This is a genomic window from Mycobacterium sp. H4Y (assembly GCF_000364405.1).
Classification (GTDB): Bacteria; Actinomycetota; Actinomycetes; order Mycobacteriales; family Mycobacteriaceae; genus Mycobacterium; species Mycobacterium intracellulare.
This window is the reverse complement of sequence record NZ_AKIG01000002.1, coordinates 1-57230: the sequence shown is the minus strand read 5'-3', so window position 1 is coordinate 57230 and position 57230 is coordinate 1. Positions and strand designations below refer to the sequence as shown.

52 protein-coding genes and 4 pseudogenes (1 of these 56 running past the window's edge) are annotated in these 57230 nt (G+C 69.3%); 41 read left to right on the top strand and 15 right to left on the bottom strand.

Annotated features, from left to right (window positions below; genetic code table 11):
• Together recG and W7U_RS13945 are read left to right on the top strand one after the other, a co-directional pair.
• Positions 1-1098, top strand: the final stretch of a protein-coding gene (gene recG, locus W7U_RS13950) for an ATP-dependent DNA helicase RecG (protein WP_008258969.1). It extends 1122 nt beyond the left edge of the window; only the last 1098 of its 2220 coding nucleotides appear in the window; its start codon lies beyond the left edge, outside the window; it ends in the stop codon at positions 1096-1098.
• Entirely contained in the window at positions 1095-1808 is a 714-nt protein-coding gene (locus W7U_RS13945) for an HNH endonuclease family protein (protein WP_008258968.1), read from the top strand. Before recG ends, W7U_RS13945 begins: the two co-directional genes overlap by 4 nt.
• A gap of 7 nt (positions 1809-1815) precedes the next feature.
• On the opposite strand, the gene W7U_RS13940 is transcribed toward W7U_RS13945, so the two are convergent.
• Positions 1816-2661 carry an aldo/keto reductase gene (locus tag W7U_RS13940; protein ID WP_161807802.1) on the bottom strand — a complete coding sequence of 282 codons (846 nt, stop codon included), beginning with the start codon at positions 2659-2661 and terminating at the stop codon, positions 1816-1818.
• 5 nt (positions 2662-2666) lie between these two features.
• A pseudogene (locus W7U_RS26780) lies at positions 2667-2887 on the bottom strand (oxidoreductase); the annotation flags it as partial.
• 130 nt (positions 2888-3017) lie between these two features.
• On the opposite strand from W7U_RS26780, the gene W7U_RS13935 reads away from it, so the two are divergent.
• From W7U_RS13935 to coaD, 5 genes are all read left to right on the top strand, one after another.
• Positions 3018-4136: an alpha/beta hydrolase gene (locus W7U_RS13935; protein ID WP_008258966.1), complete on the top strand. Its 1119-nt coding sequence runs from the start codon at positions 3018-3020 to the stop codon at positions 4134-4136.
• Positions 4137-4231: 95 nt separating this feature from the next.
• Entirely contained in the window at positions 4232-4999 is a 768-nt protein-coding gene (locus W7U_RS13930) for a DsbA family protein (protein ID WP_008258965.1), read from the top strand.
• Positions 4996-5628, top strand: coding sequence for a vitamin K epoxide reductase family protein (locus tag W7U_RS13925; protein WP_008258963.1), 633 nt, complete (start codon positions 4996-4998; stop codon positions 5626-5628). Before W7U_RS13930 ends, W7U_RS13925 begins: the two co-directional genes overlap by 4 nt.
• Before the next feature lie 10 nt (positions 5629-5638).
• Positions 5639-6193 carry a 16S rRNA (guanine(966)-N(2))-methyltransferase RsmD gene (gene rsmD / locus W7U_RS13920; RefSeq protein WP_008258961.1) on the top strand — a complete coding sequence of 185 codons (555 nt, stop codon included), beginning with the start codon at positions 5639-5641 and terminating at the stop codon, positions 6191-6193.
• A gap of 280 nt (positions 6194-6473) precedes the next feature.
• Entirely contained in the window at positions 6474-6956 is a 483-nt protein-coding gene (gene coaD / locus W7U_RS13915) for a pantetheine-phosphate adenylyltransferase (protein ID WP_008258960.1), read from the top strand.
• Between the two features lie 138 nt (positions 6957-7094).
• Here the strand turns inward: coaD and W7U_RS13910 are convergent.
• Positions 7095-7970 (bottom strand): annotated as a pseudogene (locus W7U_RS13910) (DUF222 domain-containing protein); the annotation flags it as partial.
• A 116-nt stretch (positions 7971-8086) separates the two neighbouring features.
• On the opposite strand from W7U_RS13910, the gene W7U_RS13905 reads away from it, so the two are divergent.
• Positions 8087-9319: an IS256-like element ISMysp7 family transposase gene (locus W7U_RS13905; RefSeq protein ID WP_008258297.1), complete on the top strand. Its 1233-nt coding sequence runs from the start codon at positions 8087-8089 to the stop codon at positions 9317-9319.
• Between the two features lie 50 nt (positions 9320-9369).
• Here W7U_RS13905 and W7U_RS25635 read toward each other — a convergent pair.
• A pseudogene (locus W7U_RS25635) lies at positions 9370-9750 on the bottom strand (DUF222 domain-containing protein); the annotation flags it as partial.
• Positions 9751-10079: 329 nt separating this feature from the next.
• Here W7U_RS25635 and W7U_RS13895 point away from each other — a divergent pair.
• The gene (locus W7U_RS13895; RefSeq protein ID WP_008258953.1) at positions 10080-11789 is read left to right on the top strand and encodes a thiamine pyrophosphate-requiring protein; all 1710 of its coding nucleotides are present in this window, start codon (positions 10080-10082) and stop codon (positions 11787-11789) included.
• Positions 11790-11795: 6 nt separating this feature from the next.
• Here the strand turns inward: W7U_RS13895 and W7U_RS13890 are convergent, their stop codons facing one another.
• Positions 11796-12962, bottom strand: coding sequence for a permease (locus tag W7U_RS13890; protein ID WP_008258951.1), 1167 nt, complete (start codon positions 12960-12962; stop codon positions 11796-11798).
• 433 nt (positions 12963-13395) lie between these two features.
• On the opposite strand from W7U_RS13890, the gene sepIVA reads away from it, so the two are divergent.
• The 4 genes from sepIVA (at position 13396) to mutM (ending at position 16359) form a co-directional block, all read left to right on the top strand.
• Entirely contained in the window at positions 13396-14133 is a 738-nt protein-coding gene (gene sepIVA, locus W7U_RS13885) for a cell division protein SepIVA (protein WP_008258949.1), read from the top strand.
• Between the two features lie 69 nt (positions 14134-14202).
• The gene (locus W7U_RS13880) at positions 14203-14802 is read left to right on the top strand and encodes a DUF177 domain-containing protein (protein ID WP_193375008.1); all 600 of its coding nucleotides are present in this window, start codon (positions 14203-14205) and stop codon (positions 14800-14802) included.
• A complete protein-coding gene (gene rnc, locus W7U_RS13875) occupies positions 14799-15506 on the top strand; it encodes a ribonuclease III (protein WP_008258944.1) in 708 nt (235 codons plus the stop codon). The genes W7U_RS13880 and rnc overlap by 4 nt, the downstream gene beginning before the upstream one ends.
• Positions 15507-15510: 4 nt before the next feature.
• Positions 15511-16359: a DNA-formamidopyrimidine glycosylase gene (gene mutM, locus W7U_RS13870; protein ID WP_008258942.1), complete on the top strand. Its 849-nt coding sequence runs from the start codon at positions 15511-15513 to the stop codon at positions 16357-16359.
• 111 nt (positions 16360-16470) lie between these two features.
• Here mutM and W7U_RS13865 read toward each other — a convergent pair whose 3' ends face one another.
• A complete protein-coding gene (locus tag W7U_RS13865; RefSeq protein WP_008258941.1) occupies positions 16471-17244 on the bottom strand; it encodes a PIG-L family deacetylase in 774 nt (257 codons plus the stop codon).
• Positions 17245-17296: 52 nt separating this feature from the next.
• Between W7U_RS13865 and W7U_RS13860 the strand changes: the two genes are divergently transcribed.
• The 7 genes from W7U_RS13860 (at position 17297) to W7U_RS13830 (ending at position 27528) form a co-directional block, all read left to right on the top strand.
• Positions 17297-17710, top strand: a complete 414-nt coding sequence (locus tag W7U_RS13860) for an OsmC family protein (protein ID WP_008258940.1) — start codon at positions 17297-17299, stop codon at positions 17708-17710.
• Positions 17697-17990: an acylphosphatase gene (locus W7U_RS13855; protein ID WP_008258938.1), complete on the top strand. Its 294-nt coding sequence runs from the start codon at positions 17697-17699 to the stop codon at positions 17988-17990. The genes W7U_RS13860 and W7U_RS13855 overlap by 14 nt, the downstream gene beginning before the upstream one ends.
• Before the next feature lie 135 nt (positions 17991-18125).
• Positions 18126-21716 carry a chromosome segregation protein SMC gene (smc, locus tag W7U_RS13850; protein ID WP_008258935.1) on the top strand — a complete coding sequence of 1197 codons (3591 nt, stop codon included), beginning with the start codon at positions 18126-18128 and terminating at the stop codon, positions 21714-21716.
• 62 nt (positions 21717-21778) lie between these two features.
• Positions 21779-23110, top strand: a complete 1332-nt coding sequence (gene ftsY, locus W7U_RS13845; RefSeq protein WP_008258929.1) for a signal recognition particle-docking protein FtsY — start codon at positions 21779-21781, stop codon at positions 23108-23110.
• A 99-nt stretch (positions 23111-23209) separates the two neighbouring features.
• Positions 23210-24685: an ammonium transporter gene (locus tag W7U_RS13840; protein WP_020823223.1), complete on the top strand. Its 1476-nt coding sequence runs from the start codon at positions 23210-23212 to the stop codon at positions 24683-24685.
• Positions 24682-25020 carry a nitrogen regulatory protein P-II gene (gene glnB / locus W7U_RS13835; RefSeq protein ID WP_003878721.1) on the top strand — a complete coding sequence of 113 codons (339 nt, stop codon included), beginning with the start codon at positions 24682-24684 and terminating at the stop codon, positions 25018-25020. Before W7U_RS13840 ends, glnB begins: the two co-directional genes overlap by 4 nt.
• A 45-nt stretch (positions 25021-25065) precedes the next feature.
• Positions 25066-27528 carry a [protein-PII] uridylyltransferase gene (locus tag W7U_RS13830; protein WP_081614499.1) on the top strand — a complete coding sequence of 821 codons (2463 nt, stop codon included), beginning with the start codon at positions 25066-25068 and terminating at the stop codon, positions 27526-27528.
• 18 nt (positions 27529-27546) lie between these two features.
• Here W7U_RS13830 and W7U_RS13825 read toward each other — a convergent pair whose 3' ends face one another.
• The 4 genes from W7U_RS13825 to W7U_RS13810 form a co-directional block, all read right to left on the bottom strand.
• Complete coding sequence (locus W7U_RS13825) at positions 27547-27915, bottom strand: VOC family protein (protein WP_036429395.1); 369 nt, start codon at positions 27913-27915, stop codon at positions 27547-27549.
• Between the two features lie 23 nt (positions 27916-27938).
• The gene (locus tag W7U_RS13820) at positions 27939-28367 is read right to left on the bottom strand and encodes a DUF6188 family protein (RefSeq protein WP_008258924.1); all 429 of its coding nucleotides are present in this window, start codon (positions 28365-28367) and stop codon (positions 27939-27941) included.
• A 61-nt stretch (positions 28368-28428) separates the two neighbouring features.
• Positions 28429-30192, bottom strand: a complete 1764-nt coding sequence (locus W7U_RS13815; RefSeq protein WP_008258913.1) for a DEAD/DEAH box helicase — start codon at positions 30190-30192, stop codon at positions 28429-28431.
• Positions 30193-30293: 101 nt separating this feature from the next.
• Positions 30294-31088: an alpha/beta fold hydrolase gene (locus W7U_RS13810; protein ID WP_008258911.1), complete on the bottom strand. Its 795-nt coding sequence runs from the start codon at positions 31086-31088 to the stop codon at positions 30294-30296.
• Between the two features lie 139 nt (positions 31089-31227).
• Here W7U_RS13810 and ffh point away from each other — a divergent pair, with 139 nt between their 5' ends.
• The 4 genes from ffh to W7U_RS13790 all read left to right on the top strand — a co-directional run bounded on the left by ffh (position 31228) and on the right by W7U_RS13790 (position 36417).
• Positions 31228-32784 carry a signal recognition particle protein gene (ffh, locus tag W7U_RS13805; RefSeq protein ID WP_008258909.1) on the top strand — a complete coding sequence of 519 codons (1557 nt, stop codon included), beginning with the start codon at positions 31228-31230 and terminating at the stop codon, positions 32782-32784.
• A 19-nt stretch (positions 32785-32803) separates the two neighbouring features.
• Positions 32804-33886: an amidohydrolase family protein gene (locus W7U_RS13800; protein WP_008258908.1), complete on the top strand. Its 1083-nt coding sequence runs from the start codon at positions 32804-32806 to the stop codon at positions 33884-33886.
• Between the two features lie 103 nt (positions 33887-33989).
• The gene (locus W7U_RS13795; RefSeq protein ID WP_008258907.1) at positions 33990-35822 is read left to right on the top strand and encodes an amidohydrolase family protein; all 1833 of its coding nucleotides are present in this window, start codon (positions 33990-33992) and stop codon (positions 35820-35822) included.
• Position 35823: 1 nt separating this feature from the next.
• A complete protein-coding gene (locus W7U_RS13790; protein WP_008258905.1) occupies positions 35824-36417 on the top strand; it encodes a TetR/AcrR family transcriptional regulator in 594 nt (197 codons plus the stop codon).
• An 84-nt stretch (positions 36418-36501) separates the two neighbouring features.
• Here W7U_RS13790 and W7U_RS13785 read toward each other — a convergent pair whose 3' ends face one another.
• Complete coding sequence (locus W7U_RS13785; protein WP_008258904.1) at positions 36502-37389, bottom strand: D-alanyl-D-alanine carboxypeptidase family protein; 888 nt, start codon at positions 37387-37389, stop codon at positions 36502-36504.
• A gap of 59 nt (positions 37390-37448) precedes the next feature.
• Between W7U_RS13785 and W7U_RS13780 the strand changes: the two genes are divergently transcribed.
• From W7U_RS13780 to trmD, 5 genes are all read left to right on the top strand, one after another.
• The gene (locus W7U_RS13780) at positions 37449-37868 is read left to right on the top strand and encodes a nuclear transport factor 2 family protein (protein ID WP_008258903.1); all 420 of its coding nucleotides are present in this window, start codon (positions 37449-37451) and stop codon (positions 37866-37868) included.
• 219 nt (positions 37869-38087) lie between these two features.
• The gene (gene rpsP / locus W7U_RS13775; protein WP_008258899.1) at positions 38088-38609 is read left to right on the top strand and encodes a 30S ribosomal protein S16; all 522 of its coding nucleotides are present in this window, start codon (positions 38088-38090) and stop codon (positions 38607-38609) included.
• A gap of 8 nt (positions 38610-38617) precedes the next feature.
• On the top strand, positions 38618-38860 hold the full coding sequence (locus tag W7U_RS13770; protein WP_003878715.1) for an RNA-binding protein: 243 nt from the start codon (positions 38618-38620) through the stop codon (positions 38858-38860).
• Between the two features lie 9 nt (positions 38861-38869).
• The gene (gene rimM / locus W7U_RS13765; RefSeq protein ID WP_008258891.1) at positions 38870-39385 is read left to right on the top strand and encodes a ribosome maturation factor RimM; all 516 of its coding nucleotides are present in this window, start codon (positions 38870-38872) and stop codon (positions 39383-39385) included.
• A gap of 11 nt (positions 39386-39396) precedes the next feature.
• The gene (gene trmD / locus W7U_RS13760) at positions 39397-40092 is read left to right on the top strand and encodes a tRNA (guanosine(37)-N1)-methyltransferase TrmD (RefSeq protein ID WP_008258887.1); all 696 of its coding nucleotides are present in this window, start codon (positions 39397-39399) and stop codon (positions 40090-40092) included.
• Here trmD and W7U_RS13755 read toward each other — a convergent pair.
• Entirely contained in the window at positions 40089-41075 is a 987-nt protein-coding gene (locus W7U_RS13755; RefSeq protein ID WP_008258885.1) for a hypothetical protein, read from the bottom strand. The two genes, trmD and W7U_RS13755, sit on opposite strands and share 4 nt — an antisense overlap.
• Before the next feature lie 351 nt (positions 41076-41426).
• Here W7U_RS13755 and rplS point away from each other — a divergent pair, with 351 nt between their 5' ends.
• The 4 genes from rplS (at position 41427) to W7U_RS13735 (ending at position 43862) form a co-directional block, all read left to right on the top strand.
• Complete coding sequence (gene rplS / locus W7U_RS13750) at positions 41427-41768, top strand: 50S ribosomal protein L19 (protein WP_007775353.1); 342 nt, start codon at positions 41427-41429, stop codon at positions 41766-41768.
• Between the two features lie 102 nt (positions 41769-41870).
• Positions 41871-42767 (top strand): signal peptidase I, encoded by an 897-nt coding sequence (gene lepB, locus W7U_RS13745; RefSeq protein WP_008258883.1) that lies wholly within the window; start codon positions 41871-41873, stop codon positions 42765-42767.
• Positions 42768-42769: 2 nt separating this feature from the next.
• On the top strand, positions 42770-43489 hold the full coding sequence (locus W7U_RS13740) for a ribonuclease HII (protein ID WP_008258881.1): 720 nt from the start codon (positions 42770-42772) through the stop codon (positions 43487-43489).
• 67 nt (positions 43490-43556) lie between these two features.
• The gene (locus tag W7U_RS13735; RefSeq protein WP_003875077.1) at positions 43557-43862 is read left to right on the top strand and encodes a DUF2469 domain-containing protein; all 306 of its coding nucleotides are present in this window, start codon (positions 43557-43559) and stop codon (positions 43860-43862) included.
• Between the two features lie 6 nt (positions 43863-43868).
• Here the strand turns inward: W7U_RS13735 and W7U_RS13730 are convergent, their stop codons facing one another.
• Positions 43869-44639 (bottom strand): GAF and ANTAR domain-containing protein, encoded by a 771-nt coding sequence (locus W7U_RS13730; protein WP_008258879.1) that lies wholly within the window; start codon positions 44637-44639, stop codon positions 43869-43871.
• A gap of 191 nt (positions 44640-44830) precedes the next feature.
• Here W7U_RS13730 and W7U_RS13725 point away from each other — a divergent pair, with 191 nt between their 5' ends.
• From W7U_RS13725 to W7U_RS13705, 5 genes are all read left to right on the top strand, one after another.
• A complete protein-coding gene (locus W7U_RS13725; RefSeq protein WP_008258878.1) occupies positions 44831-45820 on the top strand; it encodes an NAD-dependent epimerase/dehydratase family protein in 990 nt (329 codons plus the stop codon).
• A gap of 65 nt (positions 45821-45885) precedes the next feature.
• On the top strand, positions 45886-48243 hold the full coding sequence (locus W7U_RS13720) for an FdhF/YdeP family oxidoreductase (protein WP_170320604.1): 2358 nt from the start codon (positions 45886-45888) through the stop codon (positions 48241-48243).
• Complete coding sequence (gene fdhD, locus W7U_RS13715) at positions 48243-49064, top strand: formate dehydrogenase accessory sulfurtransferase FdhD (RefSeq protein ID WP_008258876.1); 822 nt, start codon at positions 48243-48245, stop codon at positions 49062-49064. The genes W7U_RS13720 and fdhD overlap by 1 nt, the downstream gene beginning before the upstream one ends.
• 123 nt (positions 49065-49187) lie before the next feature.
• The gene (locus tag W7U_RS13710) at positions 49188-49562 is read left to right on the top strand and encodes a YraN family protein (RefSeq protein WP_008258875.1); all 375 of its coding nucleotides are present in this window, start codon (positions 49188-49190) and stop codon (positions 49560-49562) included.
• Positions 49562-51073, top strand: a complete 1512-nt coding sequence (locus tag W7U_RS13705; protein WP_008258874.1) for a YifB family Mg chelatase-like AAA ATPase — start codon at positions 49562-49564, stop codon at positions 51071-51073. The genes W7U_RS13710 and W7U_RS13705 overlap by 1 nt, the downstream gene beginning before the upstream one ends.
• A gap of 26 nt (positions 51074-51099) precedes the next feature.
• Here W7U_RS13705 and W7U_RS13700 read toward each other — a convergent pair whose 3' ends face one another.
• On the bottom strand, positions 51100-51375 hold the full coding sequence (locus W7U_RS13700) for a DUF4190 domain-containing protein (RefSeq protein ID WP_008258872.1): 276 nt from the start codon (positions 51373-51375) through the stop codon (positions 51100-51102).
• A gap of 113 nt (positions 51376-51488) precedes the next feature.
• Here W7U_RS13700 and dprA point away from each other — a divergent pair, with 113 nt between their 5' ends.
• The gene (gene dprA / locus W7U_RS13695; protein ID WP_008258871.1) at positions 51489-52661 is read left to right on the top strand and encodes a DNA-processing protein DprA; all 1173 of its coding nucleotides are present in this window, start codon (positions 51489-51491) and stop codon (positions 52659-52661) included.
• 226 nt (positions 52662-52887) lie between these two features.
• Here dprA and W7U_RS13690 read toward each other — a convergent pair whose 3' ends face one another.
• Complete coding sequence (locus W7U_RS13690; RefSeq protein ID WP_008258870.1) at positions 52888-53331, bottom strand: hypothetical protein; 444 nt, start codon at positions 53329-53331, stop codon at positions 52888-52890.
• A 591-nt stretch (positions 53332-53922) separates the two neighbouring features.
• Here W7U_RS13690 and W7U_RS25625 point away from each other — a divergent pair.
• Together W7U_RS25625 and W7U_RS26485 are read left to right on the top strand one after the other, a co-directional pair.
• Positions 53923-54345 (top strand): annotated as a pseudogene (locus tag W7U_RS25625) (PPE family protein); the annotation flags it as partial.
• Positions 54346-54627: 282 nt separating this feature from the next.
• Positions 54628-57230, top strand: a 2603-nt coding sequence (locus tag W7U_RS26485) for a hypothetical protein (protein WP_197538620.1), incomplete at its 3' end; no start/stop codon positions are given.

The following is a 57230-nucleotide window of genomic DNA, read 5'->3' as shown; positions in this document are numbered from 1 at the left end:
GCCACCCGGGTGGCGTTGCTCAGCGGTTCCATGACCGCCGCGCAGAAGAAGCAGATCCGGTCCGAGATCGCCCGCGGCGAGGTGGGCATCGTCGTCGGCACCCACGCGCTGCTGCAGGACGCGGTGGAGTTCGACAACCTGGGCATGGTGGTGGTCGACGAGCAGCACCGCTTCGGGGTCGAGCAGCGAGATCAGTTGCGGGCCAAGGCCCGTCCCGGTGTCACCCCGCACCTGCTGGTGATGACGGCGACGCCGATCCCGCGCACCGTCGCGCTCACCGTCTACGGGGACCTGGAAACGTCGACGCTGCGCGAACTTCCGCGTGGACGCCAGCCGATTACCAGCAACGTCATCTTCGTCAAGGACAAGCCCACCTGGCTCGGCCGCGCCTGGCAGCGCATCAGCGAAGAGGTCGCCGCCGGCCGGCAGGCCTACGTGGTGGCGCCCCGCATCGACGAGGACGACGATCCGGGCGCGCAGGAGCAGAACGCCAAGGCCCCCGAGACCGCCGAAGGCCTCTACGCCCGACTGCGTTCCGGCGAGCTGGCGCACCTGCGGCTGGGGCTGATGCATGGGCGGCTGTCCGGCGACGAGAAGGACGCGGTGATGGCGGCCTTCCGCGCCGGCGAGATCGATGTGCTGGTGTGCACCACCGTCATCGAGGTCGGCGTCGACGTCCCCAACGCCACCGTGATGCTGGTGATGGACGCCGACCGGTTCGGGATCAGCCAGTTGCATCAGCTGCGCGGCCGGATCGGCCGCGGCCGGCACCCGAGCCTGTGCCTGTTCGCCAGCTGGTCCGCGCCCGACTCGCCGGCCGGCCGGCGGCTGCGCGCGGTGGCCGGGACGCTGGATGGCTTCGCCCTGGCCGACCTGGACCTCAAGGAGCGCCGCGAGGGAGATGTCTTGGGCCGCAACCAGTCCGGCCGGGCGATCACGCTGCGGCTGCTGTCCCTGGCCGACCACCTGGAGTACATCGAGGCGGCGCGGGAATTCTGCGTCCGAACCTATTCCGAGGACCCCTCCGATCCCGGATTGGCCGTGCTGGCGGCGCGATTCACCGACACCGACCGCATCGAATACCTGGACAAGAGTTGAACCGCAAGGTGCTGTTGTGGTTGGCCGCGGCGGCCGCGCTCGCGGTGGTGGTGGCCTACCAGACGGTCGGGACCTCGGCCTCCCGGCACTCCGCGGAATACGCTGCGCGCGCGGATGTTCCGACGGTGCTGCCCGGCGTCGACGTGTTCGCGGGCATCGCGGTCGTGCCGGTGCGGCTGCACCGCTACGACTACCTGCGGGCGGCGTTCGGCGACGCCTGGGATGACGACAACGACGCGCCGTTGGGGCACAACGGGTGCGACACCCGCGACGACATCCTCAACCGCGATCTCGTCGACAAGACGTACGTGTCGATCAAGCGGTGCCCGGACGCCGTGGCCACCGGCACGCTGCACGACCCGTACACCAACAAGACGATCGCCTTTGCGCGCGGCCCCAAGGTCGGCGAATCGGTGCAGATCGACCACATCGTGCCGCTCGCGTACGCCTGGGACATGGGCGCGTACGGCTGGCCGGCGCCCGAGCGGCTGCGCTTCGCCAACGATCCGGCCAACCTGCTGGCCGTCGACGGGCCGGCCAATCAGGACAAGGGCGATTCGCCACCGGGCCAATGGATGCCGCCCAACGGGGCGTTCGCCTGCCAGTACGCCATGCAATTCATCGCCGTGCTGCGCGGCTATGCGCTGCCGGTGGATGCGGCGTCGACCGGTGTTTTGCGTCAGGCCGCCGCGAGTTGCCCCGCGGGGTAGCCGTCGCTTATGAACCCTCGTAGGTGTCGGGGTCCGGGCGCAGCCGGGTGCCGTCGTTGAGCCCGTTGATCGCATCCATGTGCTCGGCGGCCAACTCGAAATCGAACACGTCCATGTTGGTCGCGATGTGCTCTTCCTTGGCCGAGCGGAAGACGACCGCGTTGCCCAGCTGCAGGTTCCACCGCAGCAGCACCTGCGAGGCGGTCTTGCCGTATTCGCCGGCGATCGAGCTCACGGTCGGGTTGTCGATCAGCTTGCCCAGCGCCAGCGGCGTGTAGGACTGGGTGACGACGTTGTGCTCGGCGTTGGTCTTGCGCAACGCCTCCTGGTTGAGCAGCGGGTGCAGCTCGATCTGGTTGACCGCGGGGGTGACGAACGTGAGGTCGATGACCGTCGTCAGGTGTTCCTCGGTGAAGTTGGAGACGCCGATCGAGCGGGCCTGCCCGTCCCCGCGGGACTGGATCATTCCGCCGAAGGAGTTCACGTAGTTGCCCAGCGACGGGGCCGGCCAGTGAATCAGGTACAGGTCGACGTAATCCAGGCCCAGCCGTTCCAGGCTGGCGGTGCAGGCGTCCATCGCCCCCTTGAAACCCTGATCGGAGGTGGCCAGCTTGGTGGTCACGAACAGCTCGGCGCGCGGAATCCCGGAGGCGGCGATGGCGCGCCCGACGGCGGCCTCGTTGCCGTAGGCCGCGGCGGTGTCGATGAGCCGGCAACCGATTTCCAGCGCCGCCGATACCGCGCGTTCGGTCTCGTCGTCCGACAATTCCGCGACGCCCAGGCCCAGGGCCGGCATCGTGTTTTCGTCGTTGAGAGCAATTGAGGGTGCGGCGGAGCCCGACTCGCCAGTCAATTCATTCACCTGCCTGTGAAATTAATGGTCCGAGATTGTGCACCGAGCCGGGTTCCGCCATCGCGCGAGAAGATCAACGGCGTTCGGCGCCGAGTTCGAGGCGCTGCGTTCGAAATCGAACACGTCGAAGTTGCTCGCAATCCGTGAAGGCTTCATCGGCTTGGGGATCACGATATTACCGAGGGAGCAAATGCAACCTAATCAACACCTGGGCAGGTGTCCATCCGCGGTCTCCGGTACCCGGTGCGCCACCACGTACAGTTGGTCGCGCGGCACACCGGAATCGGCGGCCGCTCAGGGGTGAATTCACTTTCGTCGTCAAGCGGTGCCACGTTGTTTGAAAAAGGGGGTTGCCCATGACCAAGCCTCTGTCTGCCGCGCCAGACGTGCACACCGCAGCGCAGCGCGCGTCGGTGCCCTTGGCCAGTCGCATCCAGGGCGCCGTCACCAGCGCCGGGGTCAAGGTCATCCCGTGGATCCCGACCGCGGTGCGACGAGGGCTGGTTCGCGGCCGATCGGTCATCATCGACGGCAACACCCTCGATCCGACCTTGCAGCTGATGTTGTCAGGCCTGCGCGCCGTCGGCATCGACGGGCTGGTCGTCGGCGACGACCCGGCGGCGTCCCGGGCGCAGATGCACGACTCGACCGTGGGCTTCCCCGGTCCGCAGATCCACGTCGAGGTCACCGAGTTGTCGCTGCCCGGCCCGGCCGGGGACATCGGCGCGCGGCACTATCGTCCGGCCGACGGCGCGGCGGCCCCGTTGCTGGTCTTCTACCACGGCGGCGGCTGGTCGATCGGTGACCTGGACACCCACGACGCGCTGTGCCGGCTGACCTGCCGTGACGCGGGCGTCCACGTGTTGTCGATCGACTACCGGCTGGCCCCCGAGCACCCGGCGCCGGCCGCGATCGAGGACGCGTACGCGGCGTTCACGTGGGCATACGAGCACGCCGGCGAGCTGGGCGCCGCCCCCGGCCGTATCGCGGTCGGCGGCGACAGTGCCGGGGGCAACCTCGCCGCCGTCGTCAGCCAACTGGCGCGCGACGAGGGCGGCCCCGCGCCGGTGTTGCAGTGGCTGATCTATCCGCGGACCGACTTCACCGCGAAGACCCGGTCTCTGAGCTTTTTCTCGCGCGGCTTCCTGCTGACCAAACGCGACATCGACTGGTTCGAGTCCCAGTACCTGCGCCGTTCGGAGCTGGACCGCACGGATCCGCGCGTCTCGCCGGCCCTGGCCGAATCGCTGGCCGGGCTGGCGCCGGCGCTGATCGCGGTTGCGGGCTTCGACCCGCTGCGCGACGAGGGCGAGGCCTACGCCGAGGCGCTGCGGGCCGCCGGGACGGCCGTCGACCTGCGTTACCTGGGCTCGCTGACCCACGGCTTCGTCAACATGTTCCAGCTGGGCGGCGACAGCATGGTCGCGACCAGCGAGCTGATCTCGGCGCTGCGCGCACACCTCAGCCGGGTCTGAGTCGCCCGGCGGCCCGCGCCGGTAATCTAGAGGCGCCTTGTCCGATCGCTTTGTCGGCAGACCGACAACTCGCCTACCGAAAGATCAGGGAACCTGTGGCCGACAAACCCAAACGCCCCCCACGATTCGACATGAAGTCGGCCTCCGGCGGTAAGTCCGGCCGGCTCGTCCAGATCGGCGGTACCGCGTTCGTCGTGATCTTCGCGGTCGTCCTCGTCTTCTACATCGTGACGTCGAACCACAAGAAGCCCGCCGCCACCGGCGCGGGCGACACGGTGCGGGTGACGTCGAGCAAGCTGGTCACCCAGCCCGGCACCAACAACCCCAAGGCCGTGGTGACGTTCTACGAGGACTTCCTGTGCCCGGCCTGCGGCAACTTCGAACGCACCTTCGGCCCGACGGTGTCGCGGCTCATCGACGTCGGGGCCATCGCGGCCGATTACTCCATGGTGTCGATCCTGGACAGCTCGCGGAACCACAACTATTCGTCGCGCGCGGCCAACGCGGCCCGCTGCGTCGCCGACGAATCCCTCGACGCCTTCCGCCGTTTCCATACCGCGCTGTTCACCACCGACATTCAGCCCAGCGAAACCGGCAAGAGCTTCCCGGACAACGCGCGGTTGATCGAACTCGCCCGTGAGGCCGGCGTCGTGGGCAAGGTGCCCGACTGCATCAACAGCGGCAAGTACCTCGACAAGGTCACCGGCGAGGCCGCGGCCGCACAGATCAAGGCCACGCCGACGATCAAGATCAACGGCGAGGACTACGACCCGTCGACGCCCGACGCGCTGGTCAGCAAGATCAAAGAGATCGTGGGCAACATCCCGGGCATCGACGGCGCGGTCGCGCCGGCCGCCATGTGACCGGCGCGGTGTCGACCGAATCGGCCGATCCCAGCGCGGATCCCACCCCGGCCCCGGTGCCGGCGCCCAGCGCGTGGTGGCTGCTGATCGCCGGGGCGATCGGCCTGGTGGCGTCGATGACGCTGACGGTCGAGAAGATCGACATCCTGCTCGACCCGTCGTACGTGCCGTCCTGCAACATCAACCCGATCCTGTCGTGCGGCTCGGTGATGATGACGCCGCAGGCGTCGCTGCTGGGGTTCCCCAATCCGTTGCTCGGCCTGGTGGCCTTCACCGTGGTGATCGTCACCGGACTGCTGGCGTTGACGAAAGTTGTTCTGCCCCAATGGTATTGGCTGGGACTGACGGCCGGGGTGCTGGCCGGTGCGATGTTCGTGCACTGGCTGATCTTCCAGAGCCTGTATCGCATCGGCGCGTTGTGCCCGTACTGCATGGTGGTGTGGGCGGTCACCATGTCGCTGCTGGTGGTGGTCGCCTCGATCGCGTATCGCCCTGCGCTGCAGGCCCGCCAAGCCGGCCCGGCGTGGGTGGTGTACCAATGGCGATGGTCGATCGCCGCGCTGTGGTTCACCGCGGTGTTTCTGCTGTGCATGGCGCGGTTCTGGGACTATTGGTCGACGCTGCTGTAGGAATCTGGACGTGACCCGGATCATCGGCGGCGTGGCCGGGGGCCGGCGCATCGCGGTCCCGCCGCGGGGCACGCGGCCCACTACCGACCGGGTCCGCGAGTCGCTGTTCAACATCCTGACCGCGCGCCGCGAGCTGCGCGGCCTGGCGGTTTTGGACCTCTACGCCGGCTCGGGCGCCCTGGGATTGGAGGCGCTCTCCCGCGGCGCCGCCAGCGCGCTCTTCGTGGAGTCCGACCCGCGCACCGCGTCGGTCATCGCGCGCAACATCGACACCCTGGGGCTGCCGGGCGCGACGCTGCGCCGGGGCGCGGTGGCGGCCGTGCTGTCGGCCGGGACCGCCTCTCCCGTCGACCTCGTCCTGGCCGACCCGCCGTACGACGTCGCCGCCGCCGAGGTCGAGGCCGTGCTGGCGGCGCTGATCGCGCACGGGTGGGTGCGCGAGGGCGCCGTCGCGGTCGTCGAGCGCGCGGCCGGCGGCGCGCCGCTGCGCTGGCCGGCCGGCTGGTCGGTGTGGCCGCAACGCGTTTACGGCGACACCCGTTTGGAGCTCGCCGAGCGGGTATGAGCGGGCGTGTACCGTCAATTGCCATGGCGCCGCTCCTCCTCATCGCTAGCTCTGCATCGTCGCCGGCGCGTGCCATGGCGCCGCTCCTCCTCATCGCTTCGCTCTGCATCGTCTCGGCGCGCGCCATGGCGCCGCTCCTCCTCATCGCTTGCTCTGCATCGTCGCCGGCGCGTGCCATGGCGCCGCTCCTCCTCATCGCTAGCTCTGCATCGTCGCCGGCGCGTGCCATGAGCGGCGCTCCTGCTCAGCGCTTCGCTCTGCATCGTCGTCGGCGCGCGCTATGAGCGGCGCGGTATGCCCGGGCTCGTTTGACCCGGTGACGTTGGGCCACATCGATGTCTTCGAGCGCGCGTCGGCTCAGTTCGACGAGGTGGTGGTGGCGATCCTGACCAATCCCGCCAAGAAGGGCATGTTCGACCTCGACGAGCGGATCGCGATGATCAACGAATCGACGACGCACCTGCCCAATCTGCGGGTGGAGGCCGGGCAGGGCCTGGTGGTCGATTTCGTGCGGTCGCGGGGGATGACCGCCATCGTGAAGGGGCTGCGCACCGGCACCGACTTCGAATACGAGCTGCAAATGGCACAGATGAACAAGCACGTCGCTGGTGTCGACACCTTTTTCGTCGCGACCGCGCCCCGGTATTCGTTCGTGTCGTCGTCGTTGGCCAAGGAGGTCGCCATGCTCGGTGGCGACGTGTCGGAGCTGCTGCCCGAAGCGGTCAACCGTCGCTTGCGCGAAAAGCGCTCCGCTCGGTCCTGAACCGGGTCGATCGACGTGTAAAGCGTTCGCCTGCAATGGTTTTGGTCAGTCGGCTGGGGTATACGTACGCGGCAGCGCAGCGGCTACGGATTCCAAGAGCGTCGGGTTTGGACGAATGGCCGGCCGGCGCCGCCCAGCCTAATTGGTTGTCGGTGGTGGTTGGGGTTGGAAGGGGTCATACCACCACCAGTCGGCGCGTTCGCCGGTAGGTCCGGGGCATGGTGGGACAGCGGGTGGGGGTTGGGTTGGTGGGCGTGCCAGCGATCCTGGGCTCAGGATTTGGCCGTCGTCGTCGGTGACGACGAGTGCGTGGGCGGGTCCGCTGATGGTGATCTCGCCCCGGTGATGTAGCCGGTGGTGGTAGGGGCAGACCAGGACCAGGTTGGACAACTCGGTGGGGCCGCCGTCTTCCCAGTGCCGGATGTGGTGGGCGTGCAGGCCGCGGGTGGCACCACACCCCGGGATCGCGCACGTACTGTCGCGGTGCTCGAGGGCGCGGCGAAGCCGCCGGCTGATCACCCGGGTGGTCCGGGCGGCGCCGATGGGTTCGCCGTGGCGTTCGAACCAGACCTCACAGGTGGCATCACAGGTCAGGTATTGGCGTTCGGCCTCAGAGAGCAGTGGACCCAGATGCAGCGCGGCAACGCTGCGCTCGATGTCAAGGTGTGCCACCACGGTGGTGTGCTGCCCATGGGGGCGGCGGGTGGCCTCGGCGTCCCAGCCCGCTTCGATCAGGCGCATAAACGCGTCGATAGTCGTTGGCATCGGGGGCCGCTGATCCCCGGCGCCCTGGCCATTGTCGTGGTCGTGTTTCCACTCGGCGATCAGCGCATCACGGTGAGACGCCAACGCGGCATCGAATTTCGCCGCATCATGGTGGCCCAGGGTGATCCGATAACAGCTGCCCGCCTCGGTGGTGGTCGTGGTGAGCGCACGCTCAGGCTCGGGGCGGGGTCCTGGTTGGGGTCGCGGTTCGAGCTTGACCGCGGTGCGCAGCTGGTTGACCGTGGCGACCGGGCGTGTCTTATTGACTGTGTAAGGGGTTCGGCCTGAATGGTGGTGGCTGACCACCGGACAGGAGAGTTCCATTGCCGCAATCTGATTCGTCAAGAGATGATGCTGCCGCCCAGTTGGCCGAGTTGTTGCCGCCGGCGGCAGTCGATGCCTTGTTGGCCGACGCTGAAGCGTCTGGCACCCCGATTGATGGCCCCGAGGGGTTGCTCGCGCAGATGACCAAGGCGGTGCTCGAACGCGCTTTGGACGTCGAAATCGCCGATCACCTGGGCTATGAGCACGGCGATCCGGCAGGGCATGGCTCGGGCAATTCCCGTAACGGCCATGGCCGCAAAACCGTGTTGACCACGGCCGGGCCGGTCGAGCTGGAAGTGCCCCGTGACCGCAACGCCACGTTTAGCCCGGCGATCGTGCCCAAGCGCAAACGCCGCCTGGGCCAGGTTGAGGACATGATCTTGTCGCTGTATGCCCGGGGCATGTCGACGCGCGATATCACCGAGCACCTCGGCGAGGTCTATGGCGCCCGCGTGTCGGCGGCCACGATTTCGCGGGTCACCGACGTGGTCACCGAGGAGATCGCCGCCTGGCAATCCCGGCCGGTCGATCCGGTGTATCCGATCTTGTATATCGACGCGATCCGCATCAAGATCCGCGACGGCGGCGTGGTGGCCAACAAGGCCGCCCACGTGGTCATCGGCGTCGATGTCGAGGGAATCAAGCAGGTCCTGGGCATCTGGATCCAGCAGAGCGAGGGCGCCAAATTCTGGCACGGGGTGCTCACCGAACTGCGCAATCGCGGGTGCCGCGATGCGCTGTTCGTGTGTTGCGACGGGTTGGCCGGCCTGCCCGAATCGATCGCGGCGGTCTGGCCGGCCGCGGTGATCCAGACCTGCGTGGTGCATCTGCTGCGCTCCTCGATGCGTTATGCCTCCTACGCCGACCGCCGCAAGATGGCCACCGCGCTGCGTCCGATCTACACCGCACCCACCGAAGAGGCCGCCAAACTGGCCCTCGAGGAGTTCCGCGCCCAGTGGCGCACCAAATCCCCCGGAGCCATCGCTGTCTGGGATCGGGCCTGGGCTGAGTTCGTGCCTTTCCTGGCATTCCCGGTCGAGATCCGCAAGATCATCTACACCACCAACGCCATCGAATCGCTGAACTACCAGCTGCGCAAAGTCACCAAGGCCCGCGGCTCGTTCCCCTCAGACGCCGCAGCAATGAAGCTGCTGTATTTGGCCATCCGCAACATCAACCAGAAACGAGGATCAACACACGGACCAGGCACCTACCGCTGGACCGAAGCACTGAACACCTTCGCCATCCAATTCCCCGACCGACTCCCACTATGACCCAAAGATAAACGGCTGCAACACCTTACACAGTTATCTTGACAAGCCCTGGCGACCGCGGCCAGCTGCGCATAATGCTCATCGGATCCCTGGCCCGCGCCGGCGGCGATCACCCCGACCTGATCGGCCGACAACCGACCCTCTCGCATGCCGGCGGCGCAGCGGGGAAACTCCGTCAGCCGGCCCGCGATGGTGCTGATCGTGTGGGCGTTGCCCGAGGAACAGCCCAGCTTCCAGGCCACCAACGCCGGCACCGAGCGCGCCCCGGTCACACCCCACAACCCGTCACGATCAATCTCGGCCACGATCTGCACGATGCGCCCATCAATCGCATTGCGCTGACCGCTCAACTCCGCCAACTCCTCGAACAACACCTCAAGACGGTCGCTCGCAGTCACCACCACGGCCTCAGCAGATGCGATCGAAGACATGACGACATCATCGCAACTACCACCGACAAGTTTCGGCCGTCGATCTCCGCCGGTGCTCGACCGCCCGCGATTCACCCTGCGAAAAGCCTTCCACCTGCACTGAGTCTCGCCAGTCAACGCGAAGTCGTTGGGCAGCAACATCCTTGACGTGCCGACCACGGTGTGGAGTATCCAGCCGCTGCGCGGGTACCCGATGGCTCCGAGCGCGCAACGCCACGCCCAGCGAGGCGGAACGGGTCGATTACGCCACGGCGGAACGTATCTTGAAGATCTGATCCGAAGAAGAGGGGGGTTCGCGCGGTCGCCGACGTCAAAGGAGAACGGCAGCCATGACGGTAGACAATCTTTTCGACGTTCCCGAGGCCGCGACCAACCTGATCGCCCTGCTCGCCGACGAGGGAGTCGCGCACTTCTTCATCAACCCCGGAACCGACTCCGCCCCGATCCAGGAAGCGCTGGCGGCGGCGCGCGCGGCCGGCACGCCGAGCCCGCGGGCGGTGCTGTGTGTCCACGAGAGCGTCGCGTTGGCGGCGGCCATCGGACACCACATGGCCAGCGGCCGTCCGCAGGCGGTCATGGTGCACGTCGATGCCGGGACGCTGAACCTGGGCTGCCAGCTGCACAACGCCCAGCGCAACGGGACGCCCGTGGTGATGTTCGCCGGGCGCGCCCCCTACAGTTCGGCGCCGGAGGTCCGCGGCCACCGCGACGCCTACATCCATTGGCAGCAGGAGCAACTCGACCAGCCGGCCGTCGTGCGCAACTACGCCAAATGGCACATGGAGGTTCCCCGCGGGCGAGAGCTGGCCCCGATCGTCCGGCGGGCATTCCAGGTCGCCCAGTCCAGCCCGTCCGGACCCGCCTACGTCATGCTGCCGCGAGAAGCCCTGATGGAGCCCGGCAGCCGTGCGTTGCCACGCCGGCTGCCGCCGGCCATACCGCCCGGCCCGGACCCCGGTGCCCTGGGCCGGCTGGCCGGGATCCTGGTCGCCGGGCAGCGGGTCGTCATCGTCGCCTGCCGGACCGCGGCGGAACCCGGGGTCGCGGTCGTGTTGGCCCGCATCGCCGAGCTGCTCGGTGCGCCGGTGATCGACCAGGGCGACCGCGCCAACCTGCCGCTCGGGCACCCCCTGCACGTGGTGGGCGACGCCGGCCCGCTGGAAACCGCCGACACCGTGCTGCTGCTGGACTCCGAAGTGCCCTGGGTGCCCGCACAGCTGGCCCCGCCCGCGGATGCCCGCGTGGTGCAGATCGACGCGGACCCCGTCAAGGCCGGCATGCCGCTGTGGTCCTATCCGGTCGAGATCGCGCTGACCGCCGACACGCGGGTGACGCTGGTGCTGCTCGAGCAGACCCTGCTGCGGCTGGCCACCGACGAGCTGCGCGAGAAGTGGAGCGCGCGGCGGCGGGCGGCCGAATCCGATGTCGCGCAACGCCGCCGGGAGGCGACGCGCCGGGCCGCGTCCGACCGGCCGGCCGATGCGCCCGACGCGATGCTGGCCGCGCTGGGCGCCGCGCTGCCGCACGACGCCGTGGTGGTCCAGGAGGCGGTGACCAACCGGCCCGCCGTGGCCCGGCAGGTCCAGCGGCCGCCGGGGCAGGTCTTCGACACGGGCGCACCGGCGTTGGGCTGGGCGCTCGGCGGGGCCTTCGGGGTCAAACTGGCCAGGCCGCAGGCACCCGTCGTCGCGATCTGCGGTGACGGTTCGTTCAACTTCGGTGTGCCCACGGCCGCGTTGTGGTCGGCGCATCGCCATGACGCGCCGTTCGTGACGGTGGTCTTGAACAACCACTCGTACCTGGCCTCGAAGCTGCCGGTGATGGAGCTCTACCGGCAGGGAATATCGATGCGGGAGAACGACTTTCCCGAGACCCGGCTCACGCCGGACACCGACTACGCCGCCCTGGCGCGCGCGTGCGGGGGAAGCGGACGCAGCGTGACCACGCCGGCGGAGATGCGCGAGGCCATCGGGTGGGCGCTCGCCGAGGCCGACGAGGGCCGGTGCACCGTGCTCGATGTGCAGTTGCCGCAACCGTGACGCGGATCAATGCGCGTGGCCGGAGCGGTCGGCGTCGGGGGAGCCGCCCATCATGCGCAGCATCGGCAGGCCCCCGGAGGTGATGAACCGGGCGACGAGGACGATCGCGAGCACGCCGAAGGCGATGTTGAGCAAGGTCGTGTAGTTCCACGAGATCGAGGCCTCCAGCACGGTCGCGTTGCGTTGCGCCGGGATGAGATGCGTTGTGCCGAAGATCAATTCGACCAGGTATCCGGCGGCCACCATCGCGGCGTAGAAGGTGCCCAGCAGGGTCAGCATCATCTTGGTGCCGTAGTACTTGCGGTAGATGTTCAGGATCGGGAGGATCAACAGGTCGGCGTAGATGAACGCGATGACGCCCCCGAAGCTGATCCCCCCGTTCCACAACACCGCGGCCAGCGGGACGTTGCCGATCGAGCACACGAAGGACACGATCGCCACGACGGGGCCCACGAGCGGACCCCACAGCGCCGACCAGACCGGGTGATCCACCAAAAAGAAGCTCTGCCAGAACTTCTCGGGAACCCACGCCGCGACGGCCCCCGCGATCAACAGGCCCAGGACAAGGTCGCGCAGGATCGCCAGCCACTCCATCACGAACACGTGCGAGACCGAGGTGAAGCCGGCCGGGGAGAACAGCCGCCGCCAGAACGAGCCTTCTCCTTTGACCGACATGTCCATGGCGGCATGGCCTTCCATCGATCCGGCGATTCCCTTTGCGGCCTGATCGCGGGCCGCGTCGACGAGCCGCGAGCGCACGAACAGCCGGAACAAGGCGGCGAGCACCACGATCATCAACGGGCCGCCGACGAATTCGGCGGCGGTGAACTGCCAGCCCATCAGCAGCGCCAGGATGATGCCCAACTCCGCCACGAGGTTGGTCGAACCGATCTCGAACGCCATCGCGGCGGTGAAGTCGGCGCCCTTGCGGAACAGCGATCGCGCCAGGGCCACCGCGGCGTACGAGCACGACGACGACGCCGCCCCCAGCCCGGCGGACACCGCCAGGGTGCGCGGGCGGTCATCGCCCATCAGCGCCACGATCGTCGAGCGCCGCACCACCGCCTGCACCACCGCCGAGAGGGTGAAGCCGACGATCAGCGCCCACAGGATTTCCCATGTCATCGAACCCGCGAGCGTCAGGGCGTGCCCGATCGCCGATAGCACCGTCATCACTGAAACCTCCTGCGGTGAGCCGCCGGCGCGAGGTGAGTCTGTTCCGACGCATCGGACTATACCCCTTGGGGGTATGAGGGCGCCGGGCCCGATCGTCCGGCCGTTCCCCGGACCCTAGAATCGCTGGCAAATAGCCGGTTCCGGGCGCGTCGACGCAAAACCCGCACCGGGGCAAAGCCCGCAGCGGCGCGGCCCGGCGATGAATATGGACGAACCACCGCGCGCGGCCGTCGCCGCCGCGAAAACAGCGTGAACGGGCGCTTTCGCATGAAACTCACTGACCACGCCCACGCCGGCACCGGCGCGCCGGGGCGTTTAGAACACCGGGAACGGGCAAATACCCGACACACCGGTGTCGCCACCGCTGTCACAGAGACAACACCAGGCACACTGGTAACAACAGTTTTGCAGACGCCAGGAGGGTACGGCCGTGTATCGAGTGTTTGAAGCGCTGGATGAATTGAGCGCCATCGTCGAAGAAGCCCGCGGCGTCCCGATGACGGCCGGCTGCGTGGTGCCCCGCGGCGACGTGCTGGAGCTGATCGACGACATCAAGGACGCGATTCCTGGCGAGCTGGACGACGCCCAGGACGTGCTGGACGCGCGCGATTCCATGCTGTCCGACGCCAAGACGCACTCCGAGTCCATGGTCGAGTCGGCGACCACCGAGTCGGAGTCCATGCTCAACCACGCCCGCGCGGAGGCCGACCGGCTGCTGTCGGACGCGAAGGCGCAGGCCGACCGGATGGTGAGCGAAGCCCGCCAGCACAGCGAGCGCATGGTCGGCGAGGCCCGCGAGGAGTCGATGCGCATCGCCACCGCGGCCAAACGCGACTACGAGGCCAGCGTCGGGCGCGCCCAGGCCGAGGCCGACCGGCTGCTCGAAAACGGCAACATCTCCTACGAGAAGGCCGTGCAAGAGGGCATCAAGGAACAGCAGCGCCTGGTGTCGCAGAACAGCGTGGTCGAGGCGGCCAACGCCGAGGCCACCCGGCTCATCGATTCGGCGCACGCCGAGGCCGACCGGCTGCGGGGCGAATGCGACATCTACGTCGACAACAAGCTCGCCGAGTTCGAGGAATTCCTCAACGGCACCCTGCGGTCGGTGGGTCGCGGCCGCCACCAACTGCGGACGGCGGCCGGGACACACGACTACGCCGTGCGCTAGCGTTTCGTCGCCCGCCCAGCGGGCGGGCGAGCCCTGGAATTGTGCGGCGGGCGCCGTAGGATTTCCGATATGACGCGCCAGCACACCACCTCATCGACGCGCGGCGGTGCGCCTCGGCTATCTGGGCCGATGACGTTCGACATCACCCGGCTCGGGCGGCGACCCGGCGCGATGGTGACCGTGCGCAACACCGTGCCCAGCCCGGCGCGCATCGGGCTGGACATGATCGCGATCGAGGCCGGCGCCCCCCTGGAACTGGACCTGCAGGTCCAGTCGGTGTCCGAGGGCGTTTTGGTGACCGGGACGGTGACCGCGCCCACCGCCGGCGAATGCGCGCGGTGCCTGACCCCGCTCGACGGGACCGTGCAGGTGCGGTTGACCGAACTGTTCGCCTACCCGGACAGCACCACGGAGGCGACCACCGAGGAGGACGAGGTCGGCCACATCGTCGACGACACCATCGACCTCGAGCAGTCCATCGTCGACGCGGTGGGGCTCGAACTCCCGTTCTCGCCGGTGTGCACGCCGGATTGCCCGGGCCTGTGCCCCGAATGCGGGGTGCCGCTGGCCGCCGAGCCGGGCCATCAGCACGACCGCATCGACCCGCGCTGGGCCAAGCTGGCGGGCATGTTCGACCCCGAGGTGGACGAATCGCGGGGTGAGCGGTGAGCTCACGGCAGGCTCTGCTCGACGCCCTCGGGGTTGAGCTGCCCGACGAACTGCTGTCCTTGGCGCTGACGCACCGCAGCTACGCCTACGAACACGGCGGGCTGCCGACCAACGAGCGGCTGGAGTTTCTCGGCGACGCCGTGCTGGGCCTGACCATCACCGACGAGCTCTACCACCGCCATCCCGATCGCAGCGAGGGGGACCTGGCCAAGCTGCGGGCCAGCGTCGTCAACACCCAGGCGCTGGCCGACGTCGGGCGAAAGCTCTGCGAGGGGGGCCTCGGGGTGCACCTGCTGCTGGGGCGCGGGGAGGCGAACACGGGCGGGGCGGACAAGTCGAGCATCCTGGCCGACGGCATGGAATCGCTGCTGGGTGCGATCTACCTCGAGCACGGGATTGGCGTGGCGCGCGAGGTGATCCTGCGGTTGTTCGGCCCGTTGCTGGACGCCGCGCCGACGCTGGGGGCCGGGCTGGACTGGAAGACCAGCCTGCAGGAGCTGACCGCGGCCCGCAGCATGGGCGCGCCGTCCTACGTCGTCACCTCCACCGGCCCGGACCACGACAAGGAATTCACCGCCGTGGTCGTGGTGGCGGACACCGAATACGGCTCGGGCGTGGGCCGCTCCAAGAAGGAAGCCGAACAGAAGGCCGCGGCGGCGACCTGGAAAGCGCTGGAAGCGCTGGACACCGTTCCCGGCAGCTGAATCGATGCCCGAACTGCCCGAAGTCGAGGTGGTGCGCCGCGGCCTGCACTCCCATGTGGTGGGAAAGACGATCACGGCCGTCCGGGTGCACCACCCGCGCGCGGTGCGACGCCACGAGGCGGGGGCCGCGGACCTGACCGCCCGGCTCCTCACCGACCGGATCACCGGCACCGACCGGCGCGGTAAGTACCTGTGGCTGCTGCTCGACAGCGACGCGGCGCTCGTCGTGCACCTCGGCATGAGCGGGCAGATGCTGCTCGGCGCGGTGCCGCGTGCCGACCACGTCCGGATCTCCGCCCTGCTCGACGACGGGACCGTGCTGAGCTTCGCCGATCAGCGCACCTTCGGCGGGTGGATGCTCGCCGACCTGGTCGAGGTGGACGGCAGCGTGGTGCCCGAACCCGTCGCGCACTTGGCGCGCGACCCGCTGGACCCCCGGTTCGACGCCGACGCCGTCGTAAAGGTCTTGCGGCGCAAGCACTCCGAAATCAAGCGCCAACTGCTCGACCAGCAGGTGGTGTCGGGCATCGGCAACATCTATGCCGACGAGGCGCTGTGGCGGGCCAAGGTGCACGGGGCGCGGATCGCCGACGCGCTGACCCGCAAGCAGTTGACCGCCGTGCTCGACGCGGCCGCCGACGTGATGCGTGACGCGCTGGCCAAGGGCGGGACCTCGTTCGATTCGCTGTACGTCAACGTCAACGGCGAATCCGGATACTTCGACCGCTCACTGGACGCCTACGGCCGCGAAGGCCAGGGCTGCCGCCGCTGCGGCGCGGTGATGCGCAGGGAGAAGTTCATGAACCGCTCGTCGTTCTATTGCCCGAAATGCCAACCGCGCCCGCGTGTTTGAGTGTGAAGACTTGGCTTTGACGGTGACCACACGGTTGCGACACGCCGAGGGCGGGTGACCGGCTTTCACACGGGACGCCCCGCGTTCACACTCGACGACGCAATAGGTGCATCACTCGAAGATGTCACGGCGCAGCGTCCCCGTGGGCAGCGCCGGATCCACAAACCACTCGTGGCTGAACAGCGCGCCGAACACCTGGGGCGGCAACCGCATCAGGAGCCCGAACAGGCGCGCGCCCAGGCCCGAACTGCCGATCTGGGAACGGTGCGCGGCAAAAGCGTCCCGCTTCTGGCGGGCGAAGCGGAACACGTTGACCCGGTGGGTGATGGTCGCGCGCGGGGCATACGCGCCCCGGACGATGTCACGTTCGTACGGTCCGGGCAGCCGCAGCAGGTGCGCGAGATCGCTGACGCGAAGCAGCATTTCGCGCGGCATCGTCACCTCGAGCACCCGGGGAATCGCGGCGAGCTCGGCGGCTCGCTTGCCGACGTGGTGCACCTGCACATGATCGCGGTGGCCGTAGCCGCCGTTGGGCTGGTAGCTGAGCAGCAGATCGGCGCGCTCATCGCGAAGGATGGTGGCCAGCCGCCCCGCCGCCTCGTCGAGGTCCGCCCGCCCGAATCGGGTGCGCCCGGGCGGATCGGGGTAGAACAGCGGGCCGTAGCCGCTGTCGGCGTAGCCGAGGCACTCCACCCGCTGGGCCCCGAGAATGCTTGCGCTCGACCGCAATTCGCCCAGCCTGTTGCCGTCCTCGTTGTGCACCCGCCCGTCGGTCGCCGTGACCACGACGACGCGATGCCCGGCCGCGGACGCGCGCGCAAGCGTGCCGCCGGTGAGGACCACCTCGTCGTCGGGGTGCGCGTGGAACGCGACGACGGTGGCCATGCCAAACAGTATGCCCGCACGTCACGGCGCGGCCGGCCGGTAGAAATGAGCCATGGCCGAACTATGGGTGGAACGCACCGGAACTCGCCGCTACACGGGATACAGCTCGCGGGGAGCGCAGGTGCTCGTCGGCTCCGAGGACGTCGACGGCGTGTTCACTCCCGGCGAGCTGCTCAAGATCGCGCTCGCGGCCTGCAGCGGGATGTCCAGCGATATGCCGCTGGCCCGCCGGCTGGGCGACGACTACAAGGCGGTCGTCAGGGTCTCCGGCGCGGCCGACCGCGAGCAGGAACGCTATCCGCTGCTCGAGGAGACGCTGGAGCTGGATCTGTCGGGGTTGGCCGAGGACGAGAAGGAGCGCCTGCGCGTCGTGGTCAACCGGGCCATCGACCAGGTCTGCACGGTCGGGCGCACCCTGCAGTCCGGCACCACCGTCAACTTCGAGGTGAGCGATGTCGGATCCTGACGCCCGGCTCACCGCCTGGGTGCACGGGAACGTCCAGGGGGTGGGTTTCCGCTGGTGGACGCGGTGCCGGGCGTTGGAGCTGGGCCTCACCGGCTACGCCGCGAACCAGGCCGACGGCCGGGTGCTGGTGGTCGCCCAGGGGCCGCGGGAGGCCGGCGAGAAGCTGCTGGAGCTGCTGCGGGGCGGCGCGTCCTGGCCCGCCCAGCCCGGACGCGTCGACAAGGTCGTCGCCGACTGGTCGCAGCCCCAGGAGCGTTTCGAGGGGTTCGTCGAGCGGTGACGGCGCCTGCTTCTCGTGGCTGATGTGACCACTGTGACCAGTGCGTCGCCCCGCGACGCCGCCGGCAGATTTCGGCCCGGCCGACACCCCTCGGTGAGCCTGTCCGGGATGGTTTGAGCGGTAGTCTGGCTCGCCGTGTACCTCAAGAGTCTGACGCTGAAGGGCTTCAAGTCCTTTGCCTCGCCGACGACTCTGCGTTTCGAGCCGGGCATCACCGCGGTGGTCGGGCCCAACGGTTCGGGCAAGTCCAACGTCGTCGACGCGCTGGCCTGGGTCATGGGCGAGCAGGGCGCCAAGACGCTGCGCGGCGGGAAGATGGAGGACGTCATCTTCGCCGGGACCTCGTCGCGCGCCCCGCTGGGCCGCGCCGAGGTCACCGTCACCATCGACAACTCCGACAACGCGCTGCCCATCGAGTACTCCGAGGTCTCGATCACCCGGCGGATGTTCCGCGACGGCGCCAGCGAATACGAAATCAACGGCAGCAGTTGCCGTTTGATGGACGTTCAGGAACTGCTGAGCGACTCCGGGATCGGCCGGGAGATGCACGTCATCGTCGGGCAGGGCAAGCTCGACGAGATCCTGCAGTCGCGGCCCGAGGACCGTCGCGCGTTCATCGAGGAAGCCGCGGGCGTGCTCAAGCACCGCAAGCGCAAGGAGAAGGCCCTCCGCAAGCTCGACGCGATGTCGGCGAACCTGGCCCGGCTCACCGACCTGACCACCGAGCTGCGCCGCCAGCTCAAACCGTTGGGCCGCCAGGCCGAGGTGGCCCGCCGCGCCCAGACGATCCAGGCCGACCTGCGTGACGCGCGGCTGCGGCTGGCCGCCGACGACCTGGTCAACCGCAAGGGCGAGCGCGAGGCCATCTTCGAGGCCGAGGCCGCCATGCGGCGCGAGCACGACGAGGCCTCCGCGCGGCTGGCCGTCGCGTCCGAGGAGCTCACCGCGCACGAGACCGCCGTCGGCGAGCTCTCCGGGCGCGCCGAATCGGTGCAGCACACCTGGTTCGCGCTGTCCGCGCTGGCCGAACGGGTGGCCGCCACGGTGCGCATCGCCAGCGAGCGGGCCCAGCACCTCGACGTGGAGCCGGTGGCGGCGGGCGACACCGACCCCGACGCTTTGGAAGCCGAGGCCGAGCAGGTCGCGATCGCCGAGCAGCGGCTGCTGGCGGAGTTGGCCGCGGCGCGCACCCGGCTCGACGGCGCGCGCGCCGAGTTGGCCGAGCGCGAGCGCGAGGCCGCCGAGGCCGACCGGGCGCACATGGCGGCGGTGCGCGCCGAGGCGGATCGGCGCGAAGGGCTGGCGCGGCTGGCCGGTCAGGTGGAGACGATGCGGGCGCGTGTCGAGTCGATCGACGACAGCGTCGCGCGGCTGTCCGAACGCATCGAAGCCGCCGCCGCCCGCGCCCAGCAGGCCAAGGCCGAATTCGAAACCGTGCAGGGTCGCGTCGGGGAACTCGACCAGGGCGAGATGGGACTCGACGAGCACCACGAGCGCACCGTGGCCGCGCTGCGGTTGGCCGACGCGCGGGTCGCCGAACTGCAGTCCGCCGAGCGGGACGCCGAACGCCAGGTGGCCTCGCTGCGCGCCCGCATCGACGCGCTCGCCGTCGGCCTCGAACGCAAGGACGGCGCCGCCTGGCTTACCCAAAACCATTCCGGCACAGGTCTTTTGGGTCCGATGGCCAAGCTGGTCAAGGTCCGCTCCGGCTACGAGGCGGCGCTGGCCGCGGTGCTGGGATCGGCGGCCGACGCGCTGGCCGCCGAGAGCTTCGGCGCGGCCCGGTCCGCGGTCGCCGCACTCAAACAGGCCGACGGCGGCCGGGCCGCGCTGGTGCTCGGAGACTGGCCCGCCGATCACCCCGCCCCGCAGGCCGCCCCGGCGGGCGCGCTGTGGGCGCTCGACCTGATCGACGCTCCCGAGCGGCTGCGCGGCGCGATCACGGCGATGCTCTCGGGCGTCGCGGTGGTCGACGACCTGGACCGGGCGCTGGCCCTGGTGGCCGAGCATCCCCGGTTGCGCGCGGTCACCCTCGACGGCGACCTGGTGGGCGCCGGCTGGGTGAGTGGGGGCTCCGATCGCAAGCTGTCCACGCTCGAGGTGACCTCCGAGATCGACAAGGCCGGCGACGAGCTGACCGCCGCGGAGGCCCAGGTGGCCCAGCTGAGCGCGGCGCTGTCCGGCGCGCTGACCGAGCAGGCCGCCCGCCAGGACTCCGCCGAGCAGGCGCTGGCCGCCCTCAACGAATCCGACAGCGCCATCTCGGGAATGTACGAACAGCTCGGCCGGCTCGGCCAGGAAGCCCGCACGTCCGAGGACGAGTGGAGCAGGCTGCTGCGGCAACGCGAGGAGCTCGAAGCGGGCCGGACCCAGACCGTCGCCGAAGTCACCGAACTGGAAACCCGGCTGCGCAACGCCCAGGAGACCCAGCAGGCGCCGGCGGAGGAACCGGTGGACCGCCAGCAGATCGCCGCCGCCACCGAGAACGCGCGCAGCGTCGAAGTGGAGGCCCGGCTCGCGGTGCGCACCGCCGAGGAGCGCGCGAACGCGGTGCGCGGGCGGGCGGATTCGTTGCGCCGCGCGGCCGCCGCCGAACGCGAAGCCCGGGTGCGGGCCCAGCAAGCACGTGAGGCGCGGCTGCGGGCGGCCGCGGTGGCCGCGGCGGTGGCCGACTCCGGCCGGCTGCTGGCGCAGCGGTTGAACGGGGTCGTCGACTCGGCGTCCAAGATCCGCGACGCCCTGGCCGCCGAACGCCAGCAGCGCGCGACGGCGATGGCGGCGGTGCGCGACGAGGTGAACGCGCTGGGCGCCCGGGTGGCCGCCCTGACCGACTCGCTGCACCGCGACGAGGTGGCCAACGCCCAGGCTGCGCTGCGGATCGAGCAGCTCGAGCAGATGGTGCTCGAGCAGTTCGGCATGGCGCCCGAGGATTTGATCGCCGAGTACGGCCCGCAGAACGAGCTGCCGCCGACCGACCTGGAAATGGCCGAATACGAGCAGGCCAAGGAGCGCGGCGAGCAGGTCTTCGCGCCGGCCCCCATTCCCTACGACCGCGCCACCCAGGAGCGCCGGGCCAAGCGGGCCGAGCGCGAACTGGCCGAACTCGGCAGGGTCAACCCGCTGGCGCTGGAGGAGTTCGCCGCGCTCGAGGAGCGCTACAACTTCCTGTCCACCCAGCTCGAGGACGTCAAGGCCGCCCGCAAGGACCTGCTCGGGGTGGTCGACGAGGTCGACGCCCGCATCCTGCAGGTGTTCAGCGAGGCCTACGCCGACGTGGAGCGCGAATTCACCGAGGTCTTCACCGTGCTGTTCCCCGGCGGCGAGGGCCGGCTGCGGCTGACCGATCCGGGCGACATGCTGACCACCGGCATCGAGGTGGAGGCCCGTCCGCCGGGCAAGAAGGTCACCCGGCTCTCGCTGCTCTCCGGTGGCGAGAAGGCGCTCACGGCGGTGGCGATGCTGGTGGCGATCTTCCGGGCGCGCCCGTCGCCGTTCTACATCATGGACGAGGTGGAGGCCGCCCTCGACGACACCAACCTGCGGCGCCTGATCTCGCTGTTCGAGCTGCTGCGGGCGCGCTCGCAGCTCATCATCATCACCCACCAGAAGCCGACGATGGAGGTCGCCGACGCGCTCTACGGCGTGACCATGCAGGGCGACGGCATCACCGCGGTGATCTCCCAGCGGATGCGCGGCCAGCAGGTGGAGCAGTTGGTCACGACCTGATCGGCGGGCCGGGGCACGCCCCGGTGACCGACCGGCACCGGACCGCTTGAAACAATGTCAGCGTGTCCCAAGGTCTTTGGATCGCGCTCGCGGTCCTGATAGTTCTCGTCGTCCTGGTCGCGCTGGTCTTGGGCCTGCTGCGGTACCGCCGGCGGCGGATCAGCTTCTCGACGCGCGCCGAACCCGGGGCGATCGACCGCTCCGGCGGATACACCGCGTCGTCCGGCATCACGTTCAGCCAGACGCCGACCGTGGCGCCGCCCGAGCGGCTCGACACCACCGGGCTGCCCGGGGTGGGCGACGACGCCACCATCCCGCGCGACGCGCCGCGGCGCACCATCTCCGACGTCGACCTCCCCGAACCGGAGACCGTCGCGCCGCCACCGATCCCCGCCGCGCCACCCGAACCCGAAGCCCCGGCGCCCGAGACCCCGGCGCCCGAAACGCCGGCCGCCCCCGAGATCGAGGAGATCGCGCCGCCCGAGGGCCGCCTGGAACGGCTGCGCGGCCGGCTGGCCCGTTCGCAAACCGCGTTCGGCCGCAGCATGCTGGGCCTGATCGGCGGCGGCGACCTCGACGAAGACGCCTGGCAGGACGTCGAGGACACGCTGCTCGTCGCCGACCTGGGCCCCGTCGTCGCCGAATCGGTCATCGCCCAGTTGCGCGCCCGGCTGGCCGGCAGCGACGTGCGCACCGAGGCCGACGCGAAGGCCGTGCTGCGCGACGTGCTGATCAAGGAGCTGCAGCCCGGCATGGACCGGTCGATCCGGGCGCTGCCGCACGCCGACCATCCCTCGGTGCTGCTGGTCGTCGGCGTGAACGGCACCGGGAAGACCACCACGGTCGGCAAGCTGGCCCGCGTCCTGGTCGCCGACGGGCGGCGCGTCGTCCTGGGCGCCGCCGACACCTTCCGGGCCGCGGCCGCCGATCAGCTGCAGACCTGGGCGTCGCGGGTGGGCGCCGAGGTGGTGCGCGGGGCCGAAGGCGCCGACCCGGCGTCGGTGGCGTTCGACGCCGTCGACAAGGGCATCGCCGCCGGCGTCGACGTCGTGCTCATCGACACCGCGGGCCGGTTGCACACCAAGGTCGGGCTGATGGACGAACTCGACAAGGTCAAGCGCGTGGTGACCCGGCGCGCCGCGGTCGACGAGGTGCTGCTGGTGCTCGACGCCACCATCGGGCAGAACGGCCTGGCCCAGGCCCGGGTGTTCGCCGAGGTCGTCGAGATCACCGGGGCCGTCCTGACCAAGCTGGACGGAACGGCCAAGGGCGGCATCGTCTTTAGGGTCCAGCAGGAGCTCGGCGTGCCGGTCAAGCTGGTCGGGCTCGGTGAGGGCCCCGACGACCTCGCGCCATTCGAACCGGCCGCGTTCGTCGACGCGCTGCTCGGCTGACACCACCGCAGCGGCGCGCGGGACGTTAATCCCGCCGAAACACGACGGCACCATCGCCGAAACAACCATTGCGCAATCTTCTCGCAGGTCATCGGACGCATGTCCGACGTCCCATTGCGGCCCGACCGGAGGAGATTGCGAGTGACATACCCGATGCTGGGCCAGCCCAACACCGGCGATACCGCCTGGATGCTGGCCAGTTCCGCGCTGGTGCTGTTGATGACGCCGGGTCTGGCGTTCTTCTACGGCGGTATGGTGCGCGCCCGAAGCGTGCTGAACATGCTCATGATGAGCATCAGCGCGATGGGCGTGGTCACCGTGCTGTGGGTGCTCTACGGCTATTCGGTCGCCTTCGGCGACGACGTCGGCAACTTCATGGGCAAGCCGACGTCCTATTGGGGCCTCAAGGGCCTCATCGGCGTCAACGCGGTGGCCGCCGACCCCAGCAAAGGCACTGCGGCAACGGACATTCCGCTCGCCGGCACCCTGCCCGCCACGGTGTTCGTGGCGTTCCAGCTGATGTTCGCGATCATCACCGTCGCGCTGATCTCCGGCGCGGTGTCCGACCGCCTGAAATTCGGCGCCTGGCTGGTGTTCGCCGGCCTGTGGGCGACGTTCGTCTACTTCCCGGTCGCCCACTGGGTTTTCGCGTTCGACGGCTTCGCCTCCGAGCACGGCGGCTGGATCGCCAACAAGCTGCACGCGATCGACTTCGCCGGCGGGACCGCCGTCCACATCAACTCCGGTGTGGCGGGCCTGATGCTGGCCATCGTGCTGGGGAAGCGGCGCGGCTGGCCCACCACGTTGTTCCGCCCGCACAACCTGCCGTTCGTGATGCTCGGCGCCGGGTTGCTGTGGTTCGGCTGGTACGGGTTCAACGCCGGGTCGGCCACCAGCTCCAACGGCGTCGCCGGGACGACGTTCGTCACCACCACGGTCGCGACGGCCACCGCGATGCTGGGCTGGATGCTGACCGAACGCATCCGCGACGGCAAGGCGACGACGCTGGGGGCCGCGTCGGGCATCGTCGCGGGCCTGGTCGCCATCACCCCGTCCTGCTCGTCGGTCAACGTCCTGGGCGCGCTGGTCGTGGGCCTGGTCGCCGGGGTGCTGTGCGCGCTGGCCGTCGGCCTGAAATTCAAACTCGGCTTCGACGACTCGCTCGACGTGGTCGGGGTGCACCTTGTCGGCGGCCTGGCCGGCACGCTGCTGGTGGGCCTGCTCGCCGCCCCGGAAAGCCCGGCGATCAACGGCGTGGTCGGGGTGTCGAAGGGATTGTTCTACGGCGGCGGCTGGGCTCAGCTCGAGCGGCAGGCGATCGGCGCGTTCAGCGTCCTCGCCTACTCCGGTGTGGTTACGCTGATTCTGGCTTTGATCCTGAAGTACACCATCGGGCTTCGCCTCAACCCGGAAGCGGAAGCCACGGGTATCGACGAGGCCGAGCACGCCGAGAGTGGTTACGATTTCGCGGTGGCTACCGGCTCGGTGCTCCCGCCCCGGGTCGCTGTCGCGGACACCCGCAACGGCGTGAAGGAGGACCGAGTGGGCGACAAAGTGGAGGCAGAGCAGTCATGAAGCTGATCACCGCGATCGTGAAGCCGTTCACGCTCGATGACGTGAAGACCAGTCTCGAGGACGCGGGCGTCCTGGGGATGACGGTCAGCGAAATCCAGGGCTACGGGCGGCAGAAGGGGCACACCGAGGTCTACCGCGGTGCCGAATACTCCGTCGACTTCGTGCCCAAGGTGCGGATCGAGGTCGTCGTCGACGACTCCATCGTCGACAAGGTCGTGGACAGCATCGTCCGGGCGGCGCGCACCGGCAAGATCGGCGACGGCAAAGTGTGGGTCAGTCCCGTGGAAACCATTGTGCGCGTGCGCACCGGCGAGCGCGGAACCGATGCGCTATGACGCATTCCGTCAATTGCTGATTCGCCCCGGGCGGGCCGCGAGGGCATGACCCCGAACGGCTCCGATCCGCCCGGGCACCAAGCGGGGACAGGAAGCGCCGGCGGGGCAGTCGATTTGGCCGCCTCGCGGCGCCAACTGCTGTCCGAGGGCAGCAAGCTACACGCCGCCGAACTGCGGCACGCCTGGCTGGATCTGCACGAATCATGGTTGATGGCCAAGGCCGCCGAGATCGGGATCGACGACGACAGCGGCTTCGCGATCGTCGGCATCGGCGGGTTGGGCCGCCACGAGCTGCTGCCATATTCCGACCTGGACCTGATGCTGTTGCACGACAACAAGTCCGACGACGTGCTGGGCAAGGTCGCCGACGGGTTGTGGTATCCGTTGTGGGACGCCAACGTTCGCCTCGACCACAGCGTGCGGACCGTGTCCGGCGCCCTGGGTGTGGCCAATGCCGACATGATCGCGGCCCTGGGCATGCTGGACGCACGCCACATCGCCGGCGACGCGCGGCTGTCCGAGGAACTGATCGCGGGCGCGCGACGCCAGTGGCGCAGCGCAATTCGCTCCCGGATGGACGAGCTCGTCGCGATGACGCAGGCCCGCTGGGAGCGCTGCGGGCGGATCGCGCAGCGGGCCGAACCGGACCTGAAATCGGGCCGTGGCGCCCTGCGCGATGTGCAGTTGCTCGACGCGCTCGGCGTGGCCCAGCTCATCGACCGCCACGGCATGGCCCGCCCGGAGTCGCCGGGCGGCTCGCTGGACGACGCCCACCTGACGCTGCTCGACGTGCGCACCGAGCTGCACCGCGTGTCCGGGCGCGGACGCGATCAGCTGCTGGCCCAATACGGCGACGAACTCAGCGCCGCGCTGCACATCGGTGACCGATTCGACTTGGCCCGCAAGCTATCCGACGCCGGGCGCACCATCGCCTACCACGCCGAGACGGGGCTGCGCACCGCCGAGAACGCCCTGCCGCGCCGCGGCGTCTCGGCGTTGGTGCGCCGGCCCAAGCGCCGCCCCCTCGACGAGGGCGTCGTCGAATACGGCGGAGAGATCGTGCTCGCCCGCGACGCGCGACCCGACACCGACGTGGGCTTGGTGCTGCGGGTGGCCGCCGCGTCCGCCGACACCGGGTTGCCGATCGGCGCCGCCACGCTGAGCCGCCTGGCCGCCGGCGCGCCCGAGATGCCGGTGCCCTGGCCGCGGGAAGCGTTGGACGACTTACTGGTTGTGCTGTCCGCCGGCCCGACGACCGTGGCCACCATCGAGGCGCTCGACCGCACCGGGCTGTGGGGCCGGCTGCTGCCCGAATGGGACGCGATCCGCGACCTGCCGCCGCGCGACGTCGCGCACAAATGGACGGTGGACCGGCACGTCATCGAGACGGCCGTCAACGCCGCGCCGCTGGCGACGCGCGTGGCGCGGCCCGACCTGCTCGCGCTCGGCGCGCTGCTGCACGACATCGGCAAGGGCCGCGGCGTCGACCACAGCGTGCTCGGCGCGGGCCTGGCCCTGGATATCGGGCCGCGACTGGGGATCTCGCCCGCCGACTCCGAGACGCTCGCGCAGCTGGTCCGCCACCACCTGCTGCTGCCGGTCGTGGCGACCCGCAGCGACCTGAACGACCCCAAAACCATTGAGCGCGTGTCGAAGTCGCTCGGCGGCGATCCGCTGCTGCTCGAAGTGCTGCATGCGCTCACCGAAGCCGACTCCAAGGCCACCGGGCCGGGGGTGTGGAGCGAATGGAAGGCGTCCCTGATCGAGGAGTTGGTTCGGCGCTGCCGGCTGGTGATGGCGGGGGAGCCGCTTCCGGAGGCCGAACCGACTGCACCCCAATATCTTTCGTTGGCCGCTCAACGCGCGGTCCACGTGGAGATCAAGCCCAGTGGCGGTGAGCGGCTGGACGTGGTGATGGCCGCCCCGGATCAGCGGGGGCTCGTGTCCAAGGCCGCGGCGGTGCTGGCGCTGAACTCGCTGCGCATCCATTCGGCGTCGGCCAGCACCGACGCGGGTTTCGCGGTCGTCGAATTCGTGGTGTCGCCGCTGTTCGGTTCGCCGCCGGAGGCGGGCCTGCTGCGCCAGCAGTTCACCGGCGCGCTCGCAGGTGACGTCGACGTGCTGGGCACGCTGGAGAAACGCGATAGCGACGCCGCCGGCGCGGCGTCCACGCGGGCCGGTGAGGTTCAGGTCGGGGTGCCGGTGACGCGCTCGACCGCCCCGCCGCGCATCCTGTGGGTCGATACGGGCACCGCCGGCCAGCTGATCGTCGAGGTCCGCGCCATGGATCGCCTGGGGCTGCTCGCGATGCTGACCCGGGCGCTGGAGCGGGCCGGAACCGACATCGTCTGGGCCAAGGTCAACACGTTCGGGTCGACGGCGGCCGACGTCTTTTGCGTGACGGCCGCCTCCGGCGGGCAAGCCGGGCGGGACGCGGTCGAGCAGAGCCTGCTCGCCGCGCTCGGCGGGCCGGCGGTCGAGGTGCTCGAGGAACCCGTCGGCGACTAACCCCGATGACGCCGGCGATCACCGCAACTTCTGGGCGAATTCGATGACGTGGCCGTCCGGGTCGGCGATGTGGAGCGTCCTTTCACGCCAGGGCCGGTCCACCGGTCCGGTGAGGATCTCGGCACCGAGGTGCCGCAACCGTTCCGCCTCGCTGTCCACGTCGTCAACCAGGAAACCGATCTCGCCGCACGGCGGGTTGCCGCCCTCGCGGCCGATGAGCTCCGGCAGCTTCGACCGCTCGAAAAGCGAGAACTTGGTGTTGGCCGTCTCGAACTCGACGTAGCCGTCGCCTTCGATCCGTACCTGCAGCCCGATCACGTCGCGGTAGAACGTCACCGACCTCGTGAGCGACTCCACGTAGTGGATGACGTAGTCCACGCGACGCATGAAACACCTCGGCGCGTGCTAGCTCACCGGTCGCCGTCGGCCCGAGCCGTATCGAGGCGAACGACGCGCAATTCGCCGTGCGCGAGGCAGGCAGCATAACCGTGGTGCTTGCTGTAGAGCTCCCACGCGATGGCGTTGTCGTTGGACGGCACGTCGATCTGGTGATAGTCGGAGAACTCGAGATGGAGATCTCCGGTGTCGGACCAGACGGCACTCGTGCAGCTCGATCCGGCGAAATCGAAGAGCGGACGCAGTTGACCCGCCGGGTGGTTCGGGTCGATGGCGATCACTTCGGCGGGTGAGGTTTCGATGGCCGGCAGGGTCAGACGCATCGGTGCCGTGATCACCAGCTCGTTGTAGTCCTCGAAATTCAGCACCAGACCGTCGCGGAACATGATCCGCTGAACCGCACAGCCCTCGAGCCACTGCTCGATCACTTTCTGTTCGGTCATAGATTCCACTCTGGCCCCAATTTGGCACATGCACAACCGTGGTGGGCCATGCCGTACCGGCTCACGACGTCTCGGCGTTGAGCCGGCGGACGGCGTCGATGCGCGCCCGCAGCTGTTCGCGGCTCGCGGCGGCGATCGGGGGGCCGCCGCAGCGGCGCCGCAATTCGTTGTGGATCCAGCCGTGCGGCTTGCCCGTCCGGTGATGGGCGATCGAGACGAGCGCGTTGAGCTCGCGGCGCAGCTCGCGAAGCTGGCCGTGCACCGTGGCCGACGGGGTTTCGACGGCACCCGGCGATCCGGTCTCCTGGTGCAGCCGGGCCCGCCGCTGCAGCTGTTCGTCCTGGCGCTGGTGCAGCAGCGCACGCATCTGCTCGGCGTCGAGCAGGCCCGGGATGCCGAGGTAGTCGGCCTCCTCGTCGCTGCCCGCCGGCGCGGCGGTGCCGAACGATGATCCGTCGAAGATGAGCTGATCGAGCTCCGCGTCGGCGCCCAGCGAGGTGAACCCCTTGTCGAGGTCGCTCTTCTCGTCCTGCGTCTTGGTTGCGGGATCGCCGTCGAGGGGATCGCCCTCGGATTCCCGGTGCGGCTCGCCGAGCACGTGGTTGCGCTGCGCCTCCAGCTCGCTGGCCAGCTGCAGCAGGTTGGGCACCGACGGCACGAAGATGCTGGCGATCTCGCCCGGGCGCCGCGACCGCACGAACCGGCCGATGGCCTGGGCGAAGAACAGCGGGGTCGAGGCGCTGGTGGCGTAGATCCCGACCGACAGCCGCGGCACGTCGACGCCCTCGGAGACCATGCGCACCGCGACGAGCCAGCGGCTGGTGCTCGCCGCGAACTCGCTGATGCGCGCCGACGAGCCGGGGTCGTCGGAGAGCACCAGCGTCGGCGCCTCGCCGGTCAGCTTCGTCAGCAGGGTGGCATAGGCGCGGGCCGCGGTCTGATCGGAGGCGATGATCATGCCGCCGGCGTCGGGCACGTGCGTGCGCAGCTGGCGCAGCCGCAGGTCCGCGGCGGTGATCACCGCGGGCATCCACTCGCCGGCGGGATCCAGCGCCGTGCGCCACGCCCGCGCGGTCTGCTCGGCGGACAGCGGCTCACCCAGTCGGGCGGCGTGCTCCTCGCCGGCGCTGTCGCGCCACCGGGCCTCCCCGGAGTAGGCGAGGAAGACCACGGGCCGGACCACGCCGTCGGCCAGGGCGTCGGTGTAGCCGTAGGTGTGATCGGCCTGCGACCGCCGTATCCCGTCGGGACCGGCCTCGTAGGTCACGAACGGGATGGGGCTGTCGTCGCTGCGGAAGGGCGTGCCCGTCAGTGCGAGCCGGCGGGTGGCGTCGTCGAACGCCTCGCGGATGGCGTCGCCCCAGGTCTTGGCGTCCCCGCCGTGATGGATCTCGTCGAAGACGACCAGTGTCTTGCGCTGCTCGGTGCGGACCCGGTGCAGCGTGGGATGCGCGGCGACCTGCGCGTAGGTGACCATGACGCCGTGATACTCCGGCGCGATCCGCGGGTTGGCGTTGGAGAATCTCGGGTCCAGGGCGATGCCGTGCCGCGCCGCGGCCTGCGCCCACTGCACCTTGAGGTGCTCGGTGGGCACCACGACGGTGACCTGCTCGACCGCGCGCTGGCCGAGGAGTTCGGCCGCCACCCGCAGCGCGAACGTCGTCTTGCCGGACCCGGGGGTGGCCACCGCCAGGAAGTCGCGCGGCTGGCCGGCGAGATATTTGACGAGCGCCCTGCGCTGCCAGCCGCGCAGCACGGCGGTGCCGCTGTCGTCGCCGTGGTCGGTGTCGGTCCGCGCTTGGATGCTGCTGGCCGGCATCGACACAGGCCCCCCAATCGTTGCTGTTCGACACGGCCAGCTCGGTTGAGTGGCGGCTGTGAAATCTAGCACGCCAACGCTTTTCGATGTTGGAGCGACTCGACTCGCTATCGTGCGTGGGTCACCGCTTCGTGGGTCTGCAGCCAGTCGCGGATGCGTTCGGCGACGTCGGCCCAGCCCGGCTCGAGCATCATGTTGTGGCCCATGGAAAAGAATTCCGGCTCGGTGCCGTAGGCCCGCGCGGTGGCGCGCACATCGCCGGGGCTGACGAAGCCGTCGTCCTCGGCGCCCAGGACCAGGATCGGCGTCGTCACCCGCCGGGTCCGGACGCGGCGGACCATCGGATCGGTCATGGCGGCGCGCACGCTCTCGGCCCCGGCCTGTTGCCGGCAGGCCTCGACGATGTCCTCGGGTGTGTCGGCACAGAAGAGGTACTCGCGGGCCAGCGCCGGGGTGGCCAAAAATTTCAGCAGCGTGGGATCGTTCCAGGCTTCCATGGTCATCGACGGCCGGCGGCGCCAGACGCGCAACGCCATTTTGAGCACGCCCTGCGGCGGCACCGAGCCCACCAGCACCGCGGCCGGGGCGCTGCGCTCTTCGAGGTAGCGCTGGATCACGAACCCGCCCAGGGAGTGCCCGATCAGGATCGGCGCGCCACCGAGGTCGTCGGCGACCGTGCGGACGTCCTCGATGTAGTCGGCGATGGACACCTTGCGCAACGGCTTCGCGGTGGGGCTGGTGCCGTGCCCGCGCAGGCTCACCGCGACTGTGCGGTAGCCGGCGCCGGCGAAGAAGTCCTGGAAGTGTTCCCAGCACCACGCGCCGTGCCACCCGCCGTGGACGAAGAGCAGGGGCACCGGGTGCTCGGCAGTGCAGGACCCTTTGTCGATCAGCTCGAGCATTCGACCATTCAAACCCGTTCGCCGTCCCCGCGAGACTGAAACGACGTACACCGTTACCGGCGTGTCGTGTGCGTCGTTGCAGTGTCGCGTCGACGGGCGGCGCCGAGTCCGCCCCAACGTGCTCCACTAGGCTGGCGGGGTGTTTGAATCGCTGTCCGACCGATTGACCGGCGCCCTCGCGGGGCTACGCGGCAAGGGTCGACTGACCGACGCCGATATCGAGGCCACCACCCGCGAGATCCGGCTGGCGCTGCTGGAAGCCGACGTGTCGTTGCCCGTCGTGCGCGCCTTCGTCACCCGGATTAAGGACCGCGCCAAGGGCGCCGAGGTGTCGGGTGCCCTCAACCCGGCGCAGCAGGTCGTCAAGATCGTCAACGAGGAACTCATCGGCATCCTGGGCGGACAGACCCGCCAGCTGGCGTTCGCGAAGACGCCGCCGACCGTGGTGATGCTCGCCGGCCTGCAGGGTTCCGGTAAGACGTCGCTGGCCGGCAAGCTAGCGGCCTGGCTGCGCGGGCAGGGCCACACGCCGCTGCTGGTGGCGTGCGACTTGCAGCGCCCGGCCGCGGTCAACCAGCTGCAGGTGGTCGGCGAGCGGGCCGGGGTGCCGGTGTTCGCGCCGCACCCGGGCGAATCCCCGGGGTCCGGACCCGGCGACCCGGTCGCGGTCGCCGCGGCGGGGATCGCCGAGGCCAACGCCAAGCACTTCGACGTCGTCATCGTCGACACCGCCGGCCGGCTGGGCATCGACGACGAACTGATGGCGCAGGCCGCGGCCATCCGCGACGCCATCAATCCCGACGAGGTCCTGTTCGTCCTGGACGCGATGATCGGTCAGGACGCCGTCACCACCGCCGAGGCGTTCCGCGAGGGCGTCGGCTTCACCGGGGTGGTGCTCACCAAGCTCGACGGCGACGCCCGCGGTGGCGCGGCGCTCTCGGTCCGCGAAGTGACCGGTGTCCCAATCCTTTTCGCCTCCACCGGCGAAAAGCTGGAGGACTTCGACGTCTTCCATCCCGACCGGATGTCCAGCCGCATCCTGGGCATGGGCGACGTGTTGAGCCTGATCGAGCAGGCCGAGCAGGTCTTCGACGCCGAACAGGCCGAGGCCGCCGCGGTCAAGATCGGCACCGGCGAGCTCACGCTCGAGGACTTCCTGGAACAGATGCTCGCCATCCGCAAGATGGGCCCGATCGGCAACCTGCTGGGCATGCTGCCCGGGGCCGGGCAGATGAAGGACGCGCTGGCCCAGGTCGACGACCGCCAACTCGACCGCCTGCAGGCCATCATCCGCGGCATGACGCCCGCCGAGCGCGCCGATCCGAAGATCATCAACGCCTCGCGGCGGCTGCGCATCGCCAACGGTTCGGGCGTCTCGGTGTCGGAGGTCAACCAGCTGGTCGACCGCTTCTTCGAGGCCCGCAAGATGATGTCGTCCATGCTCGGCGGCATGGGCATCCCGGGGATGGGCCGCAAGTCCGCGACGCGAAAGGCCAAGGGCGCCAAGGGCAAGGCGGGCAAGAAGGGGAAGAAGGGGGGGCGGGGCCCGACGCCACCCAAGGCGAGAAACCCCCTGGCCGCCGGGATGCCGGCCGGGTTCCCCGACCTGTCGCAGATGCCCGAGGGTCTCAACGAGCTGCCGCCCGGGCTGGCCGACTTCGATCTGTCCAAGCTGAAGTTCCCGGGCAAGTCGTGACCGGAAGAAACTAGCCGCCGTGCGGCTGCACGTGCGGGGCGTGGGACTGCCCGACGAGACCGAGATCCAACTGTGGATCGTCGACGGCCGCATCAGCACCGAACCGGTCGCCGGCGCCGACACCGTCTTCGACGGCGGATGGATCGTGCCCGGGCTGGTGGACGCCCACTGCCACGTCGGCCTGGGCCATCACGGCGAGATCCCGCTCGACGAGGCGATCGCCCAGGCCGAGACGGAACGCGACGTCGGGGCGTTGTTGTTGCGGGACTGCGGATCGCCCACCGACACGCGCAGCCTCGACGACCGCGACGACATGCCCCGCATCATCCGCGCCGGCAGGCATCTGGCCAGACCCAAGCGCTACGCGGCGGGGTTCTCGCGCGAACTGGAGGACGAGTGGCAGCTGCCGGACGCGGTCGCCGAGGAGGCGCGCCGCGGCGACGGCTGGATCAAGCTCGTCGGCGACTGGATCGACCGCGGCGCCGGCGACCTCGCGCCACTGTGGTCCGACGACGTCCTGGCGGCCGCGATCGAGGCCGCCCACGCCCACGGCGCCCGGGTCACCGCGCACGTCTTCAGCGAGGACGCGCTGCCCGGCCTGATCAACGCCGGCATTGACTGCATCGAACACGGCACCGGCCTGGACGACGACACCATCGAGCTGATGGCCTCCCGCGGCACCGTGCTGGTTCCCACGCTGGTCAACGTCCTCGAGAATTTCCCCGGCATCGCCGAGGCCGCCGCGAAGTATCCGGCCTACGCCGCCCACATGCGCGACCTGCACGCGCGCGGCCCGTCGCGTATCGCCGCGGCGCGGGAAGCCGGCGTGCAGATATATGCCGGAAGTGACGCCGGCACCATGGTCGCGCACGGTCGCATCGCCGACGAGGTCGAAGCGCTCAAGGGCATCGGCATGAGCCCGACGCAGGCGCTGGGGGCGGCCTGCTGGGACGCGCGCCGCTGGCTCGGCCGCCCCGGCCTCGACCACGGCGCCTCGGCGGACCTGCTGTGCTTCGCCCGCGACCCGCGGTCGGGGCCCGCCGTGCTGAACAATCCCGATCTGATCATGTTGCGCGGCAAGATCTTCCGTTCACCGGCGTAGCCGGCGCGTCGCGGTCGCCGCGGCCGCTCGGTGACGCAGACTAACCAGCGCTTCCGGGCACCGCCACGCTGCGCCGAAGAAAGATTGCGAGTGCTTGCTATCTATGTTAGCGTTCGGCAACGATGACCGGAAGGACGCCATGGCCTACGACGTGATCATTCGCGACGGATTGTGGTTCGACGGCACCGGCGCCGCGCCGCTCACCCGCACACTGGGCATCCGCGACGGTGTCGTGGTCGCCGTCTCGGCCGAGGCGCTGGACGAGACCGGTTGCCCCGAGGTGATCGAGGCGGCCGGCAAATGGGTCGTGCCCGGCTTCCTCGACGTGCACACCCACTACGACGCCGAAGTGCTGCTGGACCCCGGCCTGCGCGAGTCGGTGCGCCACGGTGTCACCACCGTGCTGCTGGGCAACTGCTCGTTGTCGACCGTCTATGCCGATTCCGAGGACGCCGCCGATCTGTTCAGCCGAGTGGAGGCGGTTCCGCGCGAATACGTCTTCGGCGCGCTGAGTTCGGGCCGGACGTGGTCGACGGCGGCGGAATACGTCAAGGCGATCGACGCCCTGCCGCTGGGCCCCAATGTCGGTTCGCTGCTTGGTCATTCGGACCTGCGCACCGCGGTGCTCGGACTGGAACGGGCCACCGACCCGACGATTCGGCCCACCGACGACGAGCTGAAAAAGATGGCGGCGCTGCTCGACGAGGCGCTGGACGCCGGGCTGCTCGGCATGTCCGGGATGGACGCGGCCATCGACAAACTCGACGGCGAACGTTTCCGGTCCCGCGCGCTGCCGTCCACCTTCGCGACCTGGCGGGAACGGCGCAAACTCATCAAAGTCCTGCGCAAGCGCGGCCGGATCCTGCAGAGCGCACCGAATCTTCAGAACCCGATCCTGTCGCTGATGTTCTTCTTGACCAGCAGCCGAATCTTCGGGCGCGGCAAGGGAGTCCGGATGAGCATGCTGGTCTCCGCGGACGCCAAGTCGATGCCGCTCGCCGTGCACACGTTCGGGCTCGGCACCCGGGTGCTCAACACCCTGCTGCGCTCGGCCGTGCGGTTCCAGCACCTGCCGGTGCCGTTCGAATTGTATTCCGACGGAATCGATCTGCCGGTGTTCGAGGAGTTCGGGGCGGGCACCGCAGCGCTGCACCTGCGGGATCAGTTGCAGCGCAACGAACTTCTGGCCGACGAGGCCTATCGTCGTCGGTTCCGCCGCGAGTTCGACCGCATCAAGCTCGGGCCGTCGCTGTGGCACCGCGACTTTCACGACGCGGTCATCGTCGAATGCCCCGATGCGTCGTTGATCGGCAAGAGTTTCGGTGCGATCGCCGACGAGCGTGGCCTGCACCCACTGGACGCGTTCCTCGACGTGCTCGTCGAAAACGGCGAGCGCAACGTCCGGTGGACCACCATCGTGGCCAACCACCGGCCCAAGCAGCTCGACAAGCTCGCCGCCGACCCCAGCATCCACATGGGTTTCTCCGACGCCGGCGCGCACCTGCGCAACATGGCGTTCTACAACTTTGCACTGCGCATGCTCAAGCGCACCCAGGACGCGCACCGGGCCGGGGCGCCCTTCCTGTCGATACAGCAGGCGGTGCACCGGCTCACCGGCGAACTGGCCGAGTGGTTCGGCATCGACGCCGGCACGCTCAGGGTCGGCGACCGCGCGGACTTCGTGGTCATCGACCCGGCCGGTCTCGACGAATCCGTCGACCGCTACCACGAGGAAGCGGTGCCGTTCTACGGCGGCCTGCGCCGCATGGTCAACCGCAACGACCAGGCCGTCGTCGCGACCGGCGTGGGCGGCGTCGTCGTGTTCGGCGGGGGCCGATTCCGCGACGGCTACGGGCAAACCGTGACGTCGGGCCGCTACCTGCGGGCCGGCGAGCGCGCCCGCCGACCACAGGGCGCCCTGGCCCAGAGCGCGTGACATGGCCAGAACCCAGCAACAGCGCCGCGAGGAAACCGTCGGACGGCTCATTGACGCCTGCATCGCCACCATCATCGAGGTCGGCTACGCCCGGGCGTCGGCCGCGGTGATCACCAAGCGGGCCGGGGTGTCGGTGGGCGCGCTGTTCCGGCACTTCGACACCATGGGCGACTTCATGGCGGCGACGGCGTCGGAGGTGCTGCGCCGTCAGCTGGAGTCGTTCACCAAGGGGGTCGCCGAGATACCCGCCGACCGGCCGGCCCTGGAGGCGGCCCTGGGGATCCTGCGTGACATCACCAGCGGTCCGGCCAACGCCGTCATCTATGAACTGCTGGTGGCCGCCCGCACCGACGAAAAGCTCAGGGAGACTTTGCAACACGAGCTCGGGCAGTATGCGGCGAAGATCCACGACGCCGCCCGGGCGCTCCCGGGCGCCGAACGCTTCCCCGAGGACACCTTCCCGGTGTTCGTGGCGCTGATGACCAACGTGTTCGACGGCGCCGCCGTGGTGGAAGGCGTGCTGCCGCAACCGGACATCGCGGCCCAGCGGATCCCGGTGCTGATGGCGCTGCTGACCGCCGCGCTGCCGGATTGAGCTGCGCGAGCAGACGCGAAAGCACGCGACACGCCGGGAAATTGGGTGCTTTTGTGTCTGCTCGCGGCGCTCGGGCGAGCGGTACTACAGCGAGCCGATGCCGGCCTGCGGGCTTTGCGCGAATCCCCAGTCGAACAACGTCGCCGCCTGATCCCAATACGACGGCCCGCCCTCTTTCACCAACCCGTACATCATGGCGATCACCAGCCGGCGGCCGCCGCGCGCGGCGGCGCCGACGAAGGTCTTGCGGGCGGCGTTGGTGAACCCTGTCTTGCCGCCGATCGCGCCGGGGTAGCGCTGCAGCAGTTCGTCCTGGTTGGTGATGAGCCGGTCGCCGTTATCGCCGGGGAACATCGCCGACGGCTCGGCGGTGATCTGCGCGAACACCGGATTGGCCATCGCCGCGCGGAAGATCACGGCCAGGTCGTGCGCCGTCGACGAGCCCGACCCACCGGGGCCGTCGAGGCCGGACGGCGTCGCCGCGTGCGTGTTGGTGGCGCCCAGCGAGGCCGCCTTCGCGTTCATCTTGGCGACGGTGACGTCGGGGCCGCCCAGCATGTGGGCCAACGTGTTGGCGGCGTCGTTGCCCGAGACCAGCAGCAGGCCGTCGAGAAGCTGGCGCGCGGTGTAGGTGCGGCCCGGTTTGATGCCGACGCAGTTGCATTCGACCTGGGTGTCGGCGACATCGGCGACGACGGTGGAATCCAGGTTCACCGAATCCAGGACCACCTGGGCCAGCAGCGTCTTGATCGTGCTCGCCGGCGGGTGGGCCACGTTCTGGTCGCGGCCGGCGAGCACCTGACCGCTGTCCAGATCGGCGATGATCCACGTCTGCGCCGGGCCGTCGGGGATGGGGATCGAGCCGATCGGTTGGCTGCTGTCGGCGCGCGAGAGGGGGACAGGGGCACCGAACGCGACGACGGCGAGCAGCGCCGCGGCCATCCCGGACACCGAGCCCACGAGCTTCCGCATGGGCCGAGAGTCTAACTTCCGGCCCTTGTCGGCGCGGATTTTCGTCTACTGTCCGATGCATGTTGAGCCTGGCCGAGATATCCGACCGCCTTGAGATCCAGCAGCTTCTGGTGGATTACTCCACCGCCATCGACAATCGCCGCTTCGACGACCTGGACCGGGTGTTCACCCCGGACGCCTACATCGACTACACGGCGCTGGGCGGCATCGAGGGGCACTATCCCGAGGTCAAGAAGTGGCTGGCCGAGGTGCTGCCCAACTTCCCGGTGTATGCCCACATGCTCGGCAATTTCTCGGTGCGCATCGACGGGGACACGGCGTCGTCGCGGGTGATCTGCTTCAACCCGATGGTGCTCGGTGGCGATAACGAGCAGGTGCTGTTCTGCGGCCTCTGGTACGACGACGAGTTCGCGCGCACCCCCGAGGGCTGGCGGATGACCCGGCGCGCGGAGACCAAGGTCTTCCAGAAGGTGATGTGAGGCTCGACCGGATGGTGGCCACCCGCCGCGCCCGGCCGGGCCGCGCGTGCGATCGCCACGATTTCTGATCGCCGCCCCTGGTCTGGCACAATAGGCGGCTGTCCGCCGAGCGATCACGCATCGCCGGCCGGTCAGAAACGCGAGGCAAAACCGGATCCGGGCATTCCCGCCCCGATCGCTGAATTGCAGCGTGACACACACAGGAGAAGTCGCTCAACCATGGCTGTCAAGATCAAGCTCACCCGGCTTGGCAAGATCCGCAATCCCCAGTACCGCATCGCCGTCGCCGACGCGCGGACCCGGCGCGACGGTCGCTCCATCGAGGTCATCGGCCGGTATCACCCGAAGGAAGAGCCGAGCCTCATCGAGATCGACTCCGAGCGCGCCCAGTACTGGCTGTCCGTGGGCGCCCAGCCCACCGAGCCCGTCCGCAAGCTGCTGCAGATCACCGGCGACTGGCAGAAGTTCAAGGGTCTGCCCGGCGCCGAGGGCCGCCTGAAGGTCAAGCCCGCCAAGCCCAGCAAGCTGGAGCTGTTCAACGCCGCGCTGGCCGAGGCCGAGGGCGGACCGACCACCGAGGCCGCGAAGCCGAAGAAGAAGTCCCCGGCGAAGAAGACCGCGAAGGCCGCCGAGGGCGAGTCCAAGGCCGAGTCCGAGGGCGCCGCGCAGACCGCCGAGACGAAGCCGGCCGAGGCGCCCGCCGAGGGCGGCGAGCAGGCCGAGTCGACCACCGAGAGCTGATCGCGGCGATGAGTACGGTTGTCGTTGACGCTGTTGAGCACCTGGTTCGCGGGATCGTTGACAACCCCGACGACGTCCGGGTGGACATGGTGACCAGCCGCCGGGGGCGGACGGTCGAGGTCCACGTCCATCCCGACGACTTGGGCAAGGTGATCGGCCGCGGCGGTCGCACGGCGACCGCGCTGCGCACGCTGGTCGCCGGTATCGGCGGTCGCGGCATCCGCGTCGACGTGGTGGACACCGACCAGTAGAGAACCCCGGTGGAACTGACCGTCGGGCGCGTCGTCAAAGCGCACGGGATCGGCGGCGAAATCGTCGTCGAAATCCGCACCGACGACCCGGACGCCCGGTTCGCGCCGGGTAATACGTTGCGCGGCAAGGCTTCTCGCGGTGGTGGGGAGCGGGATTTCGTCGTCGAGAGCGCGCGTGAACACGGCGGGCGGCTGCTGGTGCGGCTGGCCGGCATCACCGACCGCGACGCCGCCGACGCGCTGCGCGGCACCCTGTTCGTCGTCGATTCCGACGATTTGCCGCCGATCGACGAGGCCGACACCTACTACGATCATGAACTCGAAGGCCTGCACGTGCGGACGATCACGGGACACGACGTCGGTGTCGTCGCCGAGGTCCTGCACACCGCCGCGGGGGAGTTATTGGCGGTGCGGCGCGAATCCGGGGAGGCGTTGGTGCCGTTCGTGACCGCGATCGTGACGTCGGTGTCGCTGGACGACGGCACCATCGAGATCGATCCGCCCGAAGGCCTCCTGGATCTGTAGGGCCTTGAAAGATGAGAATCGACGTCGTCACGATCTTTCCCGCCTACCTGGACCCGCTGCGGCAATCGTTGCCGGGCAAGGCGATTCAGTCCGGGCTCGTCGATTTGGCGGTACACGACCTGCGGCGGTGGACGCACGACGTGCACCGCTCGGTCGACGACGCCCCCTACGGCGGCGGCCCGGGGATGGTGATGAAGGCGCCGGTGTGGGGTGATGCCCTCGACGAGATCTGCTCCGGCGAAACGCTTTTGGTGGTCCCGACGCCGGCCGGCGCCCTGTTCACGCAGGCCACCGCCGCGCGCTGGAGCGCCGAGAAGCACCTGGCGTTCGCGTGCGGCCGCTACGAGGGCATCGACCAGCGCGTCATCGAGGACGCCGGGCGGCGGATGCGGGTGGAAGAGGTCTCCATCGGCGACTACGTGTTGCCGGGCGGCGAGTCGGCTGCCGTCGTGATGATCGAGGCCGTGCTGCGGCTCCTCGACGGCGTCCTGGGCAATCCCGCGTCGCGCCATGATGATTCGCACTCGCCGGCGCTGGATCGCCGCCTGGAGGGCCCCAGCTATACCCGGCCGCCGAGCTGGCGGGGGTTGCAGGTCCCCGAGGTCCTGCTCTCCGGTGATCATGCGCGGATCGCCGCGTGGCGACGGGAGATCTCGCTGCAGCGCACCCGCGAACGCCGCCCGGAGCTGCTGGACCCAGGGGACTAGAGGCCGCGCGCCACCGCGTCGATGCGGCCCTCGGGAAAGATCGTCTTGACCGCGCGGGTGATGGTGTCCCGCGCGGTGGCGTCGTCGGAGGCCTGCAGGGACTGGACCACCATGATGTAGCGGCGGTCGGCCCCGATCACGCCCGTCGACAGGTGCATCCAGTCGCTGCCGATGCAGCACATCCAGCCCTGCTTGACGGCGACCGGTTCGGCGTACAGGCCGTCCGGGATGCCGAACCGCTGCGGGTAGCCGTCGACGCCGTTGGGGGTGGACTGGGCCAGGTCGTTGACGATGATCTTGGCCTGGTCGGCGGGCAGGCCCCCGGAGCCGTCCAGCAGCATCTCGTAGTAGCGGATCAGGTCGGTCACCGAGCTCATCGTGTTCCACCAGCGCCCGTCGCTGGGCGGGGTGGTGGACGCGAGGCCGTACCGGGCGGCCACCTCGGAGATGATGGCGGACCCGCCGCCCTGCCCCCAGAACCGCTCGGCGGCGCCGTCGTCGGAGGACTGCAGCATGATGTCGAGCGCCTGGCGGTCCTCGGCGCTCAAAGCGGCCTTGCCCTCGGCCTGGTGCAGCAACAGGTCGTCGGCGATGAACAGCTTCGCCACCGACGCGGTGCCCACGACCTGGCCGTTGCCGTTGGAAACCAGCTGGTGGGTGCGGCGATCGAGAATGGCCACCGACAGCGCGGCGCCGCTCGCGGCGGCCTCCTCGGTGGCCTGCTGGACGCGGGCCTGTAGCGGGGCCGACCCCGCGACCGGCAGCGCCTGGGGCGGCTGGGGCTCCTGCGGCGGTGTGGCGGCCTCGAGCATCAGCGCCGCCGACTGCGGTGGTGCGGGTGCCGGCCGCTGCGGGATGACCCGAACGGGCGCGTTGACCGGCAGGCTGTACACCTTGGCCTGAACCAACGCCTCGGAACCGGCGGCGACCACCAACGTCACCGCCGCGGTGGCGGTGAGCAGCGTCAGCGGCCGTACCCGCATTCCACTCCTTCCGCGCGACTTCGGACGTGACTTGGACACAGTGCAACGGCGGGATCCCTCGCGCCACCCGTACCGGCCGTCACGCAATGGTGCGGGTAGCGCGTTCCGACCCCAGTCATATGTACCATTCACCAGCGCATTCGGCTCGCAGCGAACCGCCTACTTCGTGTGATTTTCGCGGCACGCGCACCGTCTGGCACAATTGACCAGTTGTCTCCAGCGGCTGCAGGCCGCCTGCGCCATTTCCCGCCCGCTGCGAGATACGCCAGAAAGCCCATCGGCTCGGCGACCGCCTCACACCTACGTGTGGGTAGCTGCCGTCGGCCGCGACCTCAAGGAAGTGTCTCTCAGATGAACCGGCTGGACTTCGTCGATCAGGCGTCGCTGCGCGACGACATCCCGGTTTTCGGCCCGGGCGACACCATCAACGTGCACGTCAAGGTCATCGAGGGCGCCAAGGAGCGCATCCAGGTGTTCAAGGGCGTGGTGATCCGCCGCCAGGGCGGTGGCATCCGCGAGACCTTCACCGTCCGCAAGGAAAGCTATGGCGTCGGCGTCGAGCGGACCTTCCCGGTGCACTCGCCCAACATCGACCACATCGAGGTCGTGACCCGTGGTGATGTCCGCCGCGCCAAGCTGTACTACCTGCGGGAGCTTCGCGGCAAGAAGGCCAAGATCAAGGAGAAGCGCTGAGCCGGGACGCCTTGGCGGCGCTGGTGATTCGCCTTACGGGTTTCCGAAGCGGATCACTCGCCGGCTTGCCGGGCGACAACCTGTGCTGGCTACGCTGATCACGTGACCGACACCGCGGATTCATCTAACCCCCAGTCCCACGCTGGCGAATCAGATCCGAAGGTCTCTACGCGCAATCCGGAGACGCGCCCCGACGACGCCGACGCGGCCGACCGGCCGGTCCCCGAACCAGGTCAACCGGACCAGGCGTCCGAGCCCGCCGGCGCCAAGCACTCCACGCTGCGCGAATTCGCCCTGCTGGCGGTGATCGCCGTCGCGCTCTACTACGTCATGTTGACGTTCGTCGCGCGGCCCTACCTGATCCCGTCGGAATCGATGGAGCCCACGCTGCACGGCTGCACCGGCTGCGTCGGCGACCGGATCATGGTGGACAAGATCAGCTACCGGTTCAGCGCGCCGAGCCCCGGCGACGTCATCGTCTTCAAGGGGCCGCCGCCGTGGAACCTCGGCTACAAGTCGATCCGGTCCAACAACACCGTGCTGCGCTGGATGCAGAACGCGCTGTCGTTCATCGGCTTCGTCCCGCCGGACGAAAACGACCTGGTGAAGCGGGTCATCGCGGTCGGCGGGCAGACGGTGGCGTGCCGGGCGGAGACCGGGCTGACGGTCGACGGCAAGCCGCTGAAGGAGCCGTACCTGGATCGCAACACCATGGCGGCCGACCCGTCGGTCTACCCGTGCCTGGGCAGCGAGTTCGGGCCGGTCGCCGTCCCGGCCGGGCGATTGTGGGTAATGGGCGACAACCGGACGCACTCGGCGGATTCGCGCGCCCACTGCACCAGCGTGCCCGCCGAGGCGCTCAAGGGCGTGCTGTGCACGGGCGACCCCACCACGGGGACCGTGCCGGTGTCCAATGTGATCGGCAAGGCCAGGTTCATCGTGTGGCCGCCGTCCCGGTGGGGTGGCGTGGAGTCGGTGAACCCGCAGCAGACTCGGTAACCATGGCCACGACGTGGCCGCCGCGCACGGTGATCCGGAAGTCGTCAGGGTTGCGCACCCTGGAGTCGGCGCTGTACCGCAACGGGCTGGGCCCGGTGGCCGGCGTCGACGAGGTCGGCCGCGGCGCCTGCGCGGGCCCGCTGGTGGTGGCCGCCTGTGTGCTCGGCCCGGGGCGAATGGAAAGCCTTGCCGCGCTTGATGATTCCAAGAAGCTCACCGAGGCCGCCCGGGAGAAGTTGTTCCCCCTGATCCGCCGCTACGCGTTGGCCTACCACGTGGTGTTCATCCCGCCCGCCGAGGTGGACCGGCGCGGTGTGCACGTCGCCAACATCGAGGGGATGCGCCGCGCCGTCGCCGGGCTGTCCGTGCGGCCGGGCTATGTCCTCAGCGACGGTTTCCGGGTGCCCGGCCTGGCGGTCCCGTCGCTGCCGGTCATCGGTGGCGACGGGGTCGCGGCGTGCATCGCGGCGGCCAGCGTGCTGGCGAAGGTCAGCCGCGACCGGCTGATGGTGGCCATGGAGGCCGATCACCCCGGCTACGGCTTCGCCCTGCACAAGGGCTACAGCACGCCGGCGCACAGCACGGCGCTGGCGCGGCTGGGCCCCTGCCCGGAGCACCGCTATTCGTTCATCAACGTGCGGCGCGTCGCGAACGGATCGGGCACCAGGCTGGTGGCCGACTGCGATCCGGACCCACCGCTGCAGCGCGACGGATATCGGTGAGGAAAGATGGGACCAGGGTCCCGGGGACACCATGTGGGAGAAGGACGTCTGAGCGGATGAGTGGCAGATGAGTGCAGAAGATCTCGAAAAGTATGAAACCGAGATGGAGCTCTCGCTGTACCGCGAATACAAGGACATCGTCGGCCAGTTCAGCTACGTCGTGGAAACCGAACGGCGCTTCTACCTGGCCAACAGCGTGGAGATGACGCCGCGCAACGCCGACGGCGAGGTCTACTTCGAGCTGCGGTTGTCGGACGCCTGGGTGTGGGACATGTACCGGCCGGCGCGGTTCGTCAAGCAGGTGCGCGTGGTCACCTTCAAGGACGTCAACATCGAAGAGGTCGAGAAGCCCGAGCTGCGGCTCCCCGAATAGCGCCGTTCAGGCGTTCGGGGGCAGCTGGTTTTCCGCGAGGGCGGGCAGCTGGCCGCGTTGCTCGATCACCGCGCGGGCGACCTCGGCCAGCTTGATGTTCAGCGCCTGGGAATGGCGGCGCAGCAGGTCGAAGGCGTCGTCCTCGCTCATGTCGTGCAGCAGCATCAGCATGCCGACCGCCTTGCCGATCTCGCGGTTGCTGAGCAGCCCCCGGCGCAGGCTGGCGGCGTCTTCCCCCTTGGCGACCGCGTTGATGGCGACGCTCGCGAAGGCCGCCAGCACCGCCGCCCGCCCGGCGGCCTCGGCGTCGAACATGTTCGGGGTATCGCTGAACAGGTTGAGCGCCGCGCCTTTGCGTTTGTCGACCAGGAGCCGAAATCCCATCGCCCCCCGCACCGGTGTCTCCGCGACCAGCACCGCCGCCAGCTTGGGCCACATCGACGGCGTGGTGAGGTCGGGCTCGATCTGGGGCGTCTCCTCCTCGATCGCATCGATGCACGGGCCGTCGCCGGCGCGGCGTTCCAGCTCGTCGACCTGCTGCGCCAGCCGGTCGCTGGCGCCGACGGTGACGTACCGGTCGTTCTCGCGCACCATCAGGCTGGCGTGGTCGCAGCCGCGGATGGCCAGGGTGGCGGCGACACAGATGGCCGCGTACATCTCGTTGGCATCCGAGCCCCGGTAGATGATTTCGGCCAGAGCTGCGAAAACCGTCGCGGGGTCGGCTTTCTCCCCACCAGTCGGGAGCGCCCCCGCGCGGGCTTTCGGGTCCTCCGCCATGTTGTTGCCTCGTTTCTTGCGGTGTCGACGGCGTAGCCTGTCGATCGCGGTAGATTATCGGCCGCCGACCCAACCCTTACACGCGGTTTGGTCCGGTTGCAGCGGATCGGCGCATGCTGCCGGCCGCCGTCGACCGGTGTGACGTTCCCCGGGCGGAGTTTCGGCTGGCCGCGGACGGGAAGGACGTCTGAATGGGTGTGACCGTCGCGGTGACCGGACCCACCGGCGAGATCGGGATCTCCGCGGTGACGGCGCTGGAGCGCGAACCCGCCGTCGACGCCGTGATCGGGATGGCCCGCCGGCCGTTTGACCCGTCGTCACGAGGCTGGCTGAAGACCACCTATCAGCAGGGCGACATCCTGGACCGCCAGGCCGTCGACGCCCTGGTTGCTCGGGCCGACGTGGTGATCCATCTCGCCTTCATCATCATGGGCTCGCGCGACGAGAGCGCCCGCGTCAATCTGCAAGGGACCCGCAACGTCTTCGAAGCGACGGTGGCCGCCGAGCGGCCGCGGCGCCTGGTGTACACCTCGTCGGTGGCGGCCTACGGCTACCACTCCGACAACCCCGTCCCGCTGACCGAGGACGTGCCGGTGCGGGGGTCCGCCGAGCATTACTACTCCGCACAGAAGGCCGCGTGCGAGGCGATGCTCGCAGACATCACGAAGGATTCGGCGCTGGAGATCTTCGTCTTGCGCCCGTGTGTGGTCGCCGGGTCCAACGCCACCGCCCTCGCCGACGCCATGCCGTGGAATCAGCTGCCCGGCCCGCTGCGCGCCATTGTCAAGGCACTCAAGGCCGTTCCGATGCTGAAGCCGGTGGTGCCGGATCCGGGTTTCCCGCTGCAACTGGTTCACCACGACGATGTCGCGTCCGCGATCGCGCTGGCGGCGACCGCCCCGGCGCCGCCGGGGGCCTACAACATCGCCGGTGACGGCGTGGTGTCGGTGGCCGACGTGGCCAAGGCGTTGGGCGGGCGGCCGGTACGGGTCCCCGCCGTCGCGGCTTCAGCGGCGTCGGCGGCGATCTCGCGGGTTCCGCTGGTGCCGTCCATGCTGGAATGGCTGCACACCGCGCGCACGTCGATGGTCATGGACACCACCAAGGCCAAGACCCAGCTGGGCTGGCGGCCCGTTCACACCTCGGCGCAGGCCTTGGCGGCGCTGGCCGGTGCGGTCTGAGACGGTCTGGGCCGGTCTGGGACCGGAGAGCGCGCCGCCGGGCCGCCAGGCGGTAATTTGTTGCTGTGAGGTCTCACCGTTCGGCCGTGTCTAGGCCTGCCGCCGCCGATTACGACGAACACGCGGTCACCGTCACGCCGCGTAAGCGCGAGGCGGCGGGCGTTCGGGCGGTGATGGTCTCGTTGCAGCGGGGGTTCGAGCAGATGGGCGCGCTGCGCACCGCCGCGGCGCTGGCCCGGCTCAACCAGCGCAACGGCTTCGACTGCCCCGGCTGCGCGTGGCCCGAGGAGCCGGGTGGGCGCAAGGTGGCCGAGTTCTGCGAGAACGGCGCCAAGGCCGTCGCCGAGGAGGCCACGAAACGTACTGTCACGCCGGAATTCTTCGCCCGGCACTCGATCGCCGAGCTGTCGGCGAAGCCCGAGTATTGGCTGTCCCAACAGGGCAGGCTCACCGAGCCCATGGTGCTGCGCCCCGGCGACGACCACTACCGGCCGATCGGCTGGGACGACGCCTACCGCTTGATCGCCGATCAGTTGGCCGGCCTGGGCAGCCCCGATGAGGCGGTGTTCTACACGTCGGGCCGCACCAGCAACGAGGCCGCGTTCTGCTATCAGCTACTGGTCCGGTGCTTCGGCACCAACAACCTGCCGGACTGCTCCAACATGTGCCACGAGTCCTCGGGCTCGGCGCTCACCGAGTCGATCGGAATCGGAAAGGGCTCGGTCACCGTCGAGGACGTCGAGCTTGCCGACCTGATCGTCATCGCCGGACAAAACCCGGGCACCAACCACCCGCGGATGTTGTCGGTGTTGGAGAAGGCAAAGGCCAACGGCGCCAAGATCATTGCGGTGAACCCGCTGCCCGAGGCCGGATTGATCCGGTTCAAAGACCCGCAGAAGGTGCGCGGCGTCGTCGGCCACGGCATCCCGATCGCCGACGAATTCGTGCAGATCCGTCTCGGCGGTGACATGGCGCTGTTCGCCGGGCTGGGCAGGCTGCTGCTCGAGGCCGACGACCGCGCCCCGGGAACCGTCATCGACACCGCGTTCGTCGAGGCGCACTGCGCCGGGTTCGACGAGTACCGGCGTCGGACCGTCGACATCGACCTGGACGACGTGTTCGCCGCCACCGGGATCGAGCGCCGGCAGCTCGACCGCGTCGCCGCCATGCTGATGGCGTCGCGGCGCACGGTGGTGTGCTGGGCGATGGGCCTGACCCAGCACGCCCACGCGGTCGCCACCATCGGCGAGATCACCAACGTGCTGCTGCTGCGCGGCATGATCGGCAAGCCGGGCGCGGGAGTCTGCCCCGTCCGTGGGCATTCCAATGTGCAGGGCGATCGGACGATGGGCATCTGGGAGCAGATGCCCGAGGAGTTTCTGGCCGCCCTGGATCGTCGGTTCGGCATCACCACTCCCCGCAAGCACGGGTATGACACCGTGGCTGCGATCCGGGCGATGCGCGACGGGCGGGCCAAGGTGTTCGTGGGTATGGGTGGTAACTTCGCGTCGGCCACCCCCGATACCGTCGTCACCGAGGCCGCCTTGCGCAATTGCGCGCTGACCGTGCAGATCTCGACCAAACTCAACCGCAGCCACCTGGTGCACGGGAACACCGCGCTGATCCTGCCGACACTCGGGCGCACCGACCGTGACATTCGTGACGGTCGGAAACAGGTTGTCTCGGTTGAGGATTCGATGTCAATGGTGCACTTGTCACGCGGCAGGCTGCGCCCACCGAGCGACCAGCTGCGCAGCGAGGTGGAAATCGTCTGCCAGCTGGCCCTAACGATTCTCGGTGCGGCGCACCCGGTTCCGTGGGAAAGCTTCGCGGCCGACTACGACACCATCCGCGACGCGATCGCCGCGGTGGTCCCCGGCTGCACCGATTACAATCGCAAGGTGCGTCAGCCCGACGGGTTCCAGCTCCCGCACCCGCCGCGAGACACACGTGAATTCCACACCAGCACGGGGCGGGCCAACTTCGCGATCAACCCGCTGCAGTGGGTGCCGGTGCCGCCGGGCCGACTGGTGCTGCAGACGATACGCAGCCACGACCAGTACAACACCACGATCTACGGCCTCGACGACCGTTACCGCGGGGTCAAGGGCGGGCGTCGGGTGGTGTTCGTCAACCCCGCCGACATCGAAGCCCTCGGCCTGACCGAGGGCGAGCGGGTCGACCTGGTGTCGGAGTGGACGGACGCCGACGGCGGGCTTCAGGAGCGGCGCGCGAAAGACTTTCTGGTGGTTGCGTATTCCACTCCGGCCGGTAATGCCGCGGCCTACTACCCGGAGACCAATTCGCTTGTTCCACTGGATCACACGGCGGCGAAATCGAACACGCCGGTGTCGAAAGCCGTCGTCATCAGGGTGGAGCCCGCGACGGCCGCGTTGCCGGCTACCGGCGGTGAAATGGCGTAGTGGGGCACGTAACGTCGCGTCGCCGGGTGACGCATCTGAGGGCCGAGAAGGCGACCACCCGGGCGGAAACCCTGGTGGTCGAGGAGCCTTTGGAGATCCGGGTCGACGGGGTGGCGGTCACCGTGACGATGCGCACGCCGGGATCGGATATCGAACTCGCCCAAGGCTTTCTGCTCACCGAGGGGGTCATCGGTGGCCGTGACGACGTGCACACCATCCGCTACTGCGCCGGGCGTGGCGATGACGGCGCGAACACGTACAACGTGCTGGACGTGACGCTGGCGCCCGGTGTTCCCAAACCGGACCTCGATGTCACCCGCAACTTCTACACCACCTCGTCGTGCGGGGTGTGCGGCAAGGCTTCGCTGGATGCGGTGCGGTTGGTCAGCCGGTTCACTCCGGGCGCCGATCCCGCCACTGTCGCGGCGAGCATGTTGAAAACGATGCCCGGCCAACTTCGTTCCGCACAAAAGGTTTTCGACAGCACCGGGGGGCTGCACGCGGCGGCGCTGTTCGGCGTCGACGGCGAGATGCTGGTGGTGCGCGAGGACGTCGGCAGGCACAACGCGGTCGACAAGGTGATCGGCTGGGCGTTGGAGCATCAGCGGATACCGCTGCAGGCCTGCGTGCTGCTGGTCAGTGGGCGGGCGTCGTTCGAGCTGACCCAAAAGGCCGTGATGGCGGGGATTCCGGTGCTGGCGGCCGTGTCCGCGCCGTCGTCGCTGGCGGTTTCGCTGGCCGAGGAGTCCGGCATCACGCTGGTGGCGTTTTTGCGGGAGGATTCGATGAACATCTACACCCGGGCCGACCGCATCACGTAACCCGATGGGTGCCGCGCCATCGGCTGTGGATGGATGCCGCACTGGGGATAACCGGCCGGTGCGGGCGGGTGCGGGCGCCGGTGGCGGCCCGCTCCGTCGGGGCCGCCGGGCACGGTGGCTCGCATGACGACCGAAACGACGATGACCCGGATCCAGCTGGGGGCGATGGGCGAGGCGCTCGCCGTGGATCATCTGACGCGGGCGGGATTACGGATCCTGCACCGCAATTGGCGCTGCCGCTACGGCGAACTCGACATCATCGCCTGCGACGACGCCGGCACGGCGGTGTTCGTCGAGGTCAAGACCCGCACCGGTGACGGTTACGGGGGGCTGGCTCATGCCGTCACCCCGCGCAAGGTCCGGCGGCTGCGCCGGCTGGCCGGGCTGTGGCTGGCCGGCCAGGATCGGCGATGGGCGGCGATCCGCATCGATGTGATCGGGGTGCGGGTCGGGCGCCGCCGCACCCCCGAGATCACCCATCTGCAAGGGATCGGCTGATGGCGCTGGGGCGCGCGTTCTCCGTCGCGGTGCGCGGCGTGGACGGGGAGATCGTGGAAATCGAGGCCGACATCGCTTCCGGACTGCCGGGCGTGCACCTGGTGGGCCTGCCCGACGCCGCGCTGCAGGAGTCGCGCGACCGGGTCCGGGCCGCGGTCGCCAATTGCGGCAACGCCTGGCCGCAGGCCCGGCTCACATTGGCGTTGTCGCCGGCGACGTTGCCGAAGATGGGGTCCGTCTACGACATCGCGCTGGCCGCCGCGGTGCTGTCGGCGCAGCGGAAGAACCCGTGGGACCGACTGGAGAAAACGGTGCTGCTGGGCGAGCTGTCGCTGGACGGACGGGTCCGGCCGGTGCGCGGAGTGCTGCCCGCGGTGCTGGCCGCCAAACGGGACGGATGGCCGGCCGTGGTGGTCCCGATGGACAACCTCGCCGAGGCGAGCCTGGTGGACGGCATCGATGTGTGGGGCGTGCGGACCCTGGGTCAGTTGCAGAAATGGCTCGGCGGCACCGGCGTCCTGGACAACCGGATCCATGCGGACGGCACGGCTGAGGAACCGGTGGTGGATCTGGTCGACGTGATCGGACAGGCGCAAGCGCGGTTCGCGGTGGAGCTGGCCGCCGCCGGGGCGCACCACCTGATGCTTACCGGCCCGCCGGGAGTGGGCAAAACGATGCTCGCGCAACGCCTTCCGGGCCTGCTCCCGCCGTTGACGGAGAGCGAGTCGCTGGAAGTCACCGCGATCCACTCGGTGGCCGGGTTGCTGTCGGGGGACACGCCGTTGATCACCCGGCCGCCGTTCGTGGCGCCGCATCACAGTTCCAGCGTCGCGGCGCTGGTCGGCGGCGGCTCCGGGATGGCCCGCCCGGGCGCTGTCAGCCGGGCTCATCGTGGGGTGCTCTTCCTCGACGAGTGCGCCGAGATCCGGGTTAGCGCGTTGGAGGCCCTGCGAACACCGTTGGAGGACGGCGAAATTCGCCTCGCCCGCCGCGACGGCGTGGCGTGCTATCCGGCCCGGTTCCAACTGGTGCTGGCCGCCAACTTGTGCCCCTGCGCGCCGGCCGATCCGCAGGACTGCATGTGCCCGGCGGCGACCAAACGCCGCTACCTGGGCAAGTTGTCCGGGCCGCTGCTGGATCGCGTGGACCTCCGGGTGCAGATGGATCCGGTGCGGGCAAAGGCGTTCTCGCGTCGCGACGGCGAATCCACGGCACAGGTCCGTCAGCGGGTGGCGGCCGCGCGTGAGGCCGCCGCGCAGCGTTGGCTGCCGCACGGTTGCCGCACCAACGCCGAGGTCAGCGGGACGCTGCTGCGGCGAAAGTTCCGCCCCGGCAACGCGGTGATGGAGCCGCTGCAAAAGGCGCTGGATCATGGGCTGCTCAGCATCCGCGGCCTCGATCGCACGTTGCGGGTCGCGTGGAGCTTGGCGGACCTGGCCGGCCGCACATCGCCCGGGCTCGACGAGGTCGCCGCCGCGCTCAGCTTCCGCCAGCCCGGGGCGCAGCGATGAGCGCCGCGGCCGACCGGCAGCCCGGGTCACCAGCGCGCCATCGTCAGCCAATCGGTGTGCCCGCCCCGCACCGCGATCGCGACGCTCACCAGGATCGCGAACGCGCGGGCGAATTGTGCCATGGCACGCCCGCTTTCGCGACGGTGTTCCATCTCGCGCAGCGCGACGCAGGCCAGGCCGATGCTGATGAGGGGGATGGGAAACCCGATCCAGCTGACCATACTCAGCACGAACGCCGAGACCGCCCAGGGGTTTTTGGGGCGCTCGGAGGCCGGGCACGCCATCGACAGGTCGAGCATCATCGTTCGCTCCGTTCGGTGCGGGCCGGCGTGCGGCGGCCGGCGGCTGACGACAACACGTTCGCCCGGGCGGCTGGACGGATCCTTGGCGAATCCTTGGGGCCGGGAGCGCGGCGATGAGCGCCACGGCCGACGGCGCCGCCCTGCGGGCGTGGGCCTATCTGTCCCGGGTGGCCGAACCGCCCTGTTCCGGGCTGGCCGCCCTGGTGCGATGTGTGGGCCCGGTCGAGGCGGCCGAGCGGGTCCGGCGGGGATCGGTTGACGACGACCTGGCCCGCCACACCCGGGCCAGGCGCGACATCGACACCTCAGCGGCCGATCTCGAGATGATCGCTCGCCGGGGCGGGCGGTTGATCACCCCCGACGACGACGAGTGGCCGCTGCTGCCGTTCGCCGGGTTCCACGGTGCCGAGCCGCGACGGCGCGGCGGTCCGCCGATGGTTCCGCCCATGGTGTTGTGGGCGCAGGGGCCGGCCCGACTCGATGACGTCGCGCAGCGGGCGGCCGCCGTGGTCGGGACGCGCGCGTCGACGTCGTACGGCGAGCGGGTGGCCGGCGAACTGGCGGCCGACCTGGCGCAGCGTGACGTCGCGGTCGTCTCCGGCGGCGCCTACGGCATCGACAGCGCCGCTCACCGGGCCGTGCTGGAGTGCGACGGGATCACCGTGGCGGTCCTCGCCGGCGGGCTCGACGTCCCCTACCCGAGCGGGCACACCGCGCTGCTGCACCGCATCGGCCAGCACGGGCTGGTGTTCACCGAATACGCGCCCGGCGTCCGCCCCGCGCGCCACCGGTTCCTGACCCGCAATCGGCTGGTGGCCGCGGCCGCCGGGGCCGCGGTGGTGGTGGAAGCCGGTCTGCGCAGCGGGGCGGCCAACACCGCGGCCTGGGCGCGGGCGTTGGGGCGAGTGGTGGCCGCGGTGCCCGGACCCGTGACATCGTCGGCGTCGGCGGGCTGCCATGCGCTGCTGCGCGACGGTGCCGAGCTGGTTACCCGGGCCGACCACATCGTCGAACTCATCGGCCACATCGGCGAACTGGCCTCCGACGAGCCCCGCCCGGTCACGCCTCTCGACGGCCTCAGCGACACCGAGCACCGGGTATACGAGGCGTTACCGGGCCGCGGCGGCGCCACCGTCGACGAGATCGCGGCCGCGTCCGGGCTGATGCCCGAGCAGGTGCTGGGACCGCTGGCGATGCTGGAGCTGGCCGGGTTGCTGCGGCGCCAGGACGGGCGCTGGCGAATCGTGCGCGCACACGGCGCCGCGGCGACGGTGCTGCCTTCCTGAACGGGATCGGCCGGAGAGCCGCTCGTGCGCCGGGGAAGCACAACCGCGCAGCTCGTTGCGCGCTGACGGGATCCAGATATTGCGAGGCGCTGAACGAATCACATCGCAGGACAAACCACTTGTCATGCGCGCATGGTCGGGCTAATTGCCAGTCAGTCTGTGGGAATACTGAGGCTCGTGTGGTCGGCCGGGGCCGGAAGCCGACAGGAGAACGTTGGTCGACCGGTCACGCCGCCTGTCCAACCAGCCGGTAAGGGAGGCGGCGCTGAACGGTCTCATCGACGCTGACGGTGAAGACATACGAGCCCAGCTTCTCCAACCGAAGTACCGGAATGTTGACTGCGAAGGCAACTGACTGGGTTTCGTCGACCTCGTGACGGTTCGACTTGCCGATGTTGAATTTAAATTGGGTGCGGAACGGTTCGTATTCGTCCACACCGCTTTGAACCTCAACTGCACGCCCGTCCGAGTCCAGTAGTTCAATGTCGACCGTGTGCTCTCGGTCGCTCGCCGTCCGCGGTACTTCGACGACAATTCCGAGGCCCACCGAGACCGTAAAGGGCACCGGGTGCCCGGCCGGAATGTGGACCTGGTCTATGCCTCCCGCCGAGATGTACAACAAGTTGTTTTGCGCCTCAGCGTGGTTACACAAGATTGCTGTCAACTCCATGTCGAGAACAGTACGCAGAAAGCCTTACCGCAGTGAGTAATTGGCAATATCGATCGCCAAGCCGCCCTGTGACCGAATGACGGGTACTCAACGGATTTCGCTGACCGATGCTTTTCTGCTGTTCAGAGGCCAGACGTCGATTCGCGGTCAAGGTTGGCGGCAGCTGTGGTGACCGGGGCAAGCGACGCCGCACCGGCGCGTCAGGTCCACCTATCCGCAGCGCGGCGAAAGGCGTTTGAATTCATCGAGTTCCGTCGACGGTCCGAATGCCCATCCGCTAGTGCGACGAGGCCGGCTCGGCGCTCAGCTCGACCTCATTGCCGATCGGGACAAAAGCCGAGTTCAGGCCCGGTTCCCGGCGGCCGTCGCGCGTTGGCAGTTCACCGCAAGTCCGCCCCGGCCATTCTGCGCTACCGTTCGATTCCCAGGCCGGTGGAAACTTCGGTTGATGCGGCCAACCAAATTTTCTAACGTATACCCGAATCAGTCTTACATGCGCATAATAGAAGCCATCAAGGTCAATACTCCACGGGGGCAGTAAGAGTCATCTGACTTTGGGTGTCGTCACTCAAACGACGCGGTGAGAAGGCTATGGATTTTGCTGAGCTGCCCCCAGAGATCAATTCCACGCGCATGTATAGCGGCCCCGGGGCGGGGCCGATTCTGGCGGCCGCGGCGGCTTGGGACGCGCTGGCCGCGACACTGGCGTCCACCGCCAGTGGCTACGTCTCGGTGGTGTCGGAGCTGGCAGGCCAGGTGTGGTTGGGGCCGGCGTCGCTGGCGATGGTGGCTGCAGCGGCCCCCTATGCGGAGTGGCTGGCGACCACGGGCACTCAGGCCGCGCAAACCGCCGCCCAGGCGTATGCCGCGGCGGCGGCCTACGAGGCGGCGTTCATCGCGACAGTGCCCCCGCCGGCGGTCGCCGAGAATCGCGCGCAGTTGGCGGCGTTGGTCGCGACCAATTTCCTGGGGCAGAACACGCCGGCGATCATGGCTACCGAAGCCCTGTACACGGAGATGTGGGCCCAGGACGCCGCCGTCATGTACGGGTACGAGGCTGCGTCGGTGGCCGCGAGCGCCCTTACCCCATTCGGGGAGCCGCCGCGGACCACGAACCCTGCCGGGCAGGGAGCTCGCGCCGGCGCGATGGTCCGGGCCGTCGGCGACTCCACCAGCGCCCGAATCCAATCCCTCACGCAGCTGAGCTCGCCCACCGCCTCGCAGCAGGCTGGTTCGACTGCGGTGTCCCAGCAGTCTGCCTCGACTGCGGTGTCCCAGCAGTCTGGTTCGACTGCGGTGTCCCAGCAGGCCAGCTCGTTCGCGGCGTCTCAACAGCTCAGCGCGTCTGCGTTGTCTCAGCAGTCCGCGTCGAACGCTGTCTCCTCGCAGCCGGGCGCGACAACGGTGTCTCAGCAGGCGGTGTCGCCGACCTTGTCCCAGCAGCTTGGCTCGACCGCTGTGTCGCCCCAGTCAGCGCCGAGCGCCGTCTCCCCGCAGCCGACCACGACCACGGCCTATCAGGTGGCCTCACCCGCGGCGTCGAACCAGCCGGCCGCCACCGCGGTGTCACAGCAGTCGGCCTCGACGGCGGCCACTCAGCAGGTCAGCTCGAGCGCGGCCACGCAGCAGCTCAGCTCGACGGCGGCCACTCAGCAGGTCAGCTCGTCAGCGGGCACCCAGCAGCTCAGCTCGAGTGCGGTGACGCAGCAGCTCAGCTCGTCGGCGACCACCCAGCAGCTCAGCTCGAGTGCGGTGACGCAGCAGCTCAGCTCGTCCGCGGCCACCCAGCAGCTCAGCTCGAGTGCGGTGACGCAGCAGGCGGCGTCGACCACTGTCTCCCAAGGGCTCACCGAAACTCACGTCATCATCAACGGTGTCGACCCGATCTCCCTCTCCGGCGACGTCACCGGCACCACTCACCTCACCGCCGGAAATGACTACGTCATCCTGGCCGGCAACACCGTCACCATCGACCCCGGTGCCAGCCTCATCGCCGACTCCGGCAGCACCCTCACTGTGGACGGCACCCTCACCATCGACGGTGGAACGCTCGGTTCCGGTGGCAGCCTGGTCGACGGCGGCGTCATCACCGTCGCGAATGGCGGCGCCGTTACCGTCAACGGCGGCGCGCTTGTCGCCGACGGCGGCACCCTCACCGTCAGCAACACCCTGACCGTCGCGAGCGGCGGCACGGTCACTGTCAACGGCGGATCGGTTGTGGGCGCCGGAGGCAGCGTGACCGTGAGCTCCGGCGGTGTCCTCACCGACAGTGGCACCATCACCGTCAGCAGCGGAGGGCTTCTCGGCTCCGGCGGCACCCTGACCAACGGCGGGACATTGACCATTGGTTCCGGCGGCGTGCTCGTCGACGGCAGCACCGTGACGGTCAGTTCGGGCGGCACGCTGGCCGACGGTGGCAGCCTGACCATCAGCTCCGGCAGCAGCCTCGTCGTCCACTCGGGCGGCGCCGTGACCGACAGCGGCGCCTTGACCGTCAGTTCGGGTGGCACGCTGACCGACGGCGGCACCGTCACCGTCACCGGCGGCGGCGTGCTCACCGACGGCGGCACCCTCACGAACACGGGCGGGACCGTCATCGTCAGCACCGGCGGCACCGACAGCGGCACGTTGAGCGTGGGCTCCGGCGTGACCTTCACCGACAGCGGCACCGTGACCGTGGGCTCGGGTGGCACCCTGACCGACGGGGGCACCGTGACCATCACCAGCGGTGGCACGTTGACAGACGGCGGTACGGTCACCATCGCGAGCGGTGGCACTTTGACGGATTCTGGTGCATTGACCGTGAATTCGGGCGGTGTGTTCACCGATAGCGGCTCGTTCACCGTAGGTACAGGTGTCACGGTCGTCGATAACGGCACGCTCAACCTCAACAGCGCTGTCAGCCTCACCGGCAGCACAATCAATGTGGGCCCCACGGGCGCGCTCAATGTCAACAGCGGCGGCACGCTCACCACCGGTCTGGGTGGCACGTTGACCGACGGCGGTGCTGTCACCATCAATTCGGGCGGCACCCTGACGGACGGCGGCACCGTGACCGTCACTGGCGGTGGCACATTGACAGACGGCGGCACCCTGACCAACACCGGCGGGACCGTCGTTGTCAGCACCGGCGGCACCGATAGCGGGACTCTGACCGTGGGCTCCGGCGTGACCTTCACCGACAGCGGCACCGTGACCGTCAACACCGGTGGCAACCTGACCGTCAACGGCGCGCTCACTGTCGGCCCGACCGGCACGTTGACCGACGGCGGTGCCGTCATGGTCAATTCGGGTGGCACTCTTACTGATGGCGGTGCAGTGACTGTCAACGTCGGTGGGACTCTGTCGGATAGTGGGACGGTCACTGTGGGTCCGACTGGCTCGTTGACCGATGGTGGTGCGGTCACGGTGAATGCGGGTGGTGTGCTGACGGATAGTGGTGCGCTGTCGGTTGATTCGGGTGGTGTGTTGACCGATAGCGGTACGTTCACCATGGATTCCGGTGTCACGGTGATTGATAACGGCGCGTTCAACGTGAACAGTGGTGTGAGTCTGAATGGCAGCACGATCAACGTGGGCTCCAGTGGTGCGCTCAACGTCAATAGCGGGGGCTCGCTGACCGTCGGTTCCACTGGCACGTTGACCGACAGCGGTGCGGTTACGGTCAATTCGGGTGGGGTGTTGACCGATAGTGGGACTGTCACCGTTAACGGGGGTGCGGTGCTGGGCTCGGGTGGCACCCTGACTGACGCCGGCACTCTGACCGTCACCGACGGCGGCGCCCTCAACGTGAATGCCGGAGCGGTTCTGGGCTCGGGTGGCACCGTGACCGACAGCGGCACTCTCACTGTCGCGAATGGCGGCGCGCTGTCCGTCAACGGCGGATCGATTGTCGGGTC

Excerpts from the sequence above, each read along its gene's own strand:
- trmD (WP_008258887.1), top strand. The coding sequence starts at position 39,397 with ATGAGAATCGACGTCGTCACGATCTTTCCCGCCTACCTGGACCCGCTG.
- mutM (WP_008258942.1), top strand. The coding sequence starts at position 15,511 with ATGCCCGAACTGCCCGAAGTCGAGGTGGTGCGCCGCGGCCTGCACTCC.
- W7U_RS13785 (WP_008258904.1), bottom strand. The coding sequence starts at position 37,389 with ATGCGGAAGCTCGTGGGCTCGGTGTCCGGGATGGCCGCGGCGCTGCTC.
- W7U_RS13755 (WP_008258885.1), bottom strand. The coding sequence starts at position 41,075 with ATGCGGGTACGGCCGCTGACGCTGCTCACCGCCACCGCGGCGGTGACG.
- W7U_RS13855 (WP_008258938.1), top strand. The coding sequence starts at position 17,697 with ATGTCGGATCCTGACGCCCGGCTCACCGCCTGGGTGCACGGGAACGTC.
- W7U_RS13810 (WP_008258911.1), bottom strand. The coding sequence starts at position 31,088 with ATGCTCGAGCTGATCGACAAAGGGTCCTGCACTGCCGAGCACCCGGTG.
- coaD (WP_008258960.1), top strand. The coding sequence starts at position 6,474 with ATGAGCGGCGCGGTATGCCCGGGCTCGTTTGACCCGGTGACGTTGGGC.
- W7U_RS13865 (WP_008258941.1), bottom strand. The coding sequence starts at position 17,244 with ATGGCCACCGTCGTCGCGTTCCACGCGCACCCCGACGACGAGGTGGTC.
- W7U_RS13725 (WP_008258878.1), top strand. The coding sequence starts at position 44,831 with ATGGGTGTGACCGTCGCGGTGACCGGACCCACCGGCGAGATCGGGATC.
- W7U_RS13690 (WP_008258870.1), bottom strand. The coding sequence starts at position 53,331 with ATGGAGTTGACAGCAATCTTGTGTAACCACGCTGAGGCGCAAAACAAC.
- glnB (WP_003878721.1), top strand. The coding sequence starts at position 24,682 with ATGAAGCTGATCACCGCGATCGTGAAGCCGTTCACGCTCGATGACGTG.
- W7U_RS13830 (WP_081614499.1), top strand. The coding sequence starts at position 25,066 with ATGACCCCGAACGGCTCCGATCCGCCCGGGCACCAAGCGGGGACAGGA.
- W7U_RS13840 (WP_020823223.1), top strand. The coding sequence starts at position 23,210 with ATGTCCGACGTCCCATTGCGGCCCGACCGGAGGAGATTGCGAGTGACA.
- W7U_RS13740 (WP_008258881.1), top strand. The coding sequence starts at position 42,770 with ATGGCCACGACGTGGCCGCCGCGCACGGTGATCCGGAAGTCGTCAGGG.
- W7U_RS13935 (WP_008258966.1), top strand. The coding sequence starts at position 3,018 with ATGACCAAGCCTCTGTCTGCCGCGCCAGACGTGCACACCGCAGCGCAG.
- rplS (WP_007775353.1), top strand. The coding sequence starts at position 41,427 with ATGAACCGGCTGGACTTCGTCGATCAGGCGTCGCTGCGCGACGACATC.
- W7U_RS13700 (WP_008258872.1), bottom strand. The coding sequence starts at position 51,375 with ATGATGCTCGACCTGTCGATGGCGTGCCCGGCCTCCGAGCGCCCCAAA.
- W7U_RS13705 (WP_008258874.1), top strand. The coding sequence starts at position 49,562 with ATGGCGCTGGGGCGCGCGTTCTCCGTCGCGGTGCGCGGCGTGGACGGG.
- W7U_RS13820 (WP_008258924.1), bottom strand. The coding sequence starts at position 28,367 with ATGACCGAACAGAAAGTGATCGAGCAGTGGCTCGAGGGCTGTGCGGTT.
- W7U_RS13770 (WP_003878715.1), top strand. The coding sequence starts at position 38,618 with ATGAGTACGGTTGTCGTTGACGCTGTTGAGCACCTGGTTCGCGGGATC.
- W7U_RS13895 (WP_008258953.1), top strand. The coding sequence starts at position 10,080 with ATGACGGTAGACAATCTTTTCGACGTTCCCGAGGCCGCGACCAACCTG.
- W7U_RS13825 (WP_036429395.1), bottom strand. The coding sequence starts at position 27,915 with ATGCGTCGCGTGGACTACGTCATCCACTACGTGGAGTCGCTCACGAGG.
- W7U_RS13710 (WP_008258875.1), top strand. The coding sequence starts at position 49,188 with ATGACGACCGAAACGACGATGACCCGGATCCAGCTGGGGGCGATGGGC.
- W7U_RS13860 (WP_008258940.1), top strand. The coding sequence starts at position 17,297 with ATGGCCGAACTATGGGTGGAACGCACCGGAACTCGCCGCTACACGGGA.
- dprA (WP_008258871.1), top strand. The coding sequence starts at position 51,489 with ATGAGCGCCACGGCCGACGGCGCCGCCCTGCGGGCGTGGGCCTATCTG.
- W7U_RS13735 (WP_003875077.1), top strand. The coding sequence starts at position 43,557 with ATGAGTGCAGAAGATCTCGAAAAGTATGAAACCGAGATGGAGCTCTCG.
- W7U_RS13795 (WP_008258907.1), top strand. The coding sequence starts at position 33,990 with ATGTTAGCGTTCGGCAACGATGACCGGAAGGACGCCATGGCCTACGAC.
- W7U_RS13880 (WP_193375008.1), top strand. The coding sequence starts at position 14,203 with ATGACGCGCCAGCACACCACCTCATCGACGCGCGGCGGTGCGCCTCGG.
- W7U_RS13790 (WP_008258905.1), top strand. The coding sequence starts at position 35,824 with ATGGCCAGAACCCAGCAACAGCGCCGCGAGGAAACCGTCGGACGGCTC.
- W7U_RS13730 (WP_008258879.1), bottom strand. The coding sequence starts at position 44,639 with ATGGCGGAGGACCCGAAAGCCCGCGCGGGGGCGCTCCCGACTGGTGGG.
- W7U_RS13890 (WP_008258951.1), bottom strand. The coding sequence starts at position 12,962 with ATGACGGTGCTATCGGCGATCGGGCACGCCCTGACGCTCGCGGGTTCG.
- W7U_RS13780 (WP_008258903.1), top strand. The coding sequence starts at position 37,449 with ATGTTGAGCCTGGCCGAGATATCCGACCGCCTTGAGATCCAGCAGCTT.
- rpsP (WP_008258899.1), top strand. The coding sequence starts at position 38,088 with ATGGCTGTCAAGATCAAGCTCACCCGGCTTGGCAAGATCCGCAATCCC.